Source organism: Vibrio sp. M260121 (assembly GCF_036533715.1).
GTDB lineage: Bacteria > Pseudomonadota > Gammaproteobacteria > Enterobacterales > Vibrionaceae > Vibrio.
In genome coordinates this window covers 1-57671 of sequence record NZ_JATABF010000033.1, presented here as the reverse complement: position 1 = coordinate 57671, position 57671 = coordinate 1, and the positions used below count along the sequence as shown (strand labels likewise).

Below are 57671 nucleotides of genomic sequence, written 5' to 3'. Positions count from 1 at the left end.
CAAGGTTCTGCAGAGCGCCGCCTAGCCATGGTTAAACGCTTGAAAGCGCGTCGTTCAACTAAGTAACAAACAAAATATAAAAACGCCCCTCACGAGAGGGGCGTTTTTGTTTGTGTTGATAAGCTTTTAATTCATCCCAATGAAGTTGGGCTCTCCACGATAAATAATGCGGTCATTCCCACGATGAATTCCGAATGTGACTACCGTCGGTGGGTTATCTTCGTCCGCGTCACTCTTATCCCAATTGTACTTGAGCCAAGGTAAGTTATTGCCTGTGCTGCTCAAGTCTAAATGAAAACGAACTTGTTCTCGTGCTGAGTCGGTTTGGCTCGCGACAATGTCATACGTTCTGCCGGCAAGCATGGTTCCTTCACCGGATAATAAGGTGTTATCAGCAGGAGAGTTAGACCAAATTGGCGTGCGTGTATGATGTTGTCCATTTGCTGTGGTTGCGCTGTCTTCAAAGTGGGTCACGAAGCGACCGTCTTGCCATACTTCTACATCGAGCGGGACTTTGATGGTCATGCCTTGGTTGCCACCAACGTCTTTAAAGTTGAGTCGGCCAAAGCGGATATCTGGCTGCTGCGCTAATATATGGCGGTCGTCAAAGAACTCTATCTCATCAACCTCTTCAACAAACGCTAAACCAATTTTACTTTTGGTAGAGTTAGAGTCTTTGTTGAATGGACCATCAGGGTATTTTCCGTCTGTTTCATCTTTCTCCCAGCAAGGGCTATTGTCGCAATTCGGATTACCTGCATCTTTTTCGATAGTGAAAGTGCCAACGCTAGCATCGCCAACCAAGTTCCATTCGACTGAGTTAGCAGCTGGTGGAATAAAGCGATTAACGTAGTTACTTAGCTCACCTAAATGAAAATGTTCACGAAGGCTGGCATTGAAATGCACGTAGTTCTGAATATCTTCTTTCTTTGCATTAAGTGCGACCACGTCATAACTCACTCGCTCAAATGGCTGATTCATATAAATGAAGTCTTGCTTTGTTGGGTATGTCCATTTGGCTTCACGCGCCTTGAAGTACTTAGCGTAAAAGCGGCCAACATTTCGATAGCCTGTGTTGACTGTCATATCTAAATATTGACTGTCTAATTTCGCTTTAATCTTCAAGCTACCAACTTCTTCCCAGTACAAGTCGGAGAAGGTGTATTGAGAGTTCTCGCTCTCGGTATGACTACGAGTAAGTGACAATGTGCTTTCTAGTAACTTCTCGGATTGATCTGCGGTCTCAGTGGGTGTTTTTTGCTTACTGCTTAAAACGATACTGGCTGCAGGCGCATCTTCCAACATGAAGTTTTGAGTGACCCCCGCACTGCAGTAGCTGTCTGTATTAACTTCTCCACTTAATGAGCCACCACTTTGCCAGACGATCGGTTTCACTGTGAGAGAGAAATGTTCGCCAGCAGCAATAAAGCCAGGTCCACTTTCGGAAGTACCAGAGGTCAGTGCTGTTGAACCATCACAGATGGCTAACGTCCAAGGTCGTGACTTCACATCAAATGTTCCTTCAACCTCTACCGAACCTTCATCTGGACACTCCTTAAACCCTGTACATTCGAAAGTATCGAAGAGCCTGACGGAGAACAAGCCTGATTCATTGGTAATCAAGCCATGGCTAGAGAGGCCGTCTTTGAACTCTGCAGAGTAACTGAAGTTTCCTTCGCTGCCACCTGCGGGTTTGATCAGAGGATGAGTGATTTGCGGTTTGCCATCATAATTGGCCGCAATGACTTGCTCACCGGTAGTTGCACAAGCCAACAAGCGCGTGTCCACGGTCTGCGATTTACCTGCGATGACGTGAATTTCTTTAAGGCTACTTAGGTCATCTGCGTAGGCTTCGAACATATATGGCGTAAACATAAACTGCACAGTCAGCATTTTGTTTGTGTCATCGACCATTGTAAAGCTAAGGGTGTAGTTTACATCGAGCGAGATAGCGTCGATATCGTTAGGTACGACTTTGACGACTAACGTACCGTCGTCTTTTGAGATGAAGTTAGAAGCATCAATCTTCTGCTTGCCTTCAACCATCTCAAGTGTGAATAAATCTGGGTGAGAGAGGGAAGCTAACACCTGAGCACTGGTGACTTCACCATTGTTGGTTGTGGTTACAGTAAACTGAGGCAGCTCATCACCACACATTAACGCCATGTCTTCTGTTGGTGTGACGACAAGGTCGAAGTCATCATCGGTTGGTGGAAGCATGCTACATATTGGGATGTCTTCTGCGGTGATAGGACACACATCAGAAGCATAGTCACAACTAGATAACCCAATACCACAATAGCGTTGAGGTGAGCCGTTAATAATCTGAGAAAAGCCTGGTACCGCTGGTAGTTTTAATACGTCACCACATAATTTGGTATCAGCCATAAAGTTAAGTGTTTGAAAGTACTTAACTGAAGTTTCCGTATCATAAACGGCCCCACCGATCGTGGCTGAAGCGCCTTTAGATTGAATCGTGCCATAAGCCGTAACACCATCTAGCTCTAAGGTACTGTGAGCAACAATATCCCCAACAACATAGTGTTTGGTTAATGAATTCAAGGTATCCATCTTGAACAAGTGGCCATTAGATTCGACATTCCCGCATACGTTTGTGTTGGTTAGCTTAGTTGTACTATGAGTGACGATATCTCCGGTAATGGAGTTGTATTGGCCGTTAACCGTTAAAGCAGAGCCTGTAAGATCAATCTTACCTTCTAACAGCAAGTTTTTGATTGACATAGGGTATGAGGCTTTGAGGTTACCGAATATAATGCTGTGCTTTGCGCGATAATCATCAATACTGTTGGCATCTTGGTTTAACACTTTGATTGCAGCCGCTGGAACAGTAAGGTCTATCGGTTTATCCGCAGATCCAATTTGGTTGCTGCCTTGAAAAGTCATACCTGCATGGGATTTTAGAGTAACTCTTGCATTAGATAGGGACGAGATAATCGAATGCCCGACAGGTAATTCTACCTTGCCGTTACACGAATAAGTCTTGCCGCCGTCTTCAATGGTAAAACCAGTTGCTGAACTACAGATTTGATTGAGTTGTGCAATATCTGCCATGTCATAAGTCGTTGCTTGACCATAAACCGGGAAGAGTAATGCTGTACTTAAAATGCTGAAAAAGCGCATCATCAAGTGTCCTAAATTTAGTGGAACTTAATGGCACCAAGCGAAAGTGAGTAATGGACTCACAGAATATGATTTAGCGAATGTTTTTTATCACGCCTACTTATTGAACTATGGTTGTTTTTTATTTCGTATGTTGTACCAAGTTCATATGTAAGCATTAGACCTTGAATGTGATCTTAGTTCAATACCTTGGGCTGAAGTGCGTCACACTTTTGGTGGAATAATTTGTTAGAAAGTAAGTAAAAAGAGTGATTTGGAGTGTTCAAGGCAAAGCCACAACAAGGCTGTGGCTTTATCCGTTTAAAAACAAGTTAAGCTGCGTGGTCAATCAAGGGGGCAATTTGGTACAACTCTTCAAGAATCGCTTTAGTTTGCTTGGAATACACAAGGCGATCTCGGTCTCCGACTAATTGAATCGCTTTTACTTTTCCTGATACTAAACACAAGCGAATCATACGCAGCACCATCTGAATATCTAGTGCTGGTGTGCCATCAAGGTGATTCTTAGTGAGCAATGAGGCCAAATCAATCGACACTATGATTTGGTCACAGTGATCAAGATAGTTGCCGACTTGCTGCTTCAAATGACTTCGGAAACGGAATGTAAACTCACGGTCTGTTACCCAGTCACAGCCTTGATCCTCTGCGTATTCCCATGCTTCTTGTTTTGTGTCTTGTTCGCTTGTGCCTGCAAAGAACAAACGGACATTTTGGTATCGCGAGAGGGCAAAATGGAATGCAGAACCGACGCGTGGTTCGAGTGTTGGGTCAAGATTCATCTTGTGACCGATATGGATGATCCCAACTTCGTCATTGTTGCTGACCACAACAGGCAGCATGGATAACATCGCCTCGGTGCAATTTGACAAAACGACGGGTACTGAGTGACGTGAGAGAGACAAGCTCAATGCTTCTTGAAAGTCGCCGGTTTCAATTTGATGATGAGAAAAGTGACCAAGGTTTGCAGCAGAGCCTTGGTCATGCTGTTGGTAAAGCCAGTCACTGGCATTCTCAAGACTCTGATCAGCTAATTCAAACGTTCCATGACTCATCGGGGCTAAATGTTCACATACCGTCATAAAAGAAAAAGGGTAGTGATGGATTGATTTATTCGCTCGATGAAGTTTGTAACGTTTGAAAAAGCTCAACATGGTGAATTACCTTTCTGGCGGCAACGCCCTCGCTGCCTGCAACACATGCAAAATGATACGCTGCTTATCCTTCTCGACTCGGTGAGCCGGAGCCATCACCGAGACCGCACCAATCAATTTACTTCCTTTCATGACTGGGGCACTGATGCCAGATACACCAGGATCGATTTCTGATGTACTAACAGCGTATCCGTTCTTACGGATGGTGCTAAGCTCTTGTTCCCATTCGCTGAGGCGATGATCTTGCCCAAAGTGACGCAAGATTTTTTCGCAACGGCTTTGAGGCATGAAAGCCAGCATCACCTTAGATGAGGCGCCACGAAGCAATGGTTGACTTTGACCCTGGACGTAGCTGCATCGAAGCGCCTGCATACTTTCTTTTTGTCTGACACAAAGCGCACGATAGCCAGAAGGCACCATGTAAGCCGCCATCTCACCCGTTTGTTGAACCAATCGAGCAAGAATGGTCTCCACCATATCCAAACCGTGTTGAGCGGTTTCATAGCTGTGCATTAACAGCAGGGCGGCAGGACCAACTACAAAAGTTTTGTCGTGTACGCTTTCTTCGATCAAGTTCCACTCTTTGAGTAGCTTCAAGTGTCGGTAAAGACTACTTAAAGGCACATTCAGTTGTTCACTGAGCGTTTTCGCAGAGACTGGGAATTGACTAACTGCGACTTGCATTAGCAATTGCAGCGCCTTTTCATTGACTTGGTTAGCGTTGGCTTTGTTTGTCATCATGAGCGTGTTGTAACGTGATAATGGATAGGCAACAACTATAATTCTTAATAGCTGAGAAAAGGAAAATAATTAGAAATGGATATTCTCATAGAGTGAGAAAGTGGCCTATTAATATTTTGTTTGTCTCAGCCCAAAGGTTCGCGTCTGTCTTGGGATAGGAGGCCATTCGCGTTTACGCAATACGAAAAACGCTACAACCAGACGAGCAGCAGTGCTGAAAATAGAGAGTCTATAGGAAAATTTTGTGTGAATTTCTCTTAACGGATCGCGCTTGGGTAAGGAAAGTTGATACACTCCGTCTCTGAAATGAGCCACATATCAATAAGTCATTGTTATGTTTGCTGCTTTGTGTTTTGTTAACCATACTCAATCAATGGATTGGTGTGGTCGTGCTTTTTAGTAATGAGTCTTAATAAGTAGTTGATATAAAGGCATTACTTACTCTTTCGCTACCTAATTTTATTCAGAAGAGACAATATTTAAATGATAAAGAAAGAGCTTTTGAAAAAAGCCATTATTTTTCTTCTGCCTATACCGTTAGTTGCGGCAGAAGTGCTCTACTTAGCGCATCAAAGTATTCAACGAAACCTTGACCATATTCTCGATAAGAACATCCAAGTAGCAGATGAGATCTTTCATCAGATTGAAACTGAGAATCGCACAGCATTGCTGCGTCCTGAGCGCTGTGAAGTGTTACAACAAAACTTGATGTTCGAACGTAACATCGATGAGATGCTGATTGTAAAAGGCGATCAGATTATCTGTTCATCAAAGCTCGGCGCGATATCCCGTCCCGCGGATGACTATATCCAAATGTATCGCCCAGAGACTTTGTCACTTGGTCATGTAAATGGTTATCCAGATCAGGTTTTGTTCTTGAGCACTAAGAGTGAAGCTCAACCAGAATACCAAGCGGTCACGATTGTCGACCGAGACTATTTTGGTGCTACGATAGGCTACCGTAATGACCTGAGACTTAAGCGGACTGCAATTTTTGTTGGCGATGAGTCTGCACCAATGAATTCGACGAAAGATGGTGAGAACGAAGTTGCGCTCAACCACTCCACCAGTTTCGATTATGAAGGGTTAATTGAGGCCAGTGACTATTACGTCGAGCAACAACGCTTCTCATACTTACTGTCTTCCATTCCTATTTTATTGGTTTTCTATTTCCTCATTTTCCTCGTCCGTCGCTTTATCGATCCACAGCGCAACATGGTCTCTGAGCTTAAAAAAGCAATCAGAAAGCGTGAATTGAAGCTCTACTATCAACCTCAAGTGGATGCTCAAACAGGCAAAGTCTTTGGTTATGAGGCATTGGTTCGATGGCCGCATAAACTGAGAGGTTTTATCTCACCGGATGAATTTGTACCTGTGGCAGAAGAGAGTGGGTTGGTAGAAAGCCTAACCGATTTTGTGTTGGATAAAGCCTGCGAAGACTTCTCAAAAGTTAAATTGGAAGAGTCGATACATTTGGGCGTCAACGTACCGCCTGGTTATTTGTCTGATTCCCATGTGATAAGAAAAATTGAGAACATTCATCGTACTTTAAAACAACACAACGTCGAATTAGGGATTGAAATTACCGAAAGGCAGTTGATAGACAGTAACGCCATTCAACATATCGCTGCTCTGCGAGTCCACGGCATTCAAGTGCTTATCGATGATTTTGGTACAGGGCAAACCGCCTTAGCTGTATTACAGCACATGAAGGTCGATTACTTGAAAATCGATAAGTGCTTTGTCGACACTATTGGGATTGAGAGTGTTAATTCGTCTGTATTACACGCCATAGTCAGGCTGGCTGGCGATTTAAGTGTTGAGTTGGTTGCAGAAGGCGTAGAGACAAAAGAGCAAGCGGACCACTTAAAAGCGCTAGGGGTGAACATTCATCAAGGTTACTTCTATGCCAAGCCACTCCCTTATGCCGAAGTGGTTGGCAATAGAGAGTAGACGTTTATTCGATGTGCCCCTTGTAACATTGAGACGCTTGATCGAACTTAAACTCAAGATAGTTTTGAATGCTGTCTAAGCCATCTTCTTGATAATGGGAAACGTAGAGAAGTTGGCTTAGATTTTCTTTCGCGATTAGCTCTAGTGTATTTTTCACAAGAACTCGACCTAAGTAATCTAAGCCTTGGTAAGGCTCGTCCAAAATCAGCAGAGTAGGCTGTTTCACTATTGCTCTAGCAATCAGCAATAAACGTTGTTGACCATACTCTAGTCGCTTAAAGGAGGTTTTCTCGTGTTGCGCCATATGGAGAATCGTCAGCCACTCTTTCGCGATGTTGATTTCTTTTTTGCTTGGTTGAGAATACAGTCCAATGGAGTCATAAAAGCCCGACAGAATCACTTCTAATGCACTGCAGTTCACGCGGTACTGGAGATGTAACGCCGAAGATACCATGCCAATGTGCTGCTTAATTTCCCAAATGGTCTCGCCACTGCCACGCTTTTTACCAAAGATGTGGATGTCGTTGCTGTAACATTGGGGATGATCACCAAAGATAAGGCCTAGTAATGTGCTTTTCCCGCAGCCATTTGGGCCTTTAACTTGCCAGTGTTGACCTTTATCGATACGCCAACTCAAATCGGTGAAAATGGTTTTCTCAGTGTATTCCACCTTACCGTTCTTTAACTCAAAGATAGGGTTGTCGAAATGCGTCGAGTGCTGATGCTGACGAATCAGCGCCATCATCTCCTCGCTTTGTTTTTCTGACTGCGCTTTTATCTGTGCAATGATAGGGTGCTGATCCCAGCTCTGTCTGTCCATGGTGCTATCGAGCTTGCCACCATTGAACAGCGCAATACGTTCTATCCAGTCGGGCATGTCGGATTCACGGGAGAAGGTAATCAGCATTTGCACCGATTGAGAGAGTGTCTGGAGATACGTTGCTAATGACGCACGGTGCGCGACATCTAAACCGGTAAAGGGGTTGTCTAACAATACCAGATCAGGTTTTACCGCGAGTGCTCTTGCAAGCATGACTCGTCGTGTTTCACCCGTTGATAGCACTCTGAATCCGCTTTCTGCTAGATGCGATAAGTCGAGGTCTTCAATCAGAGTTTGCGTGAGGGCTTCATCTTTACAAGCTTCATAAATCAAGCGATAAACGGAACTGCCTTGGTCAATACGGTCGAGAAAGTCTGTGTCGTCTTTTTCTATCTCTAGTTCCAACAGTCGTTGTTGTTCGGAGAGAGATACTTGAGCAATCCGGTAACCATCAATGTTCAGTTCACCAGATTCAGGTTTTATCTCACTACACAACAAGTCACCAAGCATTGAACCTATATCGCCTTCAGAGCTGAATATGCCCCAAGATTCCCCGGTTTCAATCCGCCAATCGTCAATAGAAAGGGTAGAGGTGTTTGCGTTGGCAGTGAGCTGATGAAATTGAATCGGCATTGTGTCTGTCTTCCATGATTTATTGTTATGTTGCTCTTAGTTATAACAAGTCTTGAGTCTGCATAGAACGGATTGATGTGCGGATTTTTTCGTCTATTGCTATAACTGCGGAGTTGGTCAGTAAATCTAGAAGAAGGTGAAAGGGAAGAGTATGTAGTGGGGGAGAAAACCACTAAGGAATAAGCAGCTCTGTATTTTACAAGATTCAAAACGAAGAAAGCCCGTTGATTTCTCAACGGGCTTTCTTAATGTGGCGGAGTTCGGGGACGCCTAGTCTGGGCTTGCATTCAAGGAGGGATTTGGGCTAATCCCTTTAAAGCACTGAAATACGAAAAAGCCCGCTAATCTCTTAGCGGGCTTTTTACTGGAATGTGGCGGAGTGCTGGGGTCGCACACGACTAGGGATTTAGAAATCCCTTAATTTTCAAAATGCTAAAACGACGAAAGCCCGTTGATTTCTCAACAGGCTTTCTAAATGTGGCGGAGAGATAGGGATTTGAACCCTAGATACGCTATTAACGTATGCCGGTTTTCAAGACCGGTGCTTTCAACCACTCAGCCATCTCTCCGTTTCGGGACGTATAATAGGGTGAGGCAGAAACGTTGTAAAGCATTGTTTTAATGAAAAAGAACTGATTGCTTGTTTTGTGGTCACAGTTAAAGAAGGAAGTAGTGCGATGGAATGCCCAAAAGGACTATTGTTACGGCATTTTGTAGAGTATTTACTTTATGTTGTAGTTACTTAATAAAATAGTGTTTTATTGGTATCCTCATGAAAAATAAGAACTAAATGACTTTGAGTAAACATGTGTTCGCCCGAAAGTGTTTGCAACATAGTGTGAACTAATTCAAAATTAACTGGTATAGCCAGTTGTGCTGAATTTATCTAAGGGTTTTTATGAAAGTCACGAATCTATTTAAAGACAAAGTTGGTGCGATTTCCGCTCACCAATCAGAGTTTATGAATTGGATGTCTCCAACGCTACGCGATTATTGGGGTGACTTTTTAGGTCGAGCACAAAGCAGCTTTCTTTTTTCTAAAGTACGTGATCACCAACAACCTGCTGTGAATGAGGAAGTCATTTCTCAACCAGATCCAATTGTCCTAAAACCTGAAGCGCAAGTTCTATTTGATGAGCTAAGCGAGAAAGTGGGCGAAGTGATCCATGTGGGTGATTGGGTTCATGTATCTCAAGAGCGTATCAACCAATTTGGTTCGGTAACTGAAGATATGCAATGGATTCATACCGATCCAGAGCGTGCTTCAACAGAGTCTCCATTTAAGACTACGATTGCTCATGGTTTCCTTACGTTGGCACTTCTGCCTAAGTTGACCGATTCTGTTGATCCAGAAAACCCAATGTTCCCAACGGCGAAGCTAGTGGTGAACCTAGGTCTGAACCAAGTGCGTTTCCCTTACCCAGTGAAAGCGGGTAACAACGTTCGTGCATCAAGTACGCTAACTAAAATCACGCCAATTAAGAAAGGTCTTGAGATCGAGCGTGAAATCAAAGTAGAAATCGAAGGTGTGCGTAGACCTGGTGCAGTGGTTGTTTCAGTGATTCAATTGCACTTCTAATCGAATTCAAAGATTCAAACAAAAAAGAGAGCCGGATTTGGCTCTCTTTTTTATGTTTGCGTTTTATTGGTTAAAGCTTTTCACGGGTGTGTAGCCGTAATCGGCAATCGCTTTTTGGCCTTGTTCCGATTTCAGGAACTTCACGAACTCTTTGCCTGCGTTATCCAAACCATCTACTTTGTACAGAACTAAGAAAGGACGAGCCAGTTTGTACTTGTGGTTGGCGATATTGCTTGCGGTTGGATCAGTACCTTCAAACTGAATCGCTTTTATTGAGCGATCCACTGAGCCGACGGAGATAAAGCCGATAGCGTGTGGGTTGTGGTTAACAATGGTTTTAACCATGCTGTTGCTGTTTACCACTAGGTTATTTGGGTTGATGTCCGATACTAAACGGTCGTTGATGATCTTAGTAAGGCCTAGCAAGCTTTCAAAGCTATAGCGAGAGCCAGAAGACGCTTCACGTGTTACCACGGCAATGGGTTGGTCTGCGCCGCCGACTTGTTTCCAATTGTCGATTTTACCTTTGTAGATATCAAACAGTTGTTGCTCCGAAAGGTTGGTGACAGAGTTAGTGCGGTTAACAACAACAGCAAGACCATCGTAAGCGATAGGGAATACGTTGAGGTCTTCGCCTTTCTCTCTTTCTGTTAAGTAGCGCGAGCTCATTCCAATCTCAACCACGCCCTTGTTCACCATCGTGATACCAGCGCTTGAACCAATGCCCTGTACGGCAATGTAATCGTCAGGATGCGTTTTATTATATTCTTCAGCCAATACATCCATTACGCGTGCAACAGAGGTAGAACCGGAAATATTGACTTCTTTTGCCATAGCAGAAGGAAGGGACAGAGCCATGGCTAGTAAGGTCGCCACAGAAAGACGTAACATATTGAACTCCAAATACGGTATAAAGCAGCGCTCATCATATTTCGTTCAGGTTACACTTTTGTGAATGCGCATCGATATCCATAGTGAATGATCGATTGCTCTCGCTTTAAACGGATAGCTATCAATAATATGCGAAGGGCAGCTTTTACCGATTTGAAACACAAGAGGTGACGCAGTTAGCTTTTCGTCGTTAAATGGAGTGTTATTCTAGCCTTGAGCGAGCGCATGCCTCGATGGTGATTTCTGCCTCTCTCAGGTACTTGGGTATATACTAAGAACAACATATCAGGAGTAGGCTCATGTCCGTGTCTCAAATGGCGACCAGTCGTCTGCACAAATTGGTTCAAACGCTCTGCGCTAGGCGCAATGTCAATTTGCCGGTAGAAGCGATAGGCAAATGCTTGTACGAACCCATAGAGAACGGTGTTGAGCTTTATCATGCGCACTTCTTGCTTGATTCACAGCACAGTGAATATACGTCTCCCATTGCTAAAATCCTGTTTGATGCCAACACTCAGCTTTGGTGTTTCTACGTGCCAACGTATCGTGGAGAAGATCTGGTGTGGGTACCTTATGAAAGGCTACCGATGAGTAAAACGCTTGAGGTGCTTCTCGCCGAATTAGAGAGCGATCCTCAAGCGTGTTTCTGGGACTAACAGCCGTTTCTATCTGTTAATCCTCTATCTGTTAATCTGTCACCGTTTCGTGCCATGCCATGCGTTACTTCGCAATTTGGCTACGAAACTCTTTAGGCGTAATGCTGTAAATCGATTTAAACGCGGTACTAAAGTGTGCAGCACTCTTAAAGCCGGATTCAAATGCAATTTGAGTAATCGACTTCTGTGACACACGCAGTTGCGTTGCTGCGTGATTGATGCGTTTCACCTTCAATATGTGCGAGAACGAGAGGTTTTCTGCTGCCAGTCTGCGTTTCAAGGTCGCGATAGACATGCTCATGTGCGTTGCTAGCGCTTCTAATGTGATGTCTTTCTCGATGTTCTTCTCAATGTACTTAATCGCCTTCTGAGACGCGGTGAGGCTGCTTGCGTCATCAATGATAGATAGAATGTCTGGCTGTAATTCGACCATCAGTGATAGTAGTGAAAGCGCAATATGACCTTGAGCGTATTGCGGTGCTTTATTGTCCGCTAACTCGATTAACGCGTCTTTAAGCTTTGCAATCGAGGATTGGTTTTCAGAAGAGAAAGGGTAGAAGCGGCGTTCTTCTGTTTCTGACTGTACGCCTGGATGGGCAGATTTAAACTCGCTGAACAAGCCAATATCAAATACTAGCGCTACGGCTTTGAACACGCCGGGCTTGGCTTCGGCACTGCGTAGGTCTGCGGAGTTATAAAGGGTGAAGTCTCCGGCGTTTAATTCAATTCGCTCACCACTTGGCTGGTTAATGATGAGTGAGCCTTCTTCAACAACATATAAGCCATTGTGGGTGGCGGTGTAGCGTTCACTTTTGCGAGCAGTGAAGTGATTAAAGCGAATGATCTCAATGTTCGGCATATTCGTTCTTATCTTTCTTACATGACGTATAAAAAAGGCGCTCACTTGAGCGCCTTTAAACTTCAATCGGTATTATTCACTTACAGTTTCTTCTGCTTGTGCTGCTGGCTTATCAGCAAATACCTGGGTTGGCTTTGCAACGATGCTGCGGTTCTCTTGGTTCACGTCCGCTAGAACGATTTCCAATGTGTCACCTAACTTGTATACCACTTCTTTATCAATAGAAATGGTACCGTTGTCGCCGTTACACTCAATTCTTTCTTTATTATCAAGAATCAAGCTACCAGGAATAAAGGCCGCTGCGCCATTTTCGAGAAGTCGAACACGTGCACCAGCACGATTAATATCAAAAATCTCACCTGTGAAACACGTTTGTTTGCTTGGCTCTTCCGCAAGAGTACGTGCGTATAGCCAATCTGATACGTTTCGCTCGGCAATTTTGTGATGTTTACGGTGAAGAGCCAGCTCTTCGCCCACTTCATCGTCTGGTTTTTGAACAGGTTCTTTGTTCAAAATGACTGCTTTTAGCATGCGGTGGTTGATCATGTCACCGTATTTACGGATTGGTGAAGTCCAAGTCGCGTAGATATCAAGACCCATTGCGTAATGAGGAAGAGGTTGATTGCCCACTTCGCTGTACGTTTGGAACTTGCGAATGCGGTTATCTAAGTATGAGGTCTCTTGCTCACCTAACCAACGACGAAGTGCTGCGAAGCCTTCTAGTGTTGCGATAGATTCAGCAGTGAACTCTAGTGCACCTTCTGGGTTTACCAGTTCAACCACTTCTTCAATTTTCTCAGCTTTGAAGCCAGCGTGTGTGTTGAATACGCCTGTTTCAAATTTCTCGCGCAGCGTACGACCCGCACAGATGTTTGCTGTGATCATTGACTCTTCAACTAGGCGGTTTGCGCTACGACGCATGTCAGCGTGGATCGCAACAACGTCGTTGTCTTCGCTTAGTTCGAAGCGGTAGTCAGGACGGTCTGGGAACACAACTGCGTTCTTTTCACGCCACTCAGCGCGAGCGCGAGAGAAATCGTATAGGTCACGAACGATAGTCGCGATCTCTTCTGACGGTTGCCATTTATCCGAGCTGCCGTTTTCTAGCCAATCAGATACGTTGTCGTATGCTAGACGAGCATGTGATTTGATGTTGGCTGCGAAGAAGTGGATGTTATCACCAATCACACCATCTTTATTTACTGTTACTGTACAGCAGATAGCAGGGCGGATTTCACCTTCGATTAGAGAACACAAGTTGTCCGCTAGATCGCGAGGTAGCATTGGGATGTTACGACCTGGTAGGTAGATAGTGTAGCCACGTTCGCGAGCGACTTTATCCATATCGTCTTCAGGTGTGATGTACGCTGTTGGGTCTGCGATTGCGATAGTCAGCTCGAAGTCGCCAGATTCAGTTTTCTTCGCGTACAGTGCATCGTCCATATCTTTGGTCGATTCACCATCGATAGTTACGAAAGGAACGTGAGTCATGTCTACACGCTCTAGATCCGCGTCGTCTTTCAGTTCCCAGTTCTCAATGCCTACTGGCTCAGAGTTAGGTAGATCATTTTGAGCAAGCGTTACCCACCAAGGTGCAATCTTGTCGTTTGAATCGGTAATCTTCTCTGAAATTTCTACAAAGAAAGAGTTATCGCCTTTAAGTGGGTGGCGAATAAGATGCGCGACAACCCAGTCACCCTCTGCGAATTCATCAGGTTTTAGACCTTTCTTTAACTTCGCTTTAAGAGAAAGCTTTTTCAGCTGTGGGTGATCAGGTGCTACGTTTAGCTTGCCTTTGAATATTTTTACTCGGCCAATAAAGCGAGTTATGGCTTGTTCTAGCAGCTCTTGTGGTTCTGCGACTTCGCGTTCGTTTTCAGTGCGAATGATGGCAACCACTTTGTCGCCGTGCATGCACTTTTTCATGTACGCTGGTGGGATGAAGAAGCTGGTTTTACTGTCCACTTCCAGGAAGCCAAAGCCTTTATCAGTTGCTTTGATTGAGCCTTCTTTTTTAGGCAGGTTTTCTTGGATTTGCTGCTTAAGCTGAGCTAATAGCGGGTTATCTTGAAACATCTTTTTTTAACTTACCAATGGAATTGGGCACACTATAATCATTGCGCACTATTATTACTACCTAAAGCACACAAATTCGCTGTGAATTATTGATGAATTGAACAGCTTGTTGGTGCTTTTCTCTCCGGAGAATCGGGGGAGAGGTGGAAATTTATGCGAATAATACCATTAGTGAGAATAAATTGTGATGTAATTCAATTTTTTCTAGCTTTTTTTATGCATTTAAGGAATAATCCGCCTCCCTTAGTCGTCCCTAATGGCTTATCGCGGTTGTGTACTGTGCTAATTCCTGTCTGAATGGATTTAGTAACTGGATGGATCAGTATCGAATTGGAAGAGCATATGGGACTGTTTTTTTGTTTAATTAAGTAGGATCCCAATGCAAGATTCTGTTATTCAATTCAGCGATTTATCTCTGAATGATTCTATCCTTTCTGCTCTAGACGGAATGGGTTTCGTGTCACCAACTCCAATTCAGGCTGCGGCAATCCCACACCTATTGGAAGGTGTTGACGCGCTGGGCAAGGCACAAACGGGTACAGGTAAAACGGCAGCATTCTCTCTGCCTCTTCTAAACAAGCTAGATCTTGATCAACGTAAACCACAAGCAATCGTTCTTGCTCCAACTCGTGAGCTAGCGATCCAGGTTGCGGCTGAAATGAAAAACCTTGGTAAAAACATCAAGGGTCTTAAAGTTCTAGAAATCTACGGTGGTGCATCTATCGTCGATCAAATGCGTGCTCTTAAAAACGGTGCACACGTTGTTGTTGGTACTCCTGGCCGTGTTCAAGACCTTATCAACCGTGAACGTCTACATCTTGACGAAGTAAATACTTTCGTACTTGATGAAGCGGACGAAATGCTAAACATGGGTTTCGTAGACGACGTAACTGCGATCATGGAGCACGCTCCTGAATCAGCTCAACGCGTTTTATTCTCTGCAACTATGCCTCCAATGCTGAAAAACATTGTTGAGCGCTTCCTACGTGAACCTGTAACAGTTGACGTTGCTGGTAAGAACCACACTGTAGACAAAGTTCAACAGCAGTTCTGGGTAGTGAAGGGGGTAGAGAAAGATGAAGCGATGTCTCGTCTTCTTGAAACTGAAGAAACTGACGCGTCAATCGTATTCGTACGTACTCGTCAAGACACTGAGCGTCTAGCTGATTGGCTATCTGCACGTGGCTTTAAAGCTGCTGCACTGCACGGTGATATTCCTCAGTCTCTACGTGAGCGTACTGTTGATCACATCAAACAAGGTGTTATCGACATCCTAGTTGCAACTGACGTTGTTGCACGTGGTCTAGACGTTCCACGTATTACTCACGTATTTAACTACGACATCCCATTCGATGTTGAGTCTTACATCCACCGTATCGGTCGTACTGGCCGTGCTGGACGTAAAGGTAAAGCGATCCTTCTAGTTCGCACTAACCAGATCCGCATGCTTCGCACTATCGAGCGCGTAACTAAGTCATCTATGGAAGAAATCCAACTTCCTCTACGTGACCAAGTTGCTGAAGCTCGTCTAAGCAAGCTAGCAGCTGAACTGGAAGCTGAGAAAGAGCACAAATCACTAGACAAATTCGCTGAGCTAGTAGAGAAACTACAAACTTCTCTTGAGATCGACCCAGTGATGCTTGCTGCAATGCTTCTTAAGCGTCAGCAAGGTAAACGTCCTCTATTCTACATTGGCGAAGACCCAATGGTTGAAGCGATTGAGCGTGACAAGCAACGTCGTAAAGAGCGCCGTGAAGGTGGTCGTGAAGGCGGTCGTAGCTTCAACACTCAAGATTGGGATACTTACCAGCTTCAAGTTGGTCGTGAGCAAGGTGTTCAAGTTAAAGACATCGTTGGCGCTCTAGCAAATGAACTAGGTCTTGGTAAAGGTTCTATCGGTGCGATCAAGCTAGCGCAAGGTCACACATTCGTTCAGCTACCTAAAGCAATGACTTCAGATGCTGCGAACAAGCTAAGCAAACTACGTATCCGTCAACAAGATGTTGGTGCTGTAGTATGTGACTTCGATGACTTCCGTGAGTCTCGTGGTGGTCGCCGTGACGGTGGTCGTCGCGATGGTGGTCGTCGTGATGGCGGCGGTTACCGTGGCAACCGCGAAGGCGGCAACCGTGGTGGTGAGCGTCGTGAAGGCGGTCGTCGCGAAGGTGGCTTCCGTGGTAACCGTGATGGCAACCGTGATGCTAACGGTAACCGTGAAGGTGGCGAACGTCGTTTCGATCGCAACCGTGGTGGTGATCACCGTGGTGCGCACCGTGGTGAACGTGGTCACGGCCGTGGTCGTCGCACGCAAGACGCATAATTGCTTAACCATTAAGTGAATTTAAAAACCGAGCCAAGTGCTCGGTTTTTTTATGCGCGTCGAATTCGATGTTGTTCTTCGTCGTGATTGTTCACCCAGCTGATGACTTCGTTTAGCGGTAGAGCAGGGCAGAATAGATAGCCTTGGATGATGTCACAGCCTCGACTGCGTAAGAAGTGAAGTGTATCCATGTCTTGAACGCCTTCTGCAACCACTGAGTAACCCAGGCCGTGAGCGAGCGCTATGGTGTTTTCGACAATAGAGCGAGTGCCTTCAGTTTTGCTTGCGGTACTCAAAAAGGAACGGTCGATTTTGATTTGGTCGACAGGCAAGTCTCGCAATAGGGAGAGGGAAGAATAACCGGTGCCAAAATCATCTAAGCTAATTTTGATGCCCAGTCCTTTGATTTGGTTGATAAGTGGGTTGAGCTCAAGCACGCGATCAATCGCCATCGTTTCGGTGATCTCGAGACTAATGAGATTTGCAAAGTTAGGATTTTCGCTAAGCATCCTATCGAGCCTAGCGAAAAGTAAATTTGAGGATAAATCTTTGGCTGATAGGTTTACGTGTACAGGCAAGCGAATGCCCTGTTCGATAAGGCTCAATAGATCTCTCTCGACTTGATCCAGAACCCACATGGTGATGTTGTGTACTTGATTACTGCGTTCTGCAATTGGGATGAAGTCATTCGGTGAGATGTTTTTTCCGTTTCCATCACGCCATCGAATTACCGCTTCAAATCCGACTGCAAGGTTGGTGTGAGCATCAATCAAAGGTTGGTAATAAAGCTGAAACTCTTCTTTTTCTAAAGCGCATTGAATACGTGATGAAATTTCAAGCTGATATTTAGCACCAACGTTCATGTCATCGTTATAAAACGCCATTAGCTGTCCGTTGCGCTTGGCGTGGTACATTGCAATATCAGCACTCTTGATAAGAAGATCATTTGAGTCCGCATCAAAAGGAAATGTACTGATGCCAAAAACGACACGAGAAGAGACTTGAAATTCACCGAGATTGAAACGCTGAGACATTGCGTTGTCCAGTCGTCCGACGAGGTTTGAGCCTGCGCTGTGTTCCGCACAAGAAGTGAGAATCACGAATTCGTCGCCGCCCACTCTAAAAATTTCGTCGTATCCGGTCAATTCTGTTTGAAGTCTTTGTCCGATTTGAATCAGCAGTAGGTCACCGCTGAAATGGCCCATCGCATCGTTGATTTGTTTGAAATTGACCACATCAAAAAGAATAACAGAGAAGGGGGCGCCTTCTTGGATGCGGTCATCGATTTGCTCAAAGCAGAACTTTCGATTTGGGAGCCCGGTGAGAGAGTCATGAACAGCATTGTGTTTCTCTCGCTCTGCGACCTTGTGTAGCTCATTTATTGAATCGTTACTCCATTTGATAACGAGCACAACAAAAATGCTCCCACCAAATAGCAGTAGCGCCAATCCTGTCTCTAGTAGCGAAGCAACAGGTTTGTTGATGATCTCATGAAGAAAGGCCGCGTAGGCAAATATGAACCCGGTGATTAAAATTAACAACACGATCCAACCCGGAACGTCTGTCTTCGAGCAAATACTTTTTGTCATCTGCCATCCCCAGCAGAGCAAAATTAGACCTATGATGACCAATACAAAGGCAAATGTGGGCACGTTATTATTCCGAATTATTGATATGTTTGTAACTTCTGAATCCCCACTAAACAACGTAGCTCATACTTTTGGTTTTGTACAAATATGACTATTCATACATTTGTTGTAATAAGAGATATTTTTTAGTCTTCAAATAAAATCTAAACTTGTCATAGATCAACAAAAAATGTTCAACTAAAAAACTATTACTAAAAGATAGTTGAAAGATTAAAAAATTATTGAATAATAGAAGCCACAAACAAGAAGTACGCAGCGCGGAAGCGCGATTACAACCTCTGCTCCACAACAGGAAACTATTTCATGTCTAATTCGTTTGTACTGGTGATCAACTCTGGTAGCTCATCACTAAAATTTGCAGTAATCGACTCTCAATCTGGCGATGCTGTGCTAAGTGGTCTGGGCGAATGCTTTGGTCTATCAGACGCTCGTATGAGCTGGAAATTCAACGGTGAGAAAAAGGAAGTCGCAATCGAAGGCGACGATAGCCATCACAAGATCGCTATTGGTAAGCTGGTTGGTTTAACCGAAGAGTTAGGTCTGGCTCAAGACATCGTGGCTGTAGGTCACCGTATCGTTCACGGTGGTGAGAAGTTCACACAAACTGTTCGCATTACTGAAGAAGTAACCGCTGAAATCGAAAAACTTGCAGATCTTGCTCCACTACATAACCCTGCAGGTGCTATCGGTATTCGCGCTGCTATCGAAGCGTTTCCAAGCCTTCCTCAGTTTGCTGTATTCGACACTGCATTCCACCAAACAATGCCTCAACGCGCATTCACTGGTGCAATCGCGAAAGAACTTTACACTGACTTCGGCGTACGTCGTTACGGCTTCCACGGCACTAGCCACTACTTCGTAAGCCGTGAAGCTGCGAAAATGATTAACAAGCCAGTGGAAGAATCTAGCTTCATTTCTGTTCACTTAGGTAATGGTGCTTCTGTTTGTGCAATTAACAACGGCGAGTCTGTTGATACGTCAATGGGCTTCACGCCACTGTCTGGTCTTATGATGGGTACACGTTGTGGTGACCTTGACCCAGGCATCATTGAGTACCTTCTTAAGAAAGGTTGGTCTCAAGAGAAAGTGTTCAACTCTTTGAACAAAGCTTCTGGCTTCTTAGGTGTTTCTGGCCTAACAAGCGATGCGCGCGGTATTTTGGAAGCGATGGAAGAGGGTCACGAAGGTGCAACTCTAGCATTCCAAGTATTTACATACCGTGTGTCTAAATACATTGCGTCTTACCTTGCTGCTCTTGATTCATTCGACGGCATCATCTTCACTGGCGGCATCGGCGAAAACTCAATGCCAATCCGTAGTGAAATCCTGAAGAACCTTAAACTTCTAGGTTTCGTTGAAGATGTGAAAGGTAACGAAGACGCTCGATTTGGTAACGCAGGTGTTGTTGCTACATCTGAGTTGCTTGGTGCGAAAGCGCTAGTTATTCCTACCAATGAAGAGTGGGTTATCGCTCAACAGTCGGTGGAACTGCTGTAAAACGGCAAAAATTTTGGGAACTAAGTCAAAGCCCTTTCCGGTTGGAAAGGGCTTTTTTTATGTTTAACGAAACAGCACTTTCTTTCGGTGGTGTGTTACTTGATATGTATGTTGTTGTCGCGTCTGTCGTACATTTCCGGTGTGGTGTGTAGACCGCCTGCGTAACCCGCTTCCTCCAAGGTTTCCCTCACATCACGAACGTCAGCCGCTGTGACTGGTGTTTGCTGGTCACCAAGGTGTTTACGCACAAAGGTAATCAACTCTGCCAATCGAGCGTCAGAGAGGATGTCCTCAAAGCTTGCCATTGGCATGAAGTTACGCTCTGGGTCGATGTAAGTTGGCTGTAGGCCACGCACGGTTACCGCAATGGTGTTGAACGGGTCGCTGTGCATGATTATGCCGTTGTTCAAGAGCGTTGGAGCTATTGGATCTCGCCCTTTACCATCGTTACCATGGCATGCTCCACATGTTTGCTTGTAGGTGGCATAGATTGGCTCTTGATAAGCCGCTTCATCAAACCCTTTAGGCTCCAAAGGAATAGCATCTGCGGCAATAAAGTTGTTTACGTCCCCATTGAGCAGATAGTAGGACATGGATTCAACGTCTTCACGAGTCATTAAACTCAAACTGTTCTTGACCACGTCAGCCATCCCAGCAAAAGCAGTACCTTTGTCTGAATGACCTGTGTGCAAGAAGTCGCTGAGTGTCTTTTCATCCCAACCACCTATGTACAGCTCCGTAGAGGTAATGTCAGGTGCGTTCCAGCCGTCTATCAAGTTACCTTGGAAGATACGCTCAGGAATCAATGCTTGAGCAATATTCCTCGGCGTATGGCACTCTGAGCAGTGTCCTAAGCCCGCAACCCAGTATTTGCCTTTCTGCCACTTCTCTACGTCATCCACCGCGCCTTCAAGCTCTAAAGGTAGGCTGTAATCGATAGGGTCGGTGTCCATAAAGACGATATTCCAGCCAAGCAAACCAAGACGGATGTTAGATGGGAACATCATATGGTTTTCATCGTTACGACGAGCCACCGAAGGGATAGATTGCATGAATTCCCATAAATCCTTCATATCTTGCTCAGTCAGGTATTGATAGGACGTGTAGGGCATAGCCGGATAGAGATAGCCGTGTTTACCTTTACCTTTCACAAGAGCATCACGAAAGTCATCATAGTTATACTCACCAATACCTTCACTGGCATGGGGCGTGATATTAGTGGAGTAGATGGTGCCAAATGGGGTAACAAACGGTAGGCCGCCAGCGAAAGGTTCGCCACCTTCTGCACTGTGACAAGCCACGCAATCCCCCGCGTGTGCCAGATATTCACCACGCTCGACAGATTGAGCATTAAGTGCTGCGAGTTTCTGCTCTTCCTCTTTGCCAACTTTGCGGATGTAGGCACCAATCGCCAGGATTTCATGTTCTGAGAGTTGGTTTTCAAACGCTGGCATCAAGTTATTTAAACCGTAATTGATGGTGTGTTGAATCTCTTCAATACTACCGCCATGAAGCCATACGCTGTCTGACAAATCTGGAACACCAGTTTGTTGATTGGCAAGTGAGCCATCGCCGTGACAAGAAGAACAGTATTGAGCGAATAGGTTTTTACCTAGTTCGATCTTCACCTCAGGTACGTTGCTGTGGCGTTGATTAAGCGACGCAAGATAGTAAGAAATCTTGTCCACTTCGTCTTTTCTCATCACCTCAACCCAGCCGGGCATCGCACCGTTACGGCCTTTCGCGATGGAATGAATGATGGCCTCATCATCTCCGCCGTACATCCATTCTTTGTCGATAAGGTTAGGGAAGTGTTTTTGTCCTTGTGCGTTATCTCTATGGCAGGCTGCACAATGGGTTTGAAATAACATACGACCGCTACGCACGATATCGGCATCTTGCGCAAGTGCCGCCAAAGAGGTGTCGGTTACTTGGCTGAATTGCTGATCGAGTGTGGTTGATGGCGAGCTAAGTTTGTCGTCTGCTTGGTCATAATTCGCCAAGCCTTTCCATTCACCAAGCCCCGGATACAGAACCAAATAGCCTGCGGAGAGTAAAAACGCGACAGCGTAACTAACGAAGAGGAGCTTAGGTGGTGGCGCGTCCTTTTCATCTATCCCATCAAAAGAGGCGATGGTGTGGTCTTGGTCTGCTTTGTGGTTGCTACGCCAATACTTGACGATAACACCCACCATCAGAACAAAGAAGATTATGGTGCAGGCAACGGCCCACCAGTTCCAGAATGTGCTCATGGTGCCACCTCCTGTGCTGTATCTTGACCAAGGCTTTGAAGATAACGGATCAGCGCTTCGCCTTTGGTTTTACCGCGAACTTGTAAGCGCGCATCGGAAATTTCTTGGTCTGTGTATGGAACCCCTAGTATGCGTAGTGTCTCCATCTTGTCGCCAATTGCATCGCCCGAGAGTGTTTGTTCGAACAGCCAAGGGTAGGCCGGCATTATGGACGTTGGAATGACCTGACGGGGATCAATTAGATGCAATACATGCCATTGGTCAGAGTATTTACGGCCAAGATTGGTTAAGTCCGGACCTGTACGCTTTGAGCCCCATAGGTTAGGGAATTCATAAATATCATCTGATTCTTTGTTTGCACGACCATTACGTTTGGTCTCCGGCTCTAGAGGACGAACCATCTGCGTGTGGCACACATGGCAACCTTCGCTGATGTAGATATCGCGGCCAGCAAGCTCCAACGCGGTTAACGGCTTCGCTAAACTACCTTTGGCGATGTCGTCAGTACGCAGGATGTTAGGCACTACCCACACAGCAAGAGAGAAGGAAGCCACAACAACGGTGGTGATGATCAAGATGATTACTGAATGCGTAAAGTCTTTGCTCATCTTATGCCTCCTTCGCTACCAGTACAGACGGAGAACGTACGGTCTTGTACAAGTTGAATGCCATCAGGAACAAGCCGAGCACAAAGAGCGCACCACCAAAGAAGCGCAAGAACAACCATGGCGCTTTAAAGTTCATGGCTTCGATAAAGCTGTAAACCAGTTCACCATTCTCGTTCTGAGTGAGCCACATGTAACCTTCACCAATACCGGCAACCCAAAGAGCGATGGCATAAATAGCAACCCCTGCATGGGCAAGCCAGAAGTGCCATTTGATCAGTCGTTTCGACCACAGTTCTGTCTTGTTCCACAGGCGTGGGATGAAGTGGTAGAACACCGCAATGCCGGACATGCCTACCCAACCTAATGCACCGGAATGAACGTGGCCGATGACCCATTCAGTATTGTGCGCGAGCATATTGAACCAGCGAATCGCCAGTAGAGGCCCTTCAAATGTGGCCAAGCAGTAGTAAAGAATGGCCGAGAAGAAGAACAGGCAAATGTAGTCAGACTTGAGCTTCTCTTTGTTTTGAAGCAGCGTCATCGCACTGTTGAAAGCGCCAGCCCAAGATGGGAGCCAAAGAATGAGTGACATGATGATGCCGATGTTTTGCACCCAAATAGGTACCGATGAATAAACCAAATGGTGGGTACCTGCCCAAGTGTAAAAACCAACCAAGCCCCAGAAGTGGATGACAGACAAACGGTAAGAGTAAATAGGGCGGTCTGCGGCTTTTGGTATGAAGTAATAGTTCATACCAATCACACCAGCAGTCAGTAGGAAGCCCACGGCATTGTGACCCCACCACCATTGAACGATGGCGTCTTGCGCTCCGGCGAAGACGGAATAGGACTTCATCAAAGAGACGGGCATGGCGAGATTGTTCACGATGAAGATCATCGCTATCACAATGATAAAGGCAGCGAAGAACCAATTGGCAACGAAGATATGGTCAACTTTCCGCTTCGCAATCGTGCCAAAAAACAACACGGCGTAGAGCACCCAGACTAAGACGATCAATAGGTCTATTGGCCACTCTAACTCAGCGTACTCTTTTGATGTGGTGTAGCCTGCGGGCAGACTGATTAACGCCAAAAAGAGTACCAGTTGCCAACCCCAGAAAACCATCCAAGATAAGCTTTGGTTAAAGAGGTTACAGCGACCGGTGCGTTGAGCGATGTAGAGAGAGGTACCCATCAAAATGTTGACTACAAAGCCGTATATTACGCCGGAAGTGTGTAGTGGTCTGAGTCGACCGAATTGGAAGTATTGAGAATCGAAGTTAAGTACTGGCCAATACAACTGTGCCGCGAGGATCACACCAATGATCATCCCGACGATAGCCCAAACTAACGATGCCAACACAAAATACTTCACAACTTTGGTGTTGTATTGAGTTGCTGCTTGTTCCATTAGAACGCTCCTCGTTTAAGGTTGAGCTTCTATGCCTAGCTGAGAGTAATAGTGGGCAATGTCTTCAATGTCTTGATCAGAAAGAGCATCGGCCTGCTGTTGCATCAGCACCGCGAGACCACTGGTTCGCTCCCTTGCTTTGTAGTCCTTAAGGGAAGAAATCAAATAGGTTTTGTTCTGGCCGCGTAAGTTTGGGTATGCATCAATGGTCGATATGCCATCGACACCATGACAAGTCATACAAACTTTCGCTTTTTCTTTGCCGACTTCGAATTGCTCATCACCTTCTGCAGCAAAGGTGAGGGGAGAGAAGCACACAGTGGCGACGAGAGCCGTCCTCAAAGCTGCGCTCATGTTTTGGGTGTTCTTTAATCTCATCACTGATTCCCTAGTAATTTGAATGCGTGTTTCACTAACTTGGGCGCTGATATTCCAGATTTTCACTGTTATTGGTGGCGTGAATGCACTGGCGTATTTTTTATAGTTGTAGGTTAAAGAGTAAGCAGGTACTGGCAATATCGCTACGTACGAGCCGATTTAGTTGTGAATTTAATTACTAATACGTGTGAGGCTTGTGGATTGGACAAAATCAATCTCAATAAAACTAAAGTGAAAAGAATCGCTTAGCGATACACATGTGAAAAGTGGTGAGTTTTATTGAATTAGAGGCTTTAAGTGGCGGTTTTGGAAAGAAGGCGTGAAATTGAAAACCGCTTATGATTTGAGGCAAGAGCGGTTGTGAAAGAGAGAGTTATAAAAACAAACTAACGTCCACGGTACATCATCATATCGTAGATATGAGTGATGGAAATTGGGTCCGCCTCGATGCTTCCGATGCGTAATGAAGAGACAAGATTAAACAACGAACCAAGCACCATTGGCGCGAGAATAAGTAGGGCGATCAGAATGAAAAAGAGTACGGTTGAGTGTCTCATAAAGCACCTCCTGTCGTCTGTTCTACTGTGTTTCGATTTTAGCATTTTGAACACTAATAGATGATGAGATTATTCCGTATATTATTTGAACTAAAACCTGATTGTGAGCGTTTTCGTTAACCACATAAACCACAAAAATAATGAAGGGATTTCACAGCAATTTACTCGATGGGAAGCATGTCGCAATGTATACTGTGAGCGTTTCGCAAACGTTAACTTCCCCATTTATATACCCAAGTAACCTCAAGGTGCTTTATTCAGCGAGAATGATTTGGTTTGTAGACGAGACAACGACTTGAAGACTTAGTGGGCCTAAGTAAAAAATCGTTAACAAAGTATACGAGCCAAGGCAACTCGCCCTTCGGGAGCGTGTCACTGAAGCAATTTCTGCGTCAAATAACTTGGAAAGAGCTAGCTATTCCGCTGCGTTATTTTCCTTGAACTTGAATCAGTGACCACGCTCTGAATTTTGCACCTTGAAGTCACTTGGGTATTAACACCCTGTCAGCATTTGCGATGCAAATATAACTAGCTATCACACATTAAAATCAATGATAAATAAACCCCTGACGAATCCCTCGCAGGGTCTTTTTTTGTGAGTAATTATGCTTAACTCAGAACGCAAAGCTGCATTCGTGCTCGTCGCTACTACGATGATCGCGGCATTAGGGTGGATCTTCTCCAAAGAAACCATTCAAGGTCTCCCACCATTCGGATTTATCGGTCTGCGATTCACCATCGCTTCACTGTGTTTGCTGCCTCTGTGTATCAAACCGCTTCGCGCTGCTAATAAGAAAGATATTTTTGCCGCGGCAGGCGTGGGTGTGCTTTTGGGTGGCGCACTGATGTGTTGGATCTACGCGATTTCAATCAGTGACACGCTAGGTGAGGGCGCATTCATCATGAGCCTGTCGATGCTTTTCGTACCCATTGTCGCGTGGATTATGTTTCGTCAAAGACCTCAACGAATTTTTTGGGTGTCACTCCCGATCGCGATTCTTGGTCTAGGATGTTTGTCTTTGGCTGGTGGTTGGCAACAATCTAGCAGTCAGCTTTGGTTTTTGGGCGCGGCTTTGATGCTCGCTCTGCACTTCAACGTAAACAGCAAGTATTCGCAAAAATTGCCTGTGTTGTTGCTAACGTGTATTCAGCTTTTTGTCACGGGCTTGATTGGTTTGCTGATTTCATCTTTGGTGGAAACGGTGCCAACAGAGGTAAGCACATCAATTTGGATTTGGTTTGCGTTGAGCACGCTTTTGGCAACCAGTTTGCGTTACGTGATGCAAACCATGGGGCAAAAGTTTGTCCAAGCGGGTAACGCTGCACTGATTATGATCCTTGAACCCGTGTGGACTGTAATTCTAAGTGTGATTTGGTATGGCGAAGTGCTGACCTCTAATAAACTTGTCGGCTGCGCACTTATCTTATTCTCTTTGGTGATCTACCGAACTGGCGGTAAACTTCGCTTTCCCAAACGGGCGTAATTAAGTTTATAGAGCCAACGATTTCACCCTCGTTGGCTTTTTGTTCCTTTTCATTTTTAGGCAGGATGCTTTCCATGGCAAACACAGAACATCAAGAGACGCTGGATTCACTCGATAAAATCAGCGTGTGCTTGTATCGCTTTGGTATTACTTTGTTTGCAATGGCGCTGCTTGTTTTTTCGGTTCTTATCTCTGGTGCAATTTCTGGTTCACCGTTGGTTTACCAAACCTCAGTCATTGCGCTTTGTGTGGCTGGTGCATTATCTGCCGCGAACGTTCACGTTTACAGCAAACACGTACGTGCCGTGATCAGTTGGGCATCTTGGATTGGCTTGGTATTGATGGTGAGTGACTTGGAGTTTCAGCGCACTTGGTTAGGGCTTGGCTTTATCTTTGTGACCTTTTCGGGTATTGCGCTTAAAGAGTCTTTTTGCTTTAAAGTGCCAGGCTTGAGAATGGTGCCCGCGTTTCTCGCTGTAGCAACGTTTGCATTATGGTTTAACCTTCCAATCCTTGCTGCCATTACTATGTTGTTGGCTGGTTTGGTAATGGGTTTCCTGTCTTTTGCTAAGTGGCGTATGCCGCTGCATTTCGATATCGGTATCAAAGCGAATTACGAGATCTAACGCTGCTTTAACGCCAGCGAGACTTTTGAGGTCGGTTGGCGGTTTAACTCTTCACTGATCATCCATCCTGCTTTGGCAAGCAGCTCCAAATCTACTCCGGTCTCGATTCCTAAGCCTTGGCAAAGGTAGAGCACATCTTCGGTAGCAACATTACCTGACGCGCCATGAGCATAAGGGCAGCCACCAAGCCCAGCCACACTACTATCGATGGTATTGATGCCCATCGTTAAGGCTTGGTAGATATTCGCCAATGCTTGTCCCCATGTGTCGTGGAAATGCACAGCGAGCTTATCGGTTGGGACTTTCACTAGTACGGCTTCTAACATTTTAGCGATGCGTATCGGCGTGCCTGTACCTATGGTGTCTCCAAGCGAAACCTCATAGCAGCCTAATTCCATCAGCAGGTTAGCGACTCTTGCCACTTGTTCTGGTTTGGTTGATCCATCGTAAGGGCAGTCTGCCACGCAAGATAAGTAACCTCGAACGGGAATGTTATGGGTTACTGCCAATTCCATTACCGGCTCAAAGCGGGTGAGGCTTTCCGCAATCGAGCAATTGATGTTGTGTCGGCAAAAGCCCTCCGATGAGGAGGTGAAGATGGCGACTTGCTTAGCGCCTGCTTCAAGCGCTTTTTCAAAGCCTTGCACATTAGGCGTTAGTGCTGAGTAGATGACGTTGTGGCGGCGGGTGATTTTCTTCATCACATCGAGTGAATCCGCCATTTGAGGTACCCATTTAGGCGACACAAAAGAGCCTGCCTCAATATGGGTGAGCCCTGTATCCGAGAGCAGGTCGATTAAGCGGATCTTGGCCTGCGTGGACACCGGTGATTCGTTTTGCAGACCGTCTCTCGCACCCACTTCGACAATGTTTACCTTGTTTGGCAAATTCATTTCTTGCCCTTAGTTGGCTTGTTTATCCAGCCCGGTTCTCGTTTCTCTAGAAAGGCTTGCAAGCCATCTTGTCCTTGCGGCGATACGCGAATGTCGGCGATGAGCTGGCTCGTGTATTGGATAAGCTGACCATCAATCGGATTTTGGTGGCATTGATGACATAACGCTTTGGCTTTTCGCATCGCATCTGGGCTATTGAGCAGCAAAGAATCAATCAAGCTTTCTACCACGGCTTCGATTTTATCCAGCTTATGAACCTCATGCACAATGCCAAACTTTTCAGCCTTAGCGGCGTTAATCACTTCGGCGCTGAGTATGTAACGACGAGCTTGTCGGTTGCCCATTGCTCGCATGACATAAGGAGAGATGGTTGCTGGAACCAGCCCCAGTTTGACTTCACTCAAGCAGAAGTTCGCATTCTCCGCTGCGATGGCGATATCACAGCAACAGATCAAGCCCAATGCGCCACCAAAAGCGGAACCTTGCACAACCGCAATAGTAGGCTGAGGGAAAGCGTCCAATGTATGCATCAGACGTGCAAGGTTCTGCGCGTCTTCTAGGTTTTGCTTTCTGGTGCTACTTGCCATGGATTTCATCCAATTCAAATCAGCACCAGAGGAGAAATGTTTGCCGTTTCCTCGAAGCACTAAGCATCGAACATCGGTACGCAAGGCGAGGTAGTCCAGCCTGTGGATCAGCAGATCAATCATGCAGGCATCAAACGCATTGTGCTTCTCTGTGCGATTGAGCGTAAGCGTTGCGACGCCGAATTCATCGACGTTCCAAAGTACTTCATCTTGTCGTTGGGTATTGGGGATAATACTCGGTTGATGATCCTGCATGTGACGTCCTTTCTTCTCTACATTGCTACATTCTGAATATGCCAAAGTTGCTGTCAGGAATTGGCGCATTGAGCGCGGCTTTTAAGGCTTGAGCCAATACTTGACGCGTCTCTTTTGGGTCGATGATGCCGTCATCCCATAAACGCGCGCTGGCGTAGTAGGGATGCCCCTGAGACTCATACAAGTCTACGATAGATTCTCGGAATGCACTTTCTTCGGGCTCTGGCCATTCTTCACCTTGGCGTTTTTTCACTTCTCGACGCACTTGAGTGAGCACGCCAGCGGCTTGTTCTCCGCCCATTACCGAGATTCGTGCGTTTGGCCACATCCACATCATGGTCGGGTCATAAGCACGACCACACATACCGTAATTGCCGGCACCGTAAGAGCCGCCAATGATCACGGTAAACTTAGGCACATCCGCACACGCAACCGCCATCACCAATTTCGCGCCGTGTTTGGCAATGCCTTCCGCCTCGAGCTTTTTGCCCACCATAAACCCAGTGATGTTTTGCAAAAACAGTAGGGGAATTTTGCGTTTGGCACACAACTCAATAAAGTGCGCGCCTTTCTGTGATGACTCAGAAAACAAGATGCCGTTGTTCGCCACAATGCCAATCAGAGTGCCGTGGATTCGTGCGAAGCCACATACTAAGGTCTTGCCATAAAGTGCTTTGAACTCATCGAAGTCTGAGTCATCAACCACACGAGCGATGATCTCTCTAACATCAAAAGACAAGCGCAGATTCGCATTGACGATGCCGTACATTTCTTCAGCGTCGTAACGTGGTGGTAAAACCGGTTTGTCGCTTTGAACTGGGAGTGATTGGTTGGTATTGGAGATGGCTTCGCGTGCAAGTTGCAATGCGTGTTGGTCGTTCTCTGCGTAATAATCGGCAACGCCGGACTTACGACAATGCACATCGGCACCGCCTAATTCTTCATCGGTGACGATTTCTCCCGTAGCGGCTTTTACCAGCGGGGGACCTGCTAAGAAGATGGTGCCTTGCTCTTTGACCATAATGGAAACGTCTGCCATCGCAGGTACATAAGCGCCGCCTGCGGTACAAAGCCCCATTACAACCGCGACTTGAGGTATGCCTTGTGCCGACATTCTGGCTTGATTGAAGAAGATACGCCCAAAGTGCTCTTTATCAGGAAAGACTTCAGCTTGATGAGGGAGGTTCGCGCCACCAGAATCCACCAAATAGACGCAAGGTAGTTGGCAACGTTGGGCAATCTCTTGCGCGCGCAGATGCTTTTTCACTGTGAGCGGGTAGTAGGTGCCGCCTTTGACGGAAGGATCGTTGGCGATCACCATACATTGAATACCTTCAATGGTGCCGATGCCCGCGACGACACCTGCGCATGGAATCGATTCTTCATAGACGTTCCACGCGGCGAATTGTCCGACTTCAAGAAACTCGCTGCCTTCATCCAAAAGATGCATGACGCGCTCACGAACGGGCAGTTTCCCTTTCAGGCGTTGGCGGTCGATGGCTTTTTGTCCACCACCTTGCTTGATGGCTTTTATATTGGCATTAAGGTTGTTTACCAACTCGGTCATGACCGCTTTATTCGACAAAAACAGTTCGTCGGTTGGCTTGGTTTTGCTTTTAATGATTGCCATAGTGACTTCCTTGTCGGTGGGTTAGCGAGACTCTTCGAACAACTCTCGTCCAATCAGCATGCGGCGAATTTCAGAGGTGCCAGCACCAATCTCATACAGTTTGGCATCACGGAGCAAACGCCCAGTCGCGTATTCGTTGATGTAGCCATTGCCGCCTAGTAGTTGAATAGCATCGAGCGACATTTGTGTGGCAAGTTCGGCGCTGTAAAGGATCACGCCAGCGGCGTCTTTACGCGTGCATTCACCTCGGTCACAGGCGGCTGCGACTGCATAAACATAAGCTTTGGCGGCGTTCATGCGTGAATACATGTCAGCAAGCTTTCCTTGCACGAGTTGGAATTCACCGATGGATTTGCCGAACTGTTTGCGGTCATGAACATACGGAACCACTTCGTCCATACAGGCTTGCATGATGCCAAGTGGACCGGCTGCTAATACCACGCGTTCGTAATCCAAACCGCTCATCAACACTTCGACACCACGGTTTAACTCGCCTAACACATTCTCTTTTGGGACGACACAATCTTGGAACACCAATTCGCAGGTGTTGGAGCCGCGCATACCAAGTTTGTCGAGTTTCTGCGCATGGCTAAAGCCTTCAAATTCTCGCTCAATAATGAAAGCGGTGATGCCGCGAGACCCGCCACTGGGATCGGTTTTCGCGTAAACCACTAAGGTATCGGCATCAGGACCGTTGGTGATCCACATTTTATTGCCGTTCATCAGATAGTGGTCGCCTTTATCTTCGGCTCGTAGCTGCATACTAACCACATCAGAACCTGAGTTTGGCTCACTCATGGCTAGTGCGCCGACGTGAGAACCATCGATGAGTTTAGGTAGGTACTTTTCTCGTTGAGCAGGGGAGCCATTGCGAAAGATTTGGTTAACACAAAGGTTGGAATGCGCGCCGTAACTGAGCGCGACAGACGCCGAAGCTCGGCTGATCTCTTCCATCGCGACAACGTGAGCAAGATAGCCCATGCCTGCACCGCCAAACTCTTCGTCGACGGTTACGCCAAGCAAGCCCATTTCACCGAACTTGGACCACAGATGATTGGGGAATTGGTTATCTCGGTCGATATCTGCGGCGATGGGGGCGATATGCTCGGTGGCGAACGCGTTGACGTGGTCTCGGAGCATATCGATGGTTTCACCAAGCCCAAAGTTGAGTGGGGTGTAGCTGCTTTTCATAACATTTCCCTGTTGAAAGTACTGCGTTTATTAGTACGGATAAGGTTCGAGTTACACTGCTTGGGCTTGGAAATTATGGTTATTCTTGTTTTAGTAGTTATAAGTTTGTAGTTATTGGCTGTTAGCTTTATTGTCGCTTAGCGCTTGTTTACATCGCTCTTTGGCTGTTTCTAGCTCGTTCATTACAACGCTAATATCATCCAGTTGCTGCTGTAAGTGCGCTTGTTTTTCATCAATGATGGTTAGCATTTTAAGCAGCTGACCATCGCTTTGTTGGGTATCGTACAGCTCGAACAACTCTCGAATTTCCGCAAGCGAAAAGCCCAATCGCTTACCACGTAAAATCAACTTTAGACGGATCTTATCTCTGCGTTGGTATACACGAATATTGCCTTTTCGTTCCGGCTCTATCAGCCCGACATCCTCATAAAAACGAATGCTTCGGGTCGTGATGTCGAACTCTTTGGCGAGGTCACTTATCTTGAATTTATCCACTCGGTTTTTCCCTCTAATGAATAGTTTTGGCTTCTTAAAATCCCTTCAAGCCTTGAACTAAACGGGCTAGCTAAAAGCATGAGAGTAAATTTGTGTTGTTATTAATGTGTTTCTTTACGTTAACGTAAATGTTAGTGCTATGCTTACGTAAACGTCAAGAAATCACAGTGCGAAAATTCATCGTTTTATGAGAGGCTGGAGTGACACCACATTTTATGTGAAAGCTCCGTGGTAGCAGGTGTGAGGGATGAGTTCGTGAACTGTGAATTATCGTCAGAAGGGACGAGATCATGGGAAACGACATCTGGATTGTCAGTGCAAAGCGAACGCCAATCGGGCGCTTTCAAGGTCAGTTACAAGGTTATTCAGCGCCTCAATTAGGGGCATTTGCTATCAAAGCGGCAATGGATGCGAGTGGTGTTAGCGAAGTCGACGAACTCTACATGGGCTGCGTATTACCTGCGGGGTGCGGACAAGCACCAGCCAGACAAGCAGCACTAGGTGCAGATCTTCCGCTGACAACGGGCTGTACCACCATCAACAAAGTGTGTGGCTCTGGCATGAAAAGCGTCATGTTAGCTCACGATCTTATCAAAGCGGGCAGCATTCGCAGTGCCATTGCTGGTGGTATGGAAAGCATGACTAATGCGCCGTACCTGCTTAAAGAAGCACGTAACGGCATGCGAATGGGTCACCAATCTATCTATGACCACATGTTTCTCGACGGTCTTCAAGATGCGTATGAAGGGCATTTGATGGGAGTCTATGCGCAGCAAACGGCTGATCGTTCTGAATTTACCCGTGAACAAATGGATGAATGGGCGATCCTATCTGCGACAAGAGCATTGGAAGCGCAAGAGCAGCATCTGTTTGACGGCGAGATCTCGCCGATAGAAATCACGACTCGTCATAGCACTTCAACATTGGATTATGACGAGCATCCACGCTCGATTAAGCTCGACAAGATCCCTCAACTCAAACCTGCTTTTGATAAGAATGGCTCAGTGACCGCAGCAAACTCTAGTGCGATTTCTGATGGGGCTGCGGCGTTAGTATTGATGGATTCTCAAGTCGCACAGCATCAAGGGTTAGCGCCATTAGCAATCATCAAAGGGCACTCAACCCACGCCAGAAAGCCTGCTGAATTTACCCTCGCCCCTGTCTTTGCGATGGAGCAGTTGTTATCTCAACTCGATTGGTCAGTAGACGAGGTTGATCTTTGGGAGATCAACGAAGCGTTCGCCGTTGTTACGCAAATTGCGGTACGTCAATTGGGCATCGATACAGACAAAGTAAACATCAAAGGTGGGGCGTGTGCGCTTGGGCATCCAATTGGTGCGAGCGGAGCACGTATTTTGGTGACCCTCATTCATAGTCTACGCCAACTGCAAACGCTTGGTGTAGATGGTGACAACAACAATAAAAAGGTGATGCGAGGTGTTGCATCACTGTGTATCGGTGGTGGTGAAGCCACTGCCATTGGTATCGAGATACCGCTTTAAATCCAATTATCAAATAACGTAAAGAAGGACTAGATTATGACTCGCACGGTTCCCTTATTCATCGATGGTGAGTTTCGTGAATCTCAAGCAACGGATTGGGTAGAAGTCACAAACCCTGCTACCAATGAAGTGATTGCGCGCTTGCCGTGTGCTACGGATGAAGAGATGCACGCGGCAATTGAAAGTGCAAAAGCCACCTTTACCTGTTGGAAAGATGTCGCCGTTTCTGAGCGCGCTCGCTTGATGCTACGCTATCAACATCTACTGAAAGAACATCACGATGAACTGGCGACGCTACTTTCTCATGAAACAGGCAAGATCTTTGCGGATGCAAAAGGGGATGTGTGGCGTGGGATCGAAGTCGTAGAGCAAGCCGCCAATATCGCCAGCAACATGATGGGAGAAACCGTCGAGAACGTTGCGACTGATATCGACAGTTATTCGCTGATCCAACCGCTTGGGGTGTGCTGCGGTATTACGCCATTTAACTTCCCCGCCATGATCCCTTTGTGGATGTTCCCAATTGCGATTGCGAGCGGTAATACCTTTGTCCTTAAGCCTTCTGAGCAAGTGCCTCTCACGTCAATTCGCTTGGCTGAGCTGTTCGAAGAAGCGGGTGCACCAAAAGGTGTGTTACAAATCGTGCACGGTCGTAAAGAGCAGGTCGACTTGCTGCTGAAACATCCCGATATCCAAGCCGTTTCTTTCGTTGGTTCTGTACCCGTAGCGCAATACATTTACACCACAGGCACGCAGAACTTCAAACGTGTTCAAGCTTTTGCTGGGGCGAAAAACCATATGGTAGTGATGCCAGATGCGAACAAAAACCAAGTGATGAACAACTTAGTGGGTTCTTCGGTTGGCGCAGCAGGACAACGTTGCATGGCGATATCTGTCGCTGTGTTTGTAGGCAGTTCTAAAGAGTGGATTGCCGATTTAAAACAAGAAATGGCGAAAGTGCATCCTGGCGCTTGGGATGACGAGAATGCCGCGTATGGTCCTTTGATCAGCGCACAAGCAAAACAGCGTGTGCTCGGTTTGATTGAAGAAGGCAAACAACAAGGGGCGGTGTGTGAACTTGATGGTAGCCAATGTGAAGTAGAGGGCTTCCCAGAAGGTAACTGGGTCGGTCCGACTTTATTCAGCGGCGTCACTACCGAGATGTCGATTTACACCCAAGAAATCTTCGGACCTGTTTTGGTGTGTATTGAGGTCGACACGTTACAAGAAGCGATAGAGCTCGTGAATCGCAACCCATACGGCAACGGTACTTCCATCTTCACTGCGAATGGTGCGGCGGCGAGAAAGTATCAACATGAGATTCAGGTCGGTCAGGTAGGTGTGAACGTGCCGATTCCAGTGCCTTTGCCATTCTTCTCGTTTACGGGTTGGCGCGGCAGCTTTTACGGTGATTTGCACGCCTACGGCAAACAAGCGGTGCGCTTCTACACTGAGACCAAAACTGTGACGGCTCGTTGGTTTGATGACGATATCCCAACTGGTCCAAACCTCACCATTAACTTGCGCTAACGAAGTAAGGAGCTCATATGGATTTTGAACTCAACGAAGATCAACGTATGTTTGCCGACACGGCTCAGCAGTTTGCGGCAGAGCGTTTAGCGCCAATGGCAGCAGAGTGGGATGAGAAACAAATCTTCCCGAAAGACATCCTACGAGAGGCAGGAGAACTCGGTTTCTTGAGCCTCTATACCCCAGAAGAACAAGGCGGTTTGGGCTTAAGCCGGTTAGATGCGTCTATCATTTTCGAGCAGCTCTCTATGGGGTGCACATCGACCACCGCATTTATGACCATTCACAACATGGTGACTTGGATGGTCGCGAGCTTTGCGACCGATGAAGTAAAAGACGCGTTCTGCCCAAAACTTATTACGGGTGAATTTCTCGGTTCTTACTGTTTAACCGAGCCAAACGCAGGTTCGGACGCGGCATCTCTAACGACTTCTGCAACTAAACAAGGCGATAACTACATACTCAACGGCGGCAAAACCTTTATTTCTGGCGCAGGCGATACCGACGTTTTAGTCGTGATGGCGAGAACCGGCGATGCTGGCGCGAAAGGCGTATCTGCATTTGTTGTCCCGGCCGATGCAGAAGGGATTAGCTACGGACGTAAAGAGCCGAAAATGGGTTGGAATAGTCAGCCAACACGCGCGGTAACGTTCGACAATGTTTCTATTCCTGCGTCACATTTGCTCGGTGAAGAAGGACAAGGGTTTGTGTTCGCTATGAAAGGTTTGGATGGCGGGCGCATTAACATTGCTACGTGTTCTGTCGGTACGGCTCAACAAGCGTTGAATCAAGCGGCGCAGTACATGCAAGAGCGCAAACAGTTTGGCAAATCATTAGCTCAATTCCAAGCATTGCAATTCAAACTGGCAGACATGGCAACCGAGCTTGTCGCTGCTCGCCAACTGGTGCGGTACGCCGCTAGCAAGTTAGACCGAGGTGACCCAGACGCCACGACTTATTGTGCCATGGCAAAACGCTTTGCAACCGATGTCGGCTTTCAAGTCTGTGACCAAGCGCTGCAACTTTACGGTGGCTATGGTTACATCAAAGAATACCCAATGGAACGCTATTTCCGTGATGTTCGAGTGCACCAAATTTTGGAAGGCACCAACGAGATCATGCGTTTGATCATCGCACGTCGATTGCTCGCAGAGGAGTCGGCATTGTTATAAATGGGCCGACAAGCTCTGCTTTTATTCATAAAGCTCAGGTCATTTTCATCAAGAAAGGATTCAGAGATATGTCATTACCAGAACAACAAGCGATTCAACACACCATCAGCAATCACGTTGCGGTGGTGACCATGAACAACCCGCCCGCCAATACTTGGACGTCACAAAGCTTAACGGCATTGAAAGAGCTAGTGCTGACGCTAAACGACAATAAAGACGTTTACGCTCTAGTACTCACGGGGAATGGAGAGAAGTTTTTCTCTGCAGGGGCAGACCTCAAGTTGTTTGCCGATGGCGATAAAGCGGTGGCGTTAGAGATGGCGCGTATCTTTGGCGAAGCCTTTGAAACGCTCTCTGCATTTCGAGGGGTTTCCATCGCAGCCATCAACGGTTATGCCATGGGAGGCGGATTAGAAGTCGCGTTGGCGTGTGATATTCGTGTAGTGGAAGAGCAAGCCGTACTGGCACTGCCAGAGGCGAAAGTGGGCTTACTGCCTTGTGCTGGTGGTACGCAAAACCTAACCGCATTGGTCGGTGAAGGTTGGGCGAAACGCATCATATTGTGCGGCGAACAAGTCGGTGCAGCACAAGCGCGAGAACTTGGCTTAGCGGAAGAAGTGGTGGAAAAAGGTGGAGCGCTTAATAAAGCCATTGAGCTTGCAGAATCGGTTGCCAATCAATCGCCGTCCTCGGTAACCGCATGTAAAGCGCTTATCCAAAACATGCGCTCAGCGCCACTCAAACATGGTCTGATTAAAGAGCGAGAACTGTTTCTAAACTTATTCGATACCGAAGATCAAACCGAGGGGGTTCGTGCCTTCTTAGAAAAACGTAAACCCAACTGGAAGAATCAATAGGAGGTCGCATGACAGGGAAAGTAACCATTAGCGAAATAGATTGCTTAGACGGCGTGCACCGAATTGGTATCGCGACGTTAGACAACACGGCTTCTTTGAATGCGTTGACTTACGACATGCTGGCAGAGCTCAACGACCAACTTATCGAATGGCAAGATGACCCTGATTTGGTGTGTGTCATCCTCAATGGAGCGGGTGAAAAAGCGTTTTGTGCAGGGGGCGATGTACGAACCATGTACCACGTCATGCACGAGAAAAGTAAAGAAGAAACTGCCGAGTTCTGTTCTAACTACTTCTCGCTTGAGTACGAATGCGACTACCTGATTCATACCTACCAAAAGCCAATCATTGGCTGGGGAGAGGGCATTGTGATGGGCGGCGGCATGGGATTGTTTATGGGCACCAGCCACAGGGTCGTCACGCCTAAATCTCGTCTCGCGATGCCAGAGATCAATATCGGGCTTTACCCAGACGTAGGTGGCACTTGGTTCTTAAGTCAAATCGACCGAGAGGTAGGTCTGTTTCTCGGTCTAACTGGCGCAATGGTGAATTCAAGTGACGCTGTCACTATCGGGTTGGCAGAGTGGTTGCTGCTGGAAGAGCAATATCCGGCACTATTAGAAGAGCTGAAACAAGTCGCTTGGGGTTCTGCCGATGCCAAATCGCTCGTCAGTGCGTTACTTCAATTGATGGAAGAGCAAGTCATCGACAGCAAGCCGACAACACTGGTTTGCCCTTATCTCGATCAAATTAAAGAAGCCTGCAAAGGCTATGACTTAAATCAGATAGCCCAACGCATTCAAGCAATGGAAGGCGAGACTCAATGGCTTGAGAACGCACAAAAATCGTTTGTTGCGGGCAGTCCGATCACGGCACATATCTGTTTTAGACAAGTCAAAGAGTACCACCGTTTGTCGTTGGCGGATTGTTTCCGTCTAGAGCTAACCTTGTCAGTTCGCAGCGCATTACTCGGTGAGTTTGAAGAGGGCGTGCGCTCTCGATTAGTTGATAAAGACGGCAATCCAAAATGGATGTTTAACAGCGTCAGTGAAGTCGATGAGAGCGTCATCGATACCTTGTTCACTTCTCTTTGGTCAGAAGAGGAACATCCGCTTGCACAGCTAGGAAAATAAGGAGAAACAACATGAGTACCATTGCATTTATTGGCTTAGGCAACATGGGCAGTCCAATGGCACAAAACCTATTGGCGTCAGGGTTTCATGTGCAAGTGTTCGATGTGGATGTGAACGCGGCGAAGCAACTTGAACCGTTTGGCGCGGTGGTAGCTAGCACGTTAGAAGAAGCCGTGGATGGCGCGGGAACCATCATCACCATGCTACCTGCAGGTGCACACGTGCGCGCGGTGTACTTGGGGGATTTACACGGTGGTGTCGGTCTGCTTAACATTGTGCAGGACAACGCATTGCTGATTGACTGTTCGACCATCGATCCAGATTCTGCTCGCTTGGTGGCGAACGAAGCTCAGAACAAACGATTGTTGTTTGTCGATTCTCCCGTCTCTGGTGGTGTAGCAGGCGCAAAAGCAGCAACGCTGACCTTTATTGTTGGTGGCTCGGATGAAGCGTTCTCTAAAGCCAATGCGATCTTGCAATACATGGGCAAGAACGTGTTCCACGCTGGTAAAGCGGGCGACGGTCAGATGGCAAAAATCTGTAATAACCTGATGTTGGGCATTTTGATGTCGGGAACCTGCGAGGCGCTCAATCTCGGCATTGACCATGGTCTCGACCCGAAAGTCTTATCCAATATCATGCTGCAAAGCTCTGGTCGAAACTGGGCGTTAGAGCTCTATAACCCATGCCCCGGCGTGATGGATTCTGCGCCAGCGAGTAATCAATACAATCCCGGCTTTATGAGCAAGTTGATGCTCAAAGATCTTGGCCTAGGCTTGGATTCGGCGCTGCAAACCAACTCTTCTGTTCCGATGGGCTCTTTGGCTCGTAACCTTTATGCATTCCATAACGCAGCAGGTCATGCCGAACTCGATTTCTCTAGCTTGTTTGAATTCTATAAGAACCAGAAGGGCTAACGGAGATATTTCCTATCAGGCGTTTGAGCATGGAAGTTATCCAGTAATGGAGTACAGATATGGATTTAAAAAACAGTGTCATTGCAATCACAGGTGCGGGGCAAGGACTAGGACAGATGATGGCGGTCAGCCTTGCTCAAGCGGGCGCGGATTTAGCATTGCTAGATGTTAACGAAACGGGACTGCTGAATACCCAAGAACAATGCCGGATGCTCAGTGCCAAAGCATTGATCTATCGACTTGATGTCACCAATGAATCTGAAGTGGAGGATACCTTTAATGAGATTCTTCAAGACTTTGGGCAGCTAAATGGCTTAGTTAATAACGCTGGCGTCTTGCGAGATGGGTTGTTAGTCAAAGCCAAAGATGGCGAGATCACCAAGATGTCGCTTGAGCAGTTCAACCTAGTAATGAACGTCAACGTCACGGGCACCTTCTTGTGTGGTCGAGAAGCGGCAGTCAAAATGATCGAGAGTGGCTCGAAGGGTGCCATCATTAACATCTCTAGCGTGGCGAGAGCGGGCAATATTGGGCAAACCAATTACTCTGCATCGAAAGCTGCCGTCGCAACCATGGCAACAACATGGGCAAGAGAACTCGCCAGATATGGTATTCGCTCTGCGGCTATTGCGCCCGGTGTCGTCAAAACGGCAATGGCAGATCAAATGAAACCAGAAGCCATAGACCGACTGCAAAAGATGATACCCGTCGGTAGGATGGGGGAGACGAGTGAGATTGCTCATGCCGTGAAATACATTCTTGAAAACGACTACTTCACAGGGCGAGTGCTCGAAGTGGATGGCGGGATGAGAATGTAGCATTGAGCCATTGGTTTCTGGTAGCGAGCGCTAGTTAAGTAGCGCTCGTTTCGTTTTAGTGAGTTCATTCGATTAACAATTGAACCAAATATCACTCCTAAAAAGCACTTGGTATTAATCTGGTAAATTGGATTGCCTAAATAATCATTTACTGCAGAAATGCCATGTAAATAGTATGTGAATTCATAACTATGATACTGGTCACGCTTTCCTTAATTCGCACTTTCTAATGTAGCTCACACTCTCGTGCCGAATACGCAACTGATTACTCTTCTCGTTTGCATTGCTTAAGTTACTGTAAAGAAAAGAATATGCGCTGTAGTACGTTAATGTTGTGCACCTGTTTTGCTATTCCTATATCAATATTAGCTTTCATAAATGGAACGTTAGTTTCCATCTGTGGCTAATGAGCTTTCCTTTTTCCCTCCGCATAATGCGCTCGAATGTAACAATGTATTTCAAAGTGTAACAATAAAATCACGTTGTTAGTGTGGTTTTAACCATCAAGCAACTTGATACCTCCCACCAAGAAGTCCATTGCTGCAAAAGCTCAACACAAAAATATTCTAATGACCAAGACAACCAATCGCAGGGCTTGCTCTGTTGTTGGCTAACCATCGAGAAAGTTAATGGAAGCTTCAAGATACAAACGCATCTTAGCGAGGATAAGTTTGGCAGGAACCATTCTTATGCTTTCAGGGTGTAACTCTGCTCTACTTGACCCGAAAGGTAGTATTGGCGTTCAGGAAAAAGAACTGATCATTACAGCGCTTTTACTGATGCTGATTGTCGTGATCCCCGTGATTTTAATGACAATCTATTTTGCTTACCGCTACCGAGAGTCGAACACTGGCGAGGAATACGCTCCAGAGTGGGCGCACTCGACCAAGATCGAAGTGGTGGTGTGGACGATTCCAATCATCATCATCGCGATTCTGGCAACCATCACTTGGCGTTCTACTCACGAGTTAGAGCCATCCAAGCCCATCCCAAGTGACGTCAAACCCATCACCATTGAGGTGGTGTCACTCGACTGGAAATGGCTATTCATCTACCCAGAAGAGAACATTGCGACAGTGAACTATGTGGCGTTTCCGAAAGATGTTCCGGTTCAGTTCAAACTGACCTCAGACAACATCATGAACGCGTTCTTTATCCCGCGTCTCGGTACTCAGATTTACGCGATGCCAGGCATGGTGACCAAGTTAAATCTGATTGCGAACCACACAGGGGATTACAAAGGCTTTGCTTCTAACTACAGCGGTAAGGGCTTCTCGCAGATGAAATTTACCGCAGCAGCAATGGAAGATCGCACTGCATTCCTGAATTGGGTGCAACAAGTGAAAGCCAGCCCTGATCGAATCGAAGACTGGGAGCAATTCCGTGCGCTTGCATCACCAACGGTGGCGGAGCCTGTGAAGATGTTCTCTAGTATTCCACCATTTTTGTTCACCGACGTCGTGACCCAGCATCCGGGTTCAATGAACTGTTTGCCGGAAAATCTAGGATAATCGCAATGTTTGGAAGATTAACACTTGAATCAATCCCTTATCACGAGCCGATTATCGTCGTCACTCTAGCGGTGATCGCGATCGTTGGTTTGGCTGTCGTTGCGGCGATAACCAAAGCGGGTAAGTGGCAATACTTATGGAATGAATGGTTTACTTCGGTAGACCACAAAAAACTAGGCTTTATGTACATCGCTGTGGCAATGGTGATGTTGATTCGTGGCTTTGCTGATGCGGTCATGATGCGCAGCCAACAACTGCTTTCTGCGGCAGGCGAGAGCGGTTATTTACCACCACATCACTACGACCAAATCTTTACTGCCCATGGCGTAATCATGATTTTCTTCGTGGCAATGCCGTTGGTGATTGGTTTGATGAACATCATCGTTCCGCTGCAAATTGGTGCGCGTGATGTGGCGTTCCCTTATCTAAACAACCTAAGTTTCTGGCTGTTTATTGTGGGCGTGATCCTCACTAACATGTCACTTGGCTTGGGTGAGTTTGGTCGTACTGGTTGGTTGGCATATCCGCCGCTGTCTGGTATAGAGGCAAGCCCCGGAGTTGGGGTGGATTATTGGATATGGGCACTGCAAATATCCGGTGTCGGTACCACGCTGACCGGCGTGAACTTCTTCGCGACTATCTTGCGCATGCGTACGCCGTCTATGCCAATGATGAAGATGCCAGTATTCACGTGGGCTTCCCTGTGTGCCAACATTCTAATCATCATTTCATTCCCAATTCTAACCGTAACCATCGCGCTACTGACACTGGATCGCTACATCGGTACGCACTTCTTCACCAATGATCTTGGCGGCAACGTGATGATGTACGTCAACCTGATTTGGGCATGGGGTCACCCAGAAGTGTACATCCTGATCTTGCCTATTTTTGGTGTCTTCTCTGAGGTAACGGCAACCTTCTCACGCAAGAAGCTGTTTGGTTACACCTCGCTAGTATGGGCGACCATTGTAATTACGATTTTGGCGTTCGTCGTTTGGCTGCATCACTTCTTCACCATGGGCTCAGGTGCAAATGTGAATGCATTCTTCGGCATCGCCACCATGATTATTTCCATCCCTACCGGGGTGAAGATCTTCAACTGGCTATTCACCATGTACAAAGGGCGAATCCGCTTTACCACGCCGATGATGTGGACAGTAGGCTTCCTGATTACCTTCTCTGTAGGTGGTATGACGGGCGTCCTAATGGCAGTACCGGGCGCGGACTTTGTTCTGCATAACTCTGTGTTCCTGATTGCGCACTTCCATAACGTAATCATTGGTGGTGTTGTGTTCGGTTGTTTCGCGGCAATCACTTACTGGTTCCCGAAAGCGACGGGTTTCACCATGAACGAAACATGGGGCAAACGTGCATTCATTTGCTGGATTGTTGGCTTCTTAATGGCGTTCCTACCGCTTTATGCACTGGGCTTTATGGGCATGACGCGTCGTCTAAGCCAAGACCTTAACCCAGAGTACTTCCCACTGTTGGCAGTTGCAGCAGCAGGTACGGCAGTGATTGCGCTTGGCGTAGCTTGTCAGTTCATTCAAATCTACGTGAGTGTTCGTGACCGTGAGCAAAACCGTGACCTAACGGGTGACCCGTGGGGCGGTCGTACTTTCGAGTGGGCGACGTCTTCACCACCGCCGTTCTACAACTTTGCCCACCTACCAAAAGGTGATGTGCTAGACGCGTTCTGGTACCAAAAGCAGAGTGGCGAATTCGATCCAACCAAAGAAGTGGAATACGAACGCATTCACATGCCGAAGAACACTCCAACAGGTATCTATGTGTCTGCATGGGCGTTGGTGTTTGGCTTCGCGATGATCTGGTACATCTGGTGGCTGGCAGCAGCAAGCTTTGTTGGCATCATCGTGACGTGTATCCAGCACAGCTACAACGACGACGTGGATTACTACGTTGAAGTAGAAGAAATCAAAGCGATTGAAGCGGAGCGTCGAGCTCAACTTGAAGAAGCGAAGAAAAACGAAGTGAAAGACAACGAGAAAAAAGACGATCTGGAGGTAACCTATGCAAGCTAATGTTGCGGTTCACGACCACGATCATCACCATGATTCTGCTGGCATTAAGCTGTTTGGATTCTGGATTTACCTAATGAGTGACTGTGTATTGTTTGCGACTTTGTTCGCGACTTACGCAGTACTAGAAAGCGGCTCTATTGCGGGTCCAACCGGTAAAGACATTTTCGAACTTCCGTTTGTGTTTGTAGAAACCATGTTGCTGCTGTTCAGTAGTATCACGTTTGGCTTCGGCATGATTGCGATAAAACGCAAAGACGTTGCAGGGTTAAAACGTTGGTTAAAAGTGACCTTCTTACTTGGCGCTGGCTTTATCGGGATGGAAGTGTACGAGTTCCATCACCTGATTGTTGAAGGCTATGGTCCACAAGAAAGTGCGTTTCTATCTGCGTTCTTCACTTTGGTTGGAACACACGGTCTGCACGTAACCTTTGGTTTGATCTGGCTAGCCGTGTGCTACCACCAACTGTCAACCAAAGGCTTGAACGATAACATGTCGATGCGATTCCAGTGCTTGAGCTTGTTCTGGCACTTCCTAGACATCGTTTGGATTTGTGTATTCACCATCGTTTACTTATTGGGGGTTATGTAATGGAACAACATCTAGATACAGGTGCCTCCGATTACGTAAAAGGCTTTATTGCGTCTCTGATCCTGACCGTGATTCCTTTCTACTGTGTGTGGGCGCAAGTGCTGCCAGATACCGCAACTTATGCTGTGCTATTTGGTTGTGCGATTGTGCAGATCTTCGTGCACTTTAAGTACTTCCTGCACATGGAAGTGAAAACGTCAGAAGGTCAGTGGAACGTGGTGTCACTGATGTTTACCGCCATTGTTGTGTTGATTCTGATCGCTGGTTCGATCTGGATCATCTACAACATGAACGTCAACATGAAGTTGTAGGCTAGGGTATGCTGAAAAGTTATTTGTCTATTACTAAACCGGGCATCATTTTCGGCAACCTGATTTCTGTTGCGGCGGGGTTCTTCCTCGCCGCAAAATCAGAACCCGCTAACTTTCTGTTGTTGCTAACAACGTTAGTTGGTGTCGGGCTTGTGATTGCATCAGGATGCGTGGTGAACAACATTTTCGACCGCGATATCGACCAAAAAATGAAGCGCACGCAAAACCGTGAATTGGTGATGGGAAACATCAACATCGACGCGGCGTTTGTCTACGCTTTGGTATTGCTGTTGAATGGTACAGCGTTACTGTTCCAACTGGTGAGTCCGCTCTCGGCTGTGGTTGTACTCTTGGGTTACGTGTTTTACGTTTTCTTCTACACCATGTGGTACAAGCGAAATTCGGTCTACGGCACCTTAGTCGGCAGTATTTCTGGCGCGGTTCCTCCGCTGGTGGGTTACCTTGCTGTGACGAACTACATCAGCTTAGAAGCGATCTTACTCTTCGTTATGTTTTGCCTCTGGCAGATGCCGCACTCATACGCGATTGCTATGTTTCGCATGCAAGATTACCGCGATGCAGGCATTCCTGTTCTTCCCGTTAAAGAGGGCATTACTAAAGCGCATCAACATATGAAAGCGTATGTGGTGGCTTTTGGTGTGGTCGCTATTGGGTTGTTTATGTTGGGTGAAGCTGGGTACGAGTATTTAGCGGTCTCGGCGGCGGTGTGCTTTATGTGGACACGGGTGACATTCCAGAAAGTGAATTACAACAACTACATCCAATGGTCCAAAGCGGTGTTTAAGGTGTCGTTATTGGTCGTAATGAGCATCAGTGGCGTGCTTGGCTTAGAGTTGATTCCACTGCCGTTTATTCATTAAAGGAAAGTAAATCTGAGTTAACGATTGATGCCATCAGTAGTTGTGATGAGAACAAAACCAATGAATGCGGAATCGGTGATCTATCTCACCAAACCTTAATCCAGATTAAAGTTTTGCCGCAGTTTCGGCGGTAAGGTTCGCGTCGCTCATCGCACTGAACAGAAATTCAGAGAAGGAACAGCCATGCTTTGTGTATCGCTGTTCCTTTTTCGTTCCTGCTCGGTAGTGATGTATCTAAAAAGACAGATTTTAAGAGGACTGGACTTGAGCATTTTGTTTTCAGAAGCCCGCATTGGCAACATGACACTAAAGAACCGCTTTGTACGAAGTGCAACGTGGGAAAATATGGCGACAGAAGACGGTCACATGACCGAGAAGTTGTACGACATTTATGAAGAACTTGCCAAAGGTGAAGTGGGTCTGATCGTTACTGGCTACGCAAACATCGTAGAAGAAGAGAAGCCGAACGCAGGCATGATGGGGATCTACAACGACTCTTTCATCGGTGAATACAAAAAGCTGACTGACCTTGTCCATGAGCATGACTCTAAGATCGTTATGCAGATCGCTTACGGTGGCACAAAAACAACATTCAACGTTGGTGAGCGTGTGATTTTTGCTCCAAGTGAAGTGCCAGAACGCGGCACCAAAACGGAAGGCAAAGCGATGACTCAAGATGAGATCGACTACATCGTTAAAGCATTTGCGCTAGCGAGTAAGCGTGCACAAGATTCTGGCTTTGATGGTGTAGAAATCCACGCGGCGCACACGTATCTAATCAACCAGTTCTTGAGCCCATATTACAATCGTCGCGAAGACCAATACGGCGGTAGCCTTGAGAACCGCATGCGTTTCCTTATGGAGATCTATGCCGAAACACGCAAGCTAGTTGGTGATGACTTCCCAATTCTGGTGAAGCTGACAGCAACAGAATTCTTCGATGGCGGTTTGACGTTCGATGAAACGCGCATTGTTTGCAAGAAGCTAGAAGAAGTGGGCGTGGATGCGATCATTGTATCGGGTAACATTCACGGCAACGCAAGCACCATGGTAGGTGAATCATTCGACGGTTACACGCTACAAGAAGAAGGCTACTTCCACGAGTACGGACAAGTGATCAGTCAAGATGTGAACGTTCCTGTGATTACCGTAGGTGGCTTAAACGACTTCTGTGCGATAGAAGACTTGGCTGAAAACACCAAGATTCAATTCTTCGCGCTTTCTCGTCCGTTATTAGCAGAGCCACAATTGATCAAGCGCTGGAAAGACGGCAACCGTGCTGAAGTGGACTGCGAACGCTGCTCTAAGTGTCGTACCAAGCGTGGCAACTTCTGTGTGGTTTACAAGCGCAGGAAGTAACGTGTTCTGACTCATGAAATTTTAAAAAGCCCCTGATACTTAACGTGTCAGGGGCTTTTTGTGTCTTTCATTATCAACTACTCTAGTTACATACTATTTTGTATGACGGAGGGGAGTAATCCCCCCTTTGTGACGGAAATAGTAGGCTTGTGGTGAAGAGGGATAAACAGCGCTGTCTTTGAGTCACTGTCAAAAATGATTTGATAATGGCGCACAGGGAAAGCGCTGATTGCTCAGGAATTGACTTGGTGTTTATTCGATTGTGCCGCGTTTAGCGCATTCACTAACGAAGCTTGAATCAATTTCCCCAACTGGCTCGCAGCAAATTGATTTGAGTAAAAAAGACCAATCTTCATGGATGGAAGATAGCTGTTCATATCGAATTTGGTGTTGATCGTCGTGTGATCTGTCGATGCTTTTTGGGCAAACAAATGATTAACGGGCATTAAGGCATCGGAATGCTTGAGCGTTGTCAGGCAAAGGTTGGCGTTATCGCTGCGCAGAATAATGTTCGAGCTAAGTTTGAACTTACGAAGCGTGTGCTCAATTTTACTGTTCTTGGCCGTAAAGTTAGGAATGATAGAGACCACGAGAGGATACTGGGAGATTTCCTCCAGAGTGACAGACTTATCGCATAGAGGGTGAGACTTTCGGGCGATCAAACGAAAGTCGGCAGGCAAAACAGACTGGTGAACTAAGTCCTTAGAAACATCTATCGGATAATAATTGATGCCAACCTGAATTTTGGTGTTGAGTAATTGTTGTTCTGTGGATTCCGACCAATTGACCAATCGAACCGTGGCATTGGGAAAGTCCTGTTTAAGTTGTAAATACACGTCATCGGCAAGGGCATAGTACATTGCTGAGCTTATCGCGATGCTGATTTCACCCGAATACGCTTGTGTTGATACTTGGTTGGAATCAGCATAAATGCTTTCTAGTTCAAGCAGCAATGGGGTGACTCGCGAGACTAATTCATCGCATTTCTCTGTTGGTATAAACCCTTCTCTCGTACGAACAAACAGTGGGTCATTAAGCTGCTCACGAAGCTTCTTCAATCCTTTACTCACGGCCGACTGGGTGACGAACAAACGCTCTGCGGTTCTTGCTGTACTTTGCTCTTCATGGAGCGTAACCAACAACAGCAATAAGTTTAAGTCTTTATGAATAAACAATTTTTCGTTGAGCATCTCGATTCTCTTTTGGAATTGGCGAGGTGAAAATAAGTCCCTTATGGAATGTTATTGCTTAGGTTAAGGTTGGTCAACAGATAAACATTGGAACCTTAATACTCCTACCTAAAGCACTTAACATGAGTACGCTCTCCATGAAAAAGAAACTATTAACGCTTTCACTCTCCACGCTTGCCTTAACGGGAGCAAGCCATGTATTGGCTGAAACACTTGTCCCTGTTACTGAGAAAAACTACGAGTTTGCGGAATCTGATCTCGCGTTCAAAAACATCACTAAACTGGTTGGTTCTAACAAGTGGTTTCACTTTCCAGGTCTGACGCCTTTGGATAACCAAACGGTTGTGCGTATGAATCGCGACACCATTTACTCGGGTTATGTTGCTGATTTGTCGAAGGGAGGGAGTATTACCATTCCAGACACAGGTGAGCGTTACATCTCGGTGATGGTGGTGCAAAACGATCACTACATAGACCAAGTTTTCTCTACGCCAGGAACGCATAACATTGAGAGCCAAACTGACTTTGCGATGATTGTTGCTCGTGTGCAGATAGACCCAAATGACCCTGCTGATTTACTTCGAGTAAAAGCCATACAGAATAAACTCAAAGTGACGACAGGTTCGCGTCAAGCGCACATCATGCCGAACTACGATATGACCCAACTTGTCTCTGTCCGTGATGCGTTGACAAAAGAAGGCGCTAAACTAGGCAATCAAAAGAATATGCAAGGTGCTCATGGTGAGGTGGATCCTCGTATGCATATGTACGGCACCGCCATTGGTTGGGGAATGTTGCCTGATGCCGAAGCGCAATACTTTTCTTACTACAGTTCTGGTGAGGTTGCTAATCCAGACAACTGCTCTCAAGCCACTTACCAAGCACCAAAAGTAAAAGGGAATGGCTTCTACTCTCTGACCTTATACAACCACCAAGGTTATATCGCCTTCGATAAAGCGGTTCTGAACAAAAACAACATCGAGTACAAACAAGATGGCTCATTCACGGTGAACTACGGTCACTGTCCTAAAGGCGCTAAGAATGCCATGCCTGTGGCGAAAGGGTGGGATGTCATGATGCGAATCTACAAACCGGATCTTACTCAAACGGAATCCTACCAGTTGCCAGAACCGAAAGTGGTTTCTCAATAACCCATCACACCCTCAGATTTAGGAGTCACCATTATGAACAAAACGATACTTGCGTTATCGACCCTTACTTTGATGTTTACGACAGGGTTACAAGCGAAAGAAGCAACGTTGGACAATGTTGTCACTGATTTTGCCGATCAACCAACGAAAGAAACAGATTGGTATATGACGCGTTTGCAAAAAGAAGTGCCAGTTAATACCTATAAGCACAATCGCATCCCATCGAGCAAAGGTCACCAGTTCGTGATTCGCGAAAACGAAGATACGATGTACAGCCATGCAATACTGGACGTCACCAAATCGGCAACCATTACCATGCCAGACTACGATGAATATGCGATTGTTCAGGTGATCGACGAGAACCACTTTACGATTGCAGAAGTCTATCCGGGTCAGACACTGCGTTTGACACCAGATATGCTGAGCTCTGGTACTCATGTATTCCTAAATACGCAAGTAGCGGCTGCGGATAACCACGATCCTAAGGCTTTGAAGAAAGCACATGATTACCAAAATGCCATTAAGTTGTCTGCTGAAACTCGCCACCCTTACGTCTCAAAAGGGTTTGGTGAAAAAGAAGTATTAGCTGCGCGAGCGACGGTGCAAAAGTTACGTCCCTTTATCCCTAAACCATTCGATATTTTTGGCAACAAAGGTCAAGTTGATCCTACGTCGTTTGTGATTGCCTCTTCGGCAGGATGGGCGGGTTTACCCTCTGATGCTGCGGTGTACTTGCCACAAATTCCGGGAAACAAAGGGGAAACGCAATGCAGTTCTCTGACCATTAACCCGCCACCACTTCAGTACGATCGTCACGCATTTTTCAGCATGACGGTATACGACAAAGATGGCTGGATTGCAGATGATGATTTTGCGATTTCGAACAAGCGTATGACGCCAAATGAGGACGGTACTTACACATTCCGCTTTAACTGTGAAGGACAAGCAAACAACTTAACCGTCAGAGAAGGGTGGAGTGGGTTATTAAGAATGTACTTGCCGACATCTAAGCAAGCGATTCAAAACTATGTGGTGAACGACTACTTGAAACATTCTCGCTTGGTGAAAGGGGCGGGTGAGCAGTAGTTCGGTCTTTTCCTACCAATAACCGTTAACCAATTAGCAATAACCAACGAATAATGAGTCACTGTTTTTGGCAGTGGCTCGCTTTCGTTTAATTCAATACACACGAAGCAAATGCTCATGCCTAAGCCCATTGATTTGAACCTAATCAACACCTTTCTCGTCGTCACGGAGAGTCAATCTTACACTAAAGCGGCTGAGCAACTTGGTGTCACACAACCTGCCGTCAGTGCGTCGATTCGGCGATTGGAGCAGGCCTCCAATAAAAAGCTATTTGTAAAAAGCGGGAGAAGTATTGAGCTGACGCATACGGCACGAGAGCTACTGCCACAACTGAGACAAGCGCTGAGTATCATTGATAATGCGATGACGAAACCGCAGTCATTCAAAGCCTATTGCTGCGACTTGCCTTTATTGGGGCTAAGCCCTATCGACAATGTGATCTTTCATGAATCCACGCAAGATGCTGGTGAGCTGTGTGATTTCCTATACCACCGAAAAGCCGACATCATTATTGGCAGCATTGGCAATAAACCCACTTCAATCATTGTGGAAGATCTTCATCAAGAACCGTTTGTAATTATTGGTCGAGCGAACCATCCAAGGCTTGGTAAGAGGCTTGATATCGATGCGTTTCATAACGAAAAGCATTGTGTTCTCTCATCCACTTGGAGCGTGGAAACGGAGCATGAAGCGGCATTAAACGTGACGATTAAAGCGAATCAAATCGAAGTGGTGACATCATCTTATCTTGGCGTACTGACTAACGTAGCTCAGCGAGATTGTTTGGGTGTTGTGCCTCTGTCGGTGGCGAAAAGGTGGGGAGGCGCACTCAAAATTCGTTATTTTCAAAGTCCGTTTCCAAGTGGCCAATTTACGTTTCAGATCGCTTATCACAAACGACACGCGGACTGTGCAGAGCATCGGGCAATGCGGGGAGTGCTAAAAGAAAGGCTAAGTCTCCCCCTGTCACCACAGCATTATTCTTGAGCCGTTAACAGGGAGAGTGAGTAAAGCGTTAAATCGCTTTTCCTACCTTCGCAGCCACGTCTGCCGATACCCATGTTTTCCATAGCTTAGGATAGGTTTCGAAGAAGTAGTACATCGCTTCTTCTGCGTCTGCTTGGTTATCTTCCATCCACGCAAGTAGTTGGCTCATCTGTTGATTGGTGAGCCCGCGTTTTTGCAAGTACGCGTAAGCTTGTGGCTCTTTATTGGCAAAGGCTTCGGTTGTAACGGTATGTTTGGCACGCCTAATCAGTACAGCAAAAACAGACCTTCGTAACCACCGATTTCGATTTGCGACACGTAATCACCAATGTTGCCGTCCTTGTCTACGGGTCTCATCGGCTCGTCTAACGTGATGGTGATTTTAGGCGCCATGAAATAATCCGCGCTCTTGCCGAAAAAGTCGGTGCGGTACAACACTCTGCCTTTGCTAAACTCGCGTGCTAATACCATCTCTGCAGGGCCTTGGGCCACCACATTGCTCTCAGAGCGATACGCAAAGTAGGTGAACGTGGGAGAAACGTAAGTAATGCCATCGGGTAGATCCGCATGTACCACTTCGTTCATCGATGAATCACCAATAACCGTGTAATCCGCTGGATAAGGCGTGCTGGTGGACATCATAAGTGGGATGGCTTCTGCGTCCTCGGGGAGCTGATTGGCAGGCTCTCCCAAATCAACGGCAAGTAAGCCACTTGGTTGATAAGCGATGTTTTTTGGTACGCCAGCTTTCCAGAAGTTGTCGGCGGTAGTGTTGTTACTGCCATATAAGTAGCTATTGTTCCATTGATTAAAAAAGCTACGCTCTGGATGGTGGTTTAAATAGAATGCCGCCAGTGCAGAGTATTGGTCCTTTTTCCAATTGTCTTCTGTGTTACCAAAGTACTGAACGCGTCCATAACGTGTCGTCGCTTGGTAAATTACCTTTTGGCTCGCTTTGGCGAGTGCAGAATTGTCCCAAAACTTCGCTAAGCCAGCATAGCCACTAAAGCCAGTAGAAGGGAAAAGGTAGTGTTCGCGTAAGTAAAGGGAGCCAGCTTCAACTAAGTGGTTCTGTCCATTACGGCCGAATAAGTTTGCCGTGCCGATGTTGAGGCTAATTAACGCATCCGCATCCAGCGTCGCCAGTTTGTTTAAGAACGCCGAGAATTGCGCTTTGTAAGCATCGTCAGCAGCTTGGCTACCCGCCACCAAACCAAGTTCATCCACCGTACCACCGGAATAAACGTAGAACTGATTTGGTCCGAGCAACTTATTCGTATCGTCGTTGTACGCACCGTTTAAACCTTGCTTCGCCCATTCAGCTTGGTAATAGTGGTGCATTGCGTTGGCAAAGTCGGGGTTGCCGAGATTGGTTAATGCCCAAGAAGAGGTTTGATTCCACATCCGACCAAATGGAATAACGCGTGACTCCCAACGAAATCGTGCCGTTGCATTCTTATTCGAACGGTTTTTGTATTCATTCCAAGAAAGATAATTGTCTTGGTTGAGATCCGCGGATTTGTCGAAGCCGCGAATTTTGCGCCAGCGTTGAATGGTTTGACCTTCAGGTGTTGCCGTTGGTGCGTCGGTCAACTTAACGGTTTGGAAGCTATTTTTGAGCTTTACTTCTTTTAGACGAGGGCGATTCTCGATGTTTTCGTCATGCCAAGTAATTTTTGCAACGTAAAGACGGCCGCCATCGCGCAAAAAAGTGGAGCCAAAGTACTGACCACCACCATAGGTTTGTCCGCTGCCATCGTGTGTTGTAGCGCGAACCCAATCCGAAGGAACTGACCAGTTTACCGTTTGGTTTTTGGTCATATTCAGCGTTTTATCTTTCTTAATATCAAACGGCTTCCACTCCGATACCTGACCAAATGAGTCTATGGCAGAAGGGTATTCAATCGTGAAGCTGCCGCCTTGAGCAAACTGGGAGAACGTAAATGCTAAGCGGTCGAACTTCTCTGAGTGATAAACATAGAGCGCACCACCATTATTCGCCTGACCAAATACGTCAGCATCCCATGGTGGCTGTTGATATAGCCAAAAACCGGCGTGGTCAGCGCTGGCGGTATAACCAACGATCATCGGCTTTCGATTGAGTACGGTGTTTTCACCGTGGCTAGAGTCTACCTCTGCGATGATGGTGTCTTCGGCAAAATGAAGAAAAAAGTCCTCATAATCGATGTTATTTATTTCTGCTTGGTTACGTATATCGTTTTCCAGCCAACCTGAGTTAAGTTCCAGCTTTTGGTTGTACATATAACCAATCGCATTCACGCGTTCGTTATCGCTTTTATTTTCATATGCGCCAAAAACGACATCGGCATTATCTAGTTCCCACTCAAGCGCTGCCGCTGCAGAAACCGGTGCATCTTGTAGATCAACACCTTGTTCATGCAGCCCCGGTAAAACGATTGCTGTGGTTGACCATGTCACAGGTGTAAACAACAGGCTCAAAGAACCCAGCGCAAGCAGCGCAGAACGATATGGCTTCATTATTGAGTTGTCCCAATCAAAAACTTCGATTACTCAAATTGCGAGTCAAATTAGAAGAAAGTATTGGCGATCGGTCAGACCAATTCAAGAAAGCACAACCGTTGCTTTGTTGTGATGCATTTTTTGTATGGTGAAAATGTTAAGAAACTTAGCTTCTTACAAAGTGAGTACTGTTTGTTTCAATGTTGAACCTTGCATAATCGAGGAAATGCTACGCGAGATTTTTCTCAAAATGAGAGGGGAAAATGCTTATACAACCAGTTACTGTCTTTCGGAATTATGCTCTCAATTAATGGTACTGCAGAGCATTGGTTTAAGTGTCCAATGGAATTCTAAGCTATCGAAATTATGGGCTTTTTTGATCAACAAATACGGTTAAAACCTTACTCATTGCACCAGTCAGATACTCTGCTTGGTTGGTTGTTTCTTATACAAAAAATTAACAATCTAAATTTTTATACATTTTTATTGCATAAAATCTCTTTCTTGCTAGTATAAGCTCCAGATGACAATTAATGCAGTATGGCAGCATGAGTATTCAAGTTAAAAGTATCAATAAATCTTACGGCGATACCCAAGTTTTACACGATGTCAGTTTTAATTGTGAAAGCGGTGAAACGCTGGTGTTACTCGGTCCAAGTGGTGCAGGGAAGAGCTCTCTACTACGTGTTCTTAACCTTCTTGAAGGCGCGGATAACGGGCAATTAAACATCGCTGATGACGCATTCGACTTTTCAACTGAAATCAAAGAGAAACAAGGTTTAGCGCTTCGTCGTAAAGTGGGCATGGTTTTCCAACAGTACAATCTATGGCCACACATGACAGTGATGGAGAACCTGATTGAGGCTCCGGTCAAAGTCTCTGGCATGGATAAAGAAGAAGCGAAGAAGCAGGCAATGCAAATTCTCGCAACGCTGCATTTGGCAGACAAAGCGGATGCATGGCCGATGCAACTTTCTGGTGGTCAGCAACAACGTGTGGCGATAGCCCGTGCGCTGATGATGAAACCAGAAGTCTTACTTTTTGATGAGCCTACCGCTGCGCTTGACCCTGAAATTACGAATCAAGTGGTCAAGATCATTAATGATTTAAGCGAAACGGGAATTACACAAGTTGTTGTGACCCATGAGGTGGATTTCGCCAAGAAAATCGCTAGCCATGTTCTATACCTAGAAAAAGGGCACATCGTAGAGCACGGCACGCACGACGCATTTGTTAATCCGCAAACCACTCAGTTTGCCGATTACCTAAATCACTAAATTACGTTTTTAAAGTTCAGTCTATTTAACAGATAAGCTCGGCTGTCATTGCGAGTGTCAGCCCACTAAGTACACACGGAGTATTGCAATGAAAAAGATTCTACTAGCTTCACTAATCGGCCTTGTCTCAGCGAACGCAGCAGCACAAGAAGAGATCAAATTTGCGATGGAAGCGACTTACGCACCGTTCGAATACATGGATGAAAACAACCAAATCCAAGGTTTTGATGTGGATCTGGCGAACGCACTATGTAAAGAAATGGAAGCAAAATGTACCTTCCACAACCAATCTTTTGACAGCCTGATCCCTGCATTAAAATTCAAGCGTTACGACGCGGCTATCTCTGCAATGGATATTACTGATGCACGTTTGGAACAAGTAAACTTTTCTGACCCTTACTACGACAACTCAGCAGCGTTTGTTTCTATCAAAGAAAAAGTGGCTGATCAAAAAGCACTAGAAGGTAAGCGTGTTGGTGTTCAAAACGGTTCAACACACCAAAGCTACCTGATTGAGCAAATGCCGGGCGTAACCGCGGTTCCTTACTCAAGCTACCAAGACGCGTTCATCGATATGAAAAATGGTCGTATTGATTCTGTATTCGGTGACACAGCAGTCGTAGCAGAATGGTTCAAGAAAGAAGACAACCTAGCTTACGTGGGTGAGCACGTAACCAACCCTAAATACTTCGGTAATGGTTTCGGCATTGCAGTAAACAAAGGTAACGACGAGCTAGTGAATAAGCTAAACACTGCGTTGAAAACAGTGAAAGCGAACGGCGAATACGACGTAATCTACAACAAGTACTTCGGTAAGTAATATGGCACTAACGGGTTACTCTCTATCGCTTGTTCAAGCTAGTTGGATGACTGTCCAGCTAGCCCTCACAAGCCTTTTAGTCGGTTTGATTCTGGCTGTGGTATTCGCCAGTGGTGAAATGTCTCGCCGCCTTTTCGTTAAATGGCCAATGACGGCGTTTGTGACGATTGTACGTGGCTTGCCAGAAATCCTTGTCGTGTTGTTCATCTATTTTGGTTCGACTCAGGTTCTGTTTTTAATCACCGGCGACTTTATTGAAGTTAGCCCGTTCTTGTCTGGCGTGGTGGCGTTGTCATTGATCTTCGCTTCTTACGCTTCTCAAACTCTACGTGGCGCATTAAAAGCGGTTGGAAGAGGGCAGAGAGAGGCAGCAAGTGCACTCGGCATCAGTCAAGCACACGCTTTTGTTCGCATTGTTTTGCCACAAGCAGTAAGACACGCACTACCAGGTTTAACTAACCAATGGTTGGTTTTGCTGAAAGATACTGCACTTGTATCACTGATCGGAGTGACGGATTTGTTGAAACAAGCGCAGCTAACATCTGCAGCGACCCATGAAGCGTTTACATGGTATGCAACCGCTGCGGCGATTTACCTAGGCATTACTTTGATTACACAACGTGCCGTCAAACTGATTGATAAGAAGTTCTCAATTCAAGGCATGAGCATGGGACAGGAGGCAACCGCATGAACGAACAACACGTTTGGCAAATGCTGGATGGCTTAGGCACTAGCCTTCAATTGACCGCCGCTTCTTTGGTTGTGGGCTGTCTCTTAGCTCTGATGATGACGCTGACTCTGATCCTACGTACTCCGGGTTTGCATTGGGTAAGCCGTGGCATCATTACCTTGTTCACTGGTACGCCTTTGTTGGTACAGATCTTCTTGGTGTACTACGGTCCGGGTCAGTTTGACGCAGTAAGAGAAAGCGTATTCTGGACGTGGTTAAGCCAACCTTGGTTCTGTGCGATGTTAGCGCTAGCACTCAATACCGCTGCATACAGCACTCAGTTGTTCAAAGGGGCGTTTAACGCGATTCCTTCCGGTCAATGGCAAGCATGTCGTGCATTAGGCATGAACAAAACTGCCACACTGAAAGTGCTGTTGCCATACGCTATTCGTCGTGCTGTTCCGGCATACTCGAACGAAGTGATTTTGGTCTTCAAAGGCACGTCACTAGCAAGCACGATTACGATCATGGATCTGATGGGTTACGCGCAGCGCATTAACGCACAAACTTACGATACATTGACGGTATTTGGTATTGCAGGCGCATTTTATTTAACGGTAAATGGTGTGCTGACTCTCATTTTCCGTCAGGTAGAGAAGAAAGCATTGGCGTTCGAAGCCGCATAAACCTTCAATCAGCATTTTCAATTTAGTTCCACAATGCCTCTGCAAATGACTCTCTAGCAGGGGCATTTTTTATATTCGTCATGGCAAATCGCTCAAGTTCCACCAAACTTAATTCAACGCAATTGCATTGGTGGCATCATGGAAAGAAGACACTTTTTAGCGCTGTGGACGTTGTTGTTCGCACCCTCTTTAAAAGCGAAAACACCAATGCGGCCAACGCCTGACGGCGGAAGACCAAAAATAAAAATCCGGAAGACCAAAAATAAAAACAATATGTGCGTTTTTAAGTGAGATTTGGCGGGATTTAGTGGGATTTGGTGAGACAGAAAGGCGTCATCTGAAACCCTTCTGTTAATTCACATTATGCC

Annotated in this window: 48 protein-coding genes, 1 tRNA gene and 2 pseudogenes (1 of these 51 running past the window's edge); 29 read left to right on the top strand and 22 right to left on the bottom strand. The window is 46.3% G+C overall.

The genetic code is table 11. The features are described from left to right. Nucleotides 1-66, top strand: the end of a protein-coding gene (locus tag QTO06_RS17190; protein ID WP_039988134.1) for a DEAD/DEAH box helicase. 1227 nt of this gene lie to the left of the window's left edge; the window shows 66 of its 1293 coding nt (coding positions 1228-1293); its start codon lies off the left edge, out of view; its stop codon occupies nt 64-66. Nucleotides 67-126: 60 nt separating this feature from the next. On the opposite strand, the gene QTO06_RS17185 is transcribed toward QTO06_RS17190, so the two are convergent. The 3 genes from QTO06_RS17185 to QTO06_RS17175 all read right to left on the bottom strand — a co-directional run bounded on the left by QTO06_RS17185 (nt 127) and on the right by QTO06_RS17175 (nt 5033). Then, entirely contained in the window at nt 127-3144 is a 3018-nt protein-coding gene (locus tag QTO06_RS17185; RefSeq protein WP_331409079.1) for a DUF6701 domain-containing protein, read from the bottom strand. Nucleotides 3145-3452: 308 nt separating this feature from the next. Continuing rightward, on the bottom strand, nt 3453-4292 hold the full coding sequence (locus QTO06_RS17180) for an arginase (protein ID WP_331409077.1): 840 nt from the start codon (nt 4290-4292) through the stop codon (nt 3453-3455). Nucleotides 4293-4298: 6 nt separating this feature from the next. Beyond that, nucleotides 4299-5033 carry an IclR family transcriptional regulator gene (locus tag QTO06_RS17175; RefSeq protein WP_331409074.1) on the bottom strand — a complete coding sequence of 245 codons (735 nt, stop codon included), beginning with the start codon at nt 5031-5033 and terminating at the stop codon, nt 4299-4301. A 483-nt stretch (nt 5034-5516) separates the two neighbouring features. Here QTO06_RS17175 and QTO06_RS17170 point away from each other — a divergent pair, with 483 nt between their 5' ends. Beyond that, nucleotides 5517-6986 (top strand): EAL domain-containing protein, encoded by a 1470-nt coding sequence (locus QTO06_RS17170; RefSeq protein ID WP_331409072.1) that lies wholly within the window; start codon nt 5517-5519, stop codon nt 6984-6986. 4 nt (nt 6987-6990) lie between these two features. On the opposite strand, the gene modF is transcribed toward QTO06_RS17170, so the two are convergent. Further along, nucleotides 6991-8439 (bottom strand): molybdate ABC transporter ATP-binding protein ModF, encoded by a 1449-nt coding sequence (gene modF, locus QTO06_RS17165; protein ID WP_331409070.1) that lies wholly within the window; start codon nt 8437-8439, stop codon nt 6991-6993. 478 nt (nt 8440-8917) lie between these two features. Beyond that, nucleotides 8918-9008, bottom strand: a tRNA-Ser gene (locus QTO06_RS17160). Nucleotides 9009-9337: 329 nt separating this feature from the next. Between QTO06_RS17160 and QTO06_RS17155 the strand changes: the two genes are divergently transcribed. Then, nucleotides 9338-10018, top strand: coding sequence for a MaoC family dehydratase (locus QTO06_RS17155; RefSeq protein ID WP_331409068.1), 681 nt, complete (start codon nt 9338-9340; stop codon nt 10016-10018). 63 nt (nt 10019-10081) lie between these two features. On the opposite strand, the gene QTO06_RS17150 is transcribed toward QTO06_RS17155, so the two are convergent. Beyond that, complete coding sequence (locus QTO06_RS17150) at nt 10082-10909, bottom strand: phosphate ABC transporter substrate-binding protein (protein WP_045373685.1); 828 nt, start codon at nt 10907-10909, stop codon at nt 10082-10084. Nucleotides 10910-11208: 299 nt separating this feature from the next. On the opposite strand from QTO06_RS17150, the gene QTO06_RS17145 reads away from it, so the two are divergent. Continuing rightward, nucleotides 11209-11565: a DUF3024 domain-containing protein gene (locus QTO06_RS17145; protein ID WP_162091930.1), complete on the top strand. Its 357-nt coding sequence runs from the start codon at nt 11209-11211 to the stop codon at nt 11563-11565. A 64-nt stretch (nt 11566-11629) separates the two neighbouring features. Here QTO06_RS17145 and QTO06_RS17140 read toward each other — a convergent pair whose 3' ends face one another. Both QTO06_RS17140 and rnb read right to left on the bottom strand, forming a co-directional pair. After that, entirely contained in the window at nt 11630-12424 is a 795-nt protein-coding gene (locus QTO06_RS17140) for an AraC family transcriptional regulator (RefSeq protein WP_038892597.1), read from the bottom strand. A 72-nt stretch (nt 12425-12496) separates the two neighbouring features. After that, a complete protein-coding gene (gene rnb / locus QTO06_RS17135; protein WP_331409066.1) occupies nt 12497-14500 on the bottom strand; it encodes an exoribonuclease II in 2004 nt (667 codons plus the stop codon). A gap of 379 nt (nt 14501-14879) precedes the next feature. Between rnb and QTO06_RS17130 the strand changes: the two genes are divergently transcribed. Then, a complete protein-coding gene (locus QTO06_RS17130; RefSeq protein WP_331409064.1) occupies nt 14880-16820 on the top strand; it encodes a DEAD/DEAH box helicase in 1941 nt (646 codons plus the stop codon). A gap of 50 nt (nt 16821-16870) precedes the next feature. Here QTO06_RS17130 and QTO06_RS17125 read toward each other — a convergent pair whose 3' ends face one another. Next, nucleotides 16871-18409 carry a putative bifunctional diguanylate cyclase/phosphodiesterase gene (locus QTO06_RS17125; RefSeq protein WP_331409063.1) on the bottom strand — a complete coding sequence of 513 codons (1539 nt, stop codon included), beginning with the start codon at nt 18407-18409 and terminating at the stop codon, nt 16871-16873. A gap of 363 nt (nt 18410-18772) precedes the next feature. On the opposite strand from QTO06_RS17125, the gene QTO06_RS17120 reads away from it, so the two are divergent. Then, nucleotides 18773-19966, top strand: coding sequence for an acetate/propionate family kinase (locus QTO06_RS17120; RefSeq protein ID WP_005440661.1), 1194 nt, complete (start codon nt 18773-18775; stop codon nt 19964-19966). 95 nt (nt 19967-20061) lie between these two features. On the opposite strand, the gene QTO06_RS17115 is transcribed toward QTO06_RS17120, so the two are convergent. The 5 genes from QTO06_RS17115 to QTO06_RS17095 all read right to left on the bottom strand — a co-directional run bounded on the left by QTO06_RS17115 (nt 20062) and on the right by QTO06_RS17095 (nt 25172). Then, nucleotides 20062-22218 carry a c-type cytochrome gene (locus QTO06_RS17115; protein ID WP_331409062.1) on the bottom strand — a complete coding sequence of 719 codons (2157 nt, stop codon included), beginning with the start codon at nt 22216-22218 and terminating at the stop codon, nt 20062-20064. Then, nucleotides 22215-22826, bottom strand: coding sequence for a cbb3-type cytochrome c oxidase subunit II (locus tag QTO06_RS17110; protein ID WP_331409061.1), 612 nt, complete (start codon nt 22824-22826; stop codon nt 22215-22217). The genes QTO06_RS17115 and QTO06_RS17110 overlap by 4 nt, the downstream gene beginning before the upstream one ends. 1 nt (nt 22827) lies before the next feature. After that, entirely contained in the window at nt 22828-24237 is a 1410-nt protein-coding gene (gene ccoN, locus QTO06_RS17105) for a cytochrome-c oxidase, cbb3-type subunit I (protein ID WP_331409060.1), read from the bottom strand. Nucleotides 24238-24252: 15 nt separating this feature from the next. Then, the gene (locus QTO06_RS17100; RefSeq protein ID WP_331409059.1) at nt 24253-24615 is read right to left on the bottom strand and encodes a c-type cytochrome; all 363 of its coding nucleotides are present in this window, start codon (nt 24613-24615) and stop codon (nt 24253-24255) included. Between the two features lie 386 nt (nt 24616-25001). Further along, nucleotides 25002-25172: a hypothetical protein gene (locus QTO06_RS17095; protein ID WP_009704664.1), complete on the bottom strand. Its 171-nt coding sequence runs from the start codon at nt 25170-25172 to the stop codon at nt 25002-25004. A 605-nt stretch (nt 25173-25777) separates the two neighbouring features. Between QTO06_RS17095 and QTO06_RS17090 the strand changes: the two genes are divergently transcribed. Next, nucleotides 25778-26656, top strand: coding sequence for a DMT family transporter (locus tag QTO06_RS17090; RefSeq protein WP_039975185.1), 879 nt, complete (start codon nt 25778-25780; stop codon nt 26654-26656). A 74-nt stretch (nt 26657-26730) separates the two neighbouring features. Further along, complete coding sequence (locus tag QTO06_RS17085) at nt 26731-27282, top strand: DUF2301 domain-containing membrane protein (protein WP_331409058.1); 552 nt, start codon at nt 26731-26733, stop codon at nt 27280-27282. Here the strand turns inward: QTO06_RS17085 and QTO06_RS17080 are convergent. The 5 genes from QTO06_RS17080 to QTO06_RS17060 form a co-directional block, all read right to left on the bottom strand. Then, nucleotides 27279-28175, bottom strand: a complete 897-nt coding sequence (locus QTO06_RS17080) for a hydroxymethylglutaryl-CoA lyase (protein WP_331409056.1) — start codon at nt 28173-28175, stop codon at nt 27279-27281. The genes QTO06_RS17085 and QTO06_RS17080 overlap by 4 nt on opposite strands. Then, nucleotides 28172-29017: an enoyl-CoA hydratase/isomerase family protein gene (locus QTO06_RS17075; protein ID WP_009696167.1), complete on the bottom strand. Its 846-nt coding sequence runs from the start codon at nt 29015-29017 to the stop codon at nt 28172-28174. The genes QTO06_RS17080 and QTO06_RS17075 overlap by 4 nt, the downstream gene beginning before the upstream one ends. Before the next feature lie 25 nt (nt 29018-29042). Next, nucleotides 29043-30647 carry a carboxyl transferase domain-containing protein gene (locus QTO06_RS17070; RefSeq protein WP_331409055.1) on the bottom strand — a complete coding sequence of 535 codons (1605 nt, stop codon included), beginning with the start codon at nt 30645-30647 and terminating at the stop codon, nt 29043-29045. A 21-nt stretch (nt 30648-30668) separates the two neighbouring features. Continuing rightward, the gene (locus tag QTO06_RS17065; protein WP_331409054.1) at nt 30669-31838 is read right to left on the bottom strand and encodes an isovaleryl-CoA dehydrogenase; all 1170 of its coding nucleotides are present in this window, start codon (nt 31836-31838) and stop codon (nt 30669-30671) included. Nucleotides 31839-31949: 111 nt separating this feature from the next. After that, nucleotides 31950-32333, bottom strand: a complete 384-nt coding sequence (locus QTO06_RS17060) for a MerR family transcriptional regulator (RefSeq protein WP_005440681.1) — start codon at nt 32331-32333, stop codon at nt 31950-31952. A gap of 290 nt (nt 32334-32623) precedes the next feature. Between QTO06_RS17060 and QTO06_RS17055 the strand changes: the two genes are divergently transcribed. The 13 genes from QTO06_RS17055 to QTO06_RS16995 all read left to right on the top strand — a co-directional run bounded on the left by QTO06_RS17055 (nt 32624) and on the right by QTO06_RS16995 (nt 46955). Next, the gene (locus tag QTO06_RS17055) at nt 32624-33835 is read left to right on the top strand and encodes a thiolase family protein (protein WP_331409053.1); all 1212 of its coding nucleotides are present in this window, start codon (nt 32624-32626) and stop codon (nt 33833-33835) included. 36 nt (nt 33836-33871) lie between these two features. Next, on the top strand, nt 33872-35365 hold the full coding sequence (locus tag QTO06_RS17050; protein WP_258472398.1) for a CoA-acylating methylmalonate-semialdehyde dehydrogenase: 1494 nt from the start codon (nt 33872-33874) through the stop codon (nt 35363-35365). Nucleotides 35366-35382: 17 nt separating this feature from the next. Then, complete coding sequence (locus tag QTO06_RS17045) at nt 35383-36537, top strand: acyl-CoA dehydrogenase family protein (protein WP_103414064.1); 1155 nt, start codon at nt 35383-35385, stop codon at nt 36535-36537. Nucleotides 36538-36605: 68 nt separating this feature from the next. Further along, on the top strand, nt 36606-37394 hold the full coding sequence (locus QTO06_RS17040) for an enoyl-CoA hydratase (protein ID WP_331409051.1): 789 nt from the start codon (nt 36606-36608) through the stop codon (nt 37392-37394). A gap of 8 nt (nt 37395-37402) precedes the next feature. Beyond that, a complete protein-coding gene (locus QTO06_RS17035; RefSeq protein WP_331409050.1) occupies nt 37403-38527 on the top strand; it encodes an enoyl-CoA hydratase/isomerase family protein in 1125 nt (374 codons plus the stop codon). Between the two features lie 11 nt (nt 38528-38538). Continuing rightward, complete coding sequence (gene mmsB, locus QTO06_RS17030) at nt 38539-39444, top strand: 3-hydroxyisobutyrate dehydrogenase (RefSeq protein WP_331409049.1); 906 nt, start codon at nt 38539-38541, stop codon at nt 39442-39444. A gap of 59 nt (nt 39445-39503) precedes the next feature. Further along, nucleotides 39504-40262: an SDR family oxidoreductase gene (locus QTO06_RS17025; protein WP_005443821.1), complete on the top strand. Its 759-nt coding sequence runs from the start codon at nt 39504-39506 to the stop codon at nt 40260-40262. Between the two features lie 629 nt (nt 40263-40891). Next, on the top strand, nt 40892-41773 hold the full coding sequence (cyoA, locus tag QTO06_RS17020; RefSeq protein WP_331409048.1) for a ubiquinol oxidase subunit II: 882 nt from the start codon (nt 40892-40894) through the stop codon (nt 41771-41773). A gap of 5 nt (nt 41774-41778) precedes the next feature. Then, nucleotides 41779-43815, top strand: a complete 2037-nt coding sequence (gene cyoB / locus QTO06_RS17015) for a cytochrome o ubiquinol oxidase subunit I (protein WP_331409047.1) — start codon at nt 41779-41781, stop codon at nt 43813-43815. Beyond that, complete coding sequence (gene cyoC / locus QTO06_RS17010; protein ID WP_331409046.1) at nt 43805-44404, top strand: cytochrome o ubiquinol oxidase subunit III; 600 nt, start codon at nt 43805-43807, stop codon at nt 44402-44404. Before cyoB ends, cyoC begins: the two co-directional genes overlap by 11 nt. Then, nucleotides 44404-44715 (top strand): cytochrome o ubiquinol oxidase subunit IV, encoded by a 312-nt coding sequence (gene cyoD, locus QTO06_RS17005; RefSeq protein WP_005443825.1) that lies wholly within the window; start codon nt 44404-44406, stop codon nt 44713-44715. The genes cyoC and cyoD overlap by 1 nt, the downstream gene beginning before the upstream one ends. An 8-nt stretch (nt 44716-44723) precedes the next feature. Further along, nucleotides 44724-45596 (top strand): heme o synthase, encoded by an 873-nt coding sequence (gene cyoE / locus QTO06_RS17000; protein ID WP_331409044.1) that lies wholly within the window; start codon nt 44724-44726, stop codon nt 45594-45596. A gap of 264 nt (nt 45597-45860) precedes the next feature. After that, on the top strand, nt 45861-46955 hold the full coding sequence (locus QTO06_RS16995; RefSeq protein ID WP_050925949.1) for an NADH:flavin oxidoreductase: 1095 nt from the start codon (nt 45861-45863) through the stop codon (nt 46953-46955). 233 nt (nt 46956-47188) lie between these two features. On the opposite strand, the gene QTO06_RS16990 is transcribed toward QTO06_RS16995, so the two are convergent. After that, nucleotides 47189-48145: a LysR family transcriptional regulator gene (locus QTO06_RS16990; protein WP_331409040.1), complete on the bottom strand. Its 957-nt coding sequence runs from the start codon at nt 48143-48145 to the stop codon at nt 47189-47191. 137 nt (nt 48146-48282) lie between these two features. On the opposite strand from QTO06_RS16990, the gene QTO06_RS16985 reads away from it, so the two are divergent. The 3 genes from QTO06_RS16985 (at nt 48283) to QTO06_RS16975 (ending at nt 51369) form a co-directional block, all read left to right on the top strand. Beyond that, on the top strand, nt 48283-49296 hold the full coding sequence (locus tag QTO06_RS16985) for a DUF1254 domain-containing protein (RefSeq protein WP_331409039.1): 1014 nt from the start codon (nt 48283-48285) through the stop codon (nt 49294-49296). 33 nt (nt 49297-49329) lie between these two features. After that, complete coding sequence (locus QTO06_RS16980) at nt 49330-50382, top strand: DUF1254 domain-containing protein (protein WP_331409038.1); 1053 nt, start codon at nt 49330-49332, stop codon at nt 50380-50382. 117 nt (nt 50383-50499) lie between these two features. After that, on the top strand, nt 50500-51369 hold the full coding sequence (locus tag QTO06_RS16975) for a LysR family transcriptional regulator (protein ID WP_331409037.1): 870 nt from the start codon (nt 50500-50502) through the stop codon (nt 51367-51369). A 28-nt stretch (nt 51370-51397) separates the two neighbouring features. Here the strand turns inward: QTO06_RS16975 and QTO06_RS16970 are convergent. Together QTO06_RS16970 and QTO06_RS16965 are read right to left on the bottom strand one after the other, a co-directional pair. Further along, a pseudogene (locus QTO06_RS16970) lies at nt 51398-51622 on the bottom strand (glycine betaine ABC transporter substrate-binding protein); the annotation flags it as partial. A gap of 14 nt (nt 51623-51636) precedes the next feature. Next, a complete protein-coding gene (locus QTO06_RS16965) occupies nt 51637-53868 on the bottom strand; it encodes a hypothetical protein (RefSeq protein ID WP_331409036.1) in 2232 nt (743 codons plus the stop codon). A gap of 530 nt (nt 53869-54398) precedes the next feature. Here QTO06_RS16965 and artP point away from each other — a divergent pair. The 5 genes and pseudogenes from artP to QTO06_RS16940 form a co-directional block, all read left to right on the top strand. Continuing rightward, nucleotides 54399-55127: an arginine ABC transporter ATP-binding protein ArtP gene (gene artP / locus QTO06_RS16960; RefSeq protein ID WP_005450159.1), complete on the top strand. Its 729-nt coding sequence runs from the start codon at nt 54399-54401 to the stop codon at nt 55125-55127. 88 nt (nt 55128-55215) lie between these two features. Then, the gene (locus QTO06_RS16955; protein WP_005443853.1) at nt 55216-55947 is read left to right on the top strand and encodes an arginine ABC transporter substrate-binding protein; all 732 of its coding nucleotides are present in this window, start codon (nt 55216-55218) and stop codon (nt 55945-55947) included. A 1-nt stretch (nt 55948) separates the two neighbouring features. Next, the gene (gene artQ, locus QTO06_RS16950; RefSeq protein ID WP_331409035.1) at nt 55949-56638 is read left to right on the top strand and encodes an arginine ABC transporter permease ArtQ; all 690 of its coding nucleotides are present in this window, start codon (nt 55949-55951) and stop codon (nt 56636-56638) included. After that, the gene (gene artM, locus QTO06_RS16945) at nt 56635-57303 is read left to right on the top strand and encodes an arginine ABC transporter permease ArtM (protein ID WP_005388569.1); all 669 of its coding nucleotides are present in this window, start codon (nt 56635-56637) and stop codon (nt 57301-57303) included. Before artQ ends, artM begins: the two co-directional genes overlap by 4 nt. Before the next feature lie 138 nt (nt 57304-57441). After that, nucleotides 57442-57528, top strand: a pseudogene (locus QTO06_RS16940) (protocatechuate 3,4-dioxygenase); the annotation flags it as partial. Nucleotides 57529-57671: the final 143 nt, after the last annotated feature.

What these genes read in the sequence shown, in the direction of transcription:
- QTO06_RS17185 (WP_331409079.1), bottom strand. Translation starts at nt 3,144, where the DNA reads ATGATGCGCTTTTTCAGCATTTTAAGTACAGCATTACTCTTCCCGGTT.
- QTO06_RS17180 (WP_331409077.1), bottom strand. Translation starts at nt 4,292, where the DNA reads ATGTTGAGCTTTTTCAAACGTTACAAACTTCATCGAGCGAATAAATCA.
- QTO06_RS17175 (WP_331409074.1), bottom strand. Translation starts at nt 5,033, where the DNA reads ATGATGACAAACAAAGCCAACGCTAACCAAGTCAATGAAAAGGCGCTG.
- QTO06_RS17170 (WP_331409072.1), top strand. Translation starts at nt 5,517, where the DNA reads ATGATAAAGAAAGAGCTTTTGAAAAAAGCCATTATTTTTCTTCTGCCT.
- modF (WP_331409070.1), bottom strand. Translation starts at nt 8,439, where the DNA reads ATGCCGATTCAATTTCATCAGCTCACTGCCAACGCAAACACCTCTACC.
- QTO06_RS17155 (WP_331409068.1), top strand. Translation starts at nt 9,338, where the DNA reads ATGAAAGTCACGAATCTATTTAAAGACAAAGTTGGTGCGATTTCCGCT.
- QTO06_RS17150 (WP_045373685.1), bottom strand. Translation starts at nt 10,909, where the DNA reads ATGTTACGTCTTTCTGTGGCGACCTTACTAGCCATGGCTCTGTCCCTT.
- QTO06_RS17145 (WP_162091930.1), top strand. Translation starts at nt 11,209, where the DNA reads ATGTCCGTGTCTCAAATGGCGACCAGTCGTCTGCACAAATTGGTTCAA.
- QTO06_RS17140 (WP_038892597.1), bottom strand. Translation starts at nt 12,424, where the DNA reads ATGCCGAACATTGAGATCATTCGCTTTAATCACTTCACTGCTCGCAAA.
- rnb (WP_331409066.1), bottom strand. Translation starts at nt 14,500, where the DNA reads ATGTTTCAAGATAACCCGCTATTAGCTCAGCTTAAGCAGCAAATCCAA.
- QTO06_RS17130 (WP_331409064.1), top strand. Translation starts at nt 14,880, where the DNA reads ATGCAAGATTCTGTTATTCAATTCAGCGATTTATCTCTGAATGATTCT.
- QTO06_RS17125 (WP_331409063.1), bottom strand. Translation starts at nt 18,409, where the DNA reads ATGACAAAAAGTATTTGCTCGAAGACAGACGTTCCGGGTTGGATCGTG.
- QTO06_RS17120 (WP_005440661.1), top strand. Translation starts at nt 18,773, where the DNA reads ATGTCTAATTCGTTTGTACTGGTGATCAACTCTGGTAGCTCATCACTA.
- QTO06_RS17115 (WP_331409062.1), bottom strand. Translation starts at nt 22,218, where the DNA reads ATGAGCACATTCTGGAACTGGTGGGCCGTTGCCTGCACCATAATCTTC.
- QTO06_RS17110 (WP_331409061.1), bottom strand. Translation starts at nt 22,826, where the DNA reads ATGAGCAAAGACTTTACGCATTCAGTAATCATCTTGATCATCACCACC.
- ccoN (WP_331409060.1), bottom strand. Translation starts at nt 24,237, where the DNA reads ATGGAACAAGCAGCAACTCAATACAACACCAAAGTTGTGAAGTATTTT.
- QTO06_RS17100 (WP_331409059.1), bottom strand. Translation starts at nt 24,615, where the DNA reads ATGAGATTAAAGAACACCCAAAACATGAGCGCAGCTTTGAGGACGGCT.
- QTO06_RS17095 (WP_009704664.1), bottom strand. Translation starts at nt 25,172, where the DNA reads ATGAGACACTCAACCGTACTCTTTTTCATTCTGATCGCCCTACTTATT.
- QTO06_RS17090 (WP_039975185.1), top strand. Translation starts at nt 25,778, where the DNA reads ATGCTTAACTCAGAACGCAAAGCTGCATTCGTGCTCGTCGCTACTACG.
- QTO06_RS17085 (WP_331409058.1), top strand. Translation starts at nt 26,731, where the DNA reads ATGGCAAACACAGAACATCAAGAGACGCTGGATTCACTCGATAAAATC.
- QTO06_RS17080 (WP_331409056.1), bottom strand. Translation starts at nt 28,175, where the DNA reads ATGAATTTGCCAAACAAGGTAAACATTGTCGAAGTGGGTGCGAGAGAC.
- QTO06_RS17075 (WP_009696167.1), bottom strand. Translation starts at nt 29,017, where the DNA reads ATGCAGGATCATCAACCGAGTATTATCCCCAATACCCAACGACAAGAT.
- QTO06_RS17070 (WP_331409055.1), bottom strand. Translation starts at nt 30,647, where the DNA reads ATGGCAATCATTAAAAGCAAAACCAAGCCAACCGACGAACTGTTTTTG.
- QTO06_RS17065 (WP_331409054.1), bottom strand. Translation starts at nt 31,838, where the DNA reads ATGAAAAGCAGCTACACCCCACTCAACTTTGGGCTTGGTGAAACCATC.
- QTO06_RS17055 (WP_331409053.1), top strand. Translation starts at nt 32,624, where the DNA reads ATGGGAAACGACATCTGGATTGTCAGTGCAAAGCGAACGCCAATCGGG.
- QTO06_RS17050 (WP_258472398.1), top strand. Translation starts at nt 33,872, where the DNA reads ATGACTCGCACGGTTCCCTTATTCATCGATGGTGAGTTTCGTGAATCT.
- QTO06_RS17045 (WP_103414064.1), top strand. Translation starts at nt 35,383, where the DNA reads ATGGATTTTGAACTCAACGAAGATCAACGTATGTTTGCCGACACGGCT.
- QTO06_RS17040 (WP_331409051.1), top strand. Translation starts at nt 36,606, where the DNA reads ATGTCATTACCAGAACAACAAGCGATTCAACACACCATCAGCAATCAC.
- QTO06_RS17035 (WP_331409050.1), top strand. Translation starts at nt 37,403, where the DNA reads ATGACAGGGAAAGTAACCATTAGCGAAATAGATTGCTTAGACGGCGTG.
- mmsB (WP_331409049.1), top strand. Translation starts at nt 38,539, where the DNA reads ATGAGTACCATTGCATTTATTGGCTTAGGCAACATGGGCAGTCCAATG.
- QTO06_RS17025 (WP_005443821.1), top strand. Translation starts at nt 39,504, where the DNA reads ATGGATTTAAAAAACAGTGTCATTGCAATCACAGGTGCGGGGCAAGGA.
- cyoA (WP_331409048.1), top strand. Translation starts at nt 40,892, where the DNA reads ATGGAAGCTTCAAGATACAAACGCATCTTAGCGAGGATAAGTTTGGCA.
- cyoB (WP_331409047.1), top strand. Translation starts at nt 41,779, where the DNA reads ATGTTTGGAAGATTAACACTTGAATCAATCCCTTATCACGAGCCGATT.
- cyoC (WP_331409046.1), top strand. Translation starts at nt 43,805, where the DNA reads ATGCAAGCTAATGTTGCGGTTCACGACCACGATCATCACCATGATTCT.
- cyoD (WP_005443825.1), top strand. Translation starts at nt 44,404, where the DNA reads ATGGAACAACATCTAGATACAGGTGCCTCCGATTACGTAAAAGGCTTT.
- cyoE (WP_331409044.1), top strand. Translation starts at nt 44,724, where the DNA reads ATGCTGAAAAGTTATTTGTCTATTACTAAACCGGGCATCATTTTCGGC.
- QTO06_RS16990 (WP_331409040.1), bottom strand. Translation starts at nt 48,145, where the DNA reads ATGCTCAACGAAAAATTGTTTATTCATAAAGACTTAAACTTATTGCTG.
- QTO06_RS16985 (WP_331409039.1), top strand. Translation starts at nt 48,283, where the DNA reads ATGAAAAAGAAACTATTAACGCTTTCACTCTCCACGCTTGCCTTAACG.
- QTO06_RS16980 (WP_331409038.1), top strand. Translation starts at nt 49,330, where the DNA reads ATGAACAAAACGATACTTGCGTTATCGACCCTTACTTTGATGTTTACG.
- QTO06_RS16975 (WP_331409037.1), top strand. Translation starts at nt 50,500, where the DNA reads ATGCCTAAGCCCATTGATTTGAACCTAATCAACACCTTTCTCGTCGTC.
- QTO06_RS16965 (WP_331409036.1), bottom strand. Translation starts at nt 53,868, where the DNA reads ATGAAGCCATATCGTTCTGCGCTGCTTGCGCTGGGTTCTTTGAGCCTG.
- artP (WP_005450159.1), top strand. Translation starts at nt 54,399, where the DNA reads ATGAGTATTCAAGTTAAAAGTATCAATAAATCTTACGGCGATACCCAA.
- QTO06_RS16955 (WP_005443853.1), top strand. Translation starts at nt 55,216, where the DNA reads ATGAAAAAGATTCTACTAGCTTCACTAATCGGCCTTGTCTCAGCGAAC.
- artQ (WP_331409035.1), top strand. Translation starts at nt 55,949, where the DNA reads ATGGCACTAACGGGTTACTCTCTATCGCTTGTTCAAGCTAGTTGGATG.
- artM (WP_005388569.1), top strand. Translation starts at nt 56,635, where the DNA reads ATGAACGAACAACACGTTTGGCAAATGCTGGATGGCTTAGGCACTAGC.